The following is a 55,344-nucleotide window of genomic DNA, read 5'->3' as shown; positions in this document are numbered from 1 at the left end:
GACCCGGTCGGGTCGGTGGAGGTCGGGGAGATGGAGAAGGCAACGAGCATGCGACAACCGTACGGCGCGGACCCTCGTCCCAGGGCACGGCTCAGCAGATCGACACCTGACCGTCCCCCAGGTCCGTGGACCGCCCATCTTCGCAGTCGTCGGCCTCGGCCACGGATGCGTGCAGCATGCTGAGCTCGCCGTCGCGATAGAGCGTGAGCCTGACGCCGCCGCGCACGACCACCACCTCGGGACCGTCCTGCTCCACGTCCCACCCGGAGTCGAGCAGACTGCTCCGCCAGGCCGGGAAGGACTCCTCCGTCGGGCCCTCGATGCCCGCGGTGCAACCCAGTGGGCTGCCCGAGAGCGGGCCGTAGAGCCAGTACGGTGCGGGGTGGGCCACCTGGTGGAACGCCGCATCGACCTCACCCGGGACCTGGATCTGTGCGTTGGGGCCGTTGCAGGTAAACGCCGCGTCGTTGGACTGGGCTCGACGGTCGCGCGCCTGGCCCCCCAGAGGAGCCGCCAACGCGGTCGCCGCCAGCGTGAGCACCACGAAGGTGGCCAGGGCAGCCACGACGGTGCGTCGGAACCCCACCATCGCCGCAGCGAGTGCCGCCACGCCGATGGGGAGGAGCGCGAAGGGCAGGAGGGTCGTACCGGGCCCGGCGCCGTACTCCTCGGCGAGGCCGTACTGCACCGAGACCAGCAGCACTGCCAGGGCCAGGGCGGCCACCAGAATGATCGCCGCGCCGACCGGGCGCCATCGTCGGGTGCTCATGCAGGCACTCTCCTCCGTCGAGGGCGGCTCTCGCATCAGCACGGGTACTCCCATCGAGTTGACTACTGTTCGAACGCCGACCACGAAGGACACCCATGACCAGCACCGACGAGCTGCTCGCACGGCTCGAGACCACCCTCGACGCCCTGCCGATCCTCTCGAAGCTGTCGCCCGACCAGGTCTCCGTCCTCGACGAAGCCGTGGTCGAGGCCATGCGCACCGAGGACGAGGCCTTCGAGCAGGGCATGCAGGGTGCTCTCGCGCTGGTGCCCCGTCCCTTCCGTGGGCCCGCGCGCGGCCTGCTGTTCCCCAAGGGCGACCGTGGCTGACCTCCGGTCGCGCATCGAGGTGGCCAAGCTCGCCAGTGAGCTCGGGACGACGACCGAACGGCTCGCCTTCCTGGCCGAGCACGACGTCGAGGACATCCGTGCGTTGCACACGACGATCAGCACCGTCCTGCACGAGCGCAACGAGGACCGCATCACCCGGCTGGCCGGCCTCGCACCGCTGCTCCCGACGGCCATCACGGCCAGGATCGCCGAGCACGCGATGGGGCCGCTGGTGAGCGCCCGCTTCGCCGGGGCGATCAGCCCGGACGACGCCGCCAAGCTGGCGAAGAAGCTCCGACCCGCTTTCCTCAGCGAGGTGGCCGCCTGCCTGGACCCACAACGGGCGAAGACACTGCTGAGCCGGCTGCCGGACTCACTGCTGATCGACGCCGGTCGAGGGCTCCGCGAGAAGCACGAGCACGTCTCCCTCGGGCGCTTCGTGGCTGTCGTCAACACCGAGGTCGCGCTCGGCGTGATGGACGGCTCGTCCGGGGACGAGCTGCTCCAGGTGGGTCTTTTCACCGAGGCTGCCGACGCCCTGGCCGCCATCATCGACCGCCTTCCCGACGACCGCCTGGTGGAGGTGCTCCAGGCAGCCCGGGCGCGCGATATCTATGAGGACGCCGTCGCCCTCCTGCTGCCCTCGGTCGCCGACGAGCGCCGGAAGCGCCTGACCGACCGGATCACAGCGGAGGCTGAGACCTCATGACAGACGCCACGGGCGCCGACTCCTTCGCAGAGTCGGCGCCCGTGGCGTCTTGTGGTGGGTCAGGCCTTGAGCAGGTTGCGCAGGACGTACTGCATGATCCCGCCGTTGCGGTAGTAGTTGGCCTCGCCGGGGGTGTCGATGCGGACGACCGCGTCGAACTCCACGTCGCCTGCCTTGACCTTGACCGTCCTGGGCGTCCGGCCGTCGTTGAGCTCGGTGATGCCGGTGATGGAGAACTCCTCCTCACCCGTGAGCCCGAGCGACTCGGCGGTCTCGCCCTGCGGGAACTGCAGGGGGATCACGCCCATGCCGATCAGGTTGGAGCGGTGGATGCGCTCGTAGGACTCGGCGATCACGGCCTTGACCCCGAGCAGCGAGGTGCCCTTGGCCGCCCAGTCCCGCGACGAGCCGGAGCCGTATTCCTTGCCGGCCAGCACGACCAGCGGGACACCTGCGGAGATGTAGTTCTCCGAGGCCTCGAAGACGGAGACAACGGGGGCGCCCTCACCCTGTCCAACGGTGAAGTCGCGGGTGACCCCGCCCTCGGTGCCGGGCGCGAGCTGGTTGCGCAGCCGGATGTTGGCGAAGGTGCCGCGGATCATGACCTCGTGATTGCCGCGACGCGAGCCGTAGGAGTTGAAGTCGCGCTGCTCGACGCCGTGCTCGGCGAGGTAGCGACCGGCCGGGCTGTCCTTCTTGATGGCGCCGGCGGGGCTGATGTGGTCGGTCGTGACCGAGTCGCCCAGCTTGAGCAGGACCCGGGCGCCGGCGATGTCCTCGACCGGGGTCGGCTCCTTCGGCATCCCGTCGAAGTAGGGGGCCTGCGGACGTAGGTCGACTCCTCGTCCCACTCGAAGGTGTTGCCCTCGGGCGTCTGCAGTGAACGCCACTGCTCGTCGCCCGCGAACACGTCCTCATAGCTGGAGTCGAACATCTCGGAGTTGATCGCCTGGGCGACCACGTCCTCGATCTCCTTGGCCGAGGGCCAGATGTCGCGCATGAAGACGTCGTTGCCGTCCTGGTCCTGGCCCAGGGGGTCGTTGAACAGGTCGACGTCCATCGAGCCGGCCAGGGCGTAGGCCACGACCAGGGGCGGGGATGCGAGGTAGTTCATCTTGATGTCGGGGTTGATGCGGCCCTCGAAGTTGCGGTTGCCGGACAGCACCGAGACGACCGCGAGGTCGTTGTCGTTGACCGCCTGGCTGACCTCGGGGATCAACGGCCCCGAGTTGCCGATGCACGTCGTGCAGCCATAGCCGACGAGGTTGAAGCCCAGCTTGTCGAGGTAGGGAGTCAGCCCGGACTTCTCGTAGTAGTCGGACACGACCTTGGAGCCGGGTGCCAGCGTCGTCTTGACCCATGGCTTGCGCTGCAGGCCCTTCTCGACCGCCTTCTTGGCGAGCAGGGCAGCCCCGATCATCACCGACGGGTTGGAGGTGTTGGTGCACGACGTGATCGCGGCGATCGTCACCGCGCCGTGGTCGAGCTCGAACTCGGTGCCGTCGGCGAGGGTGACCTGGGCCTTGTTGCTGGGGCGACCATCGGCAGCTGCTGCGGCGTGGTCGTGCCAGTTGTCCGGCACGCCCTTGCCGTTGCCGCCACCGGCGCCGCCGTTGGAGGCGGGGGCGTCGCTGGAGGGGAAGGACTCCGCAGACGCCTCGTCCACCTTGGACTCGACGCCCTCGGGCTGCTCGTTGGAGGGGACACCGGGCTTGCGGTCCTCGCCGCCGGTCTCACCCTCGCTGACATAGTCGGCGAGCGACGTACGGAAGGCCTCCTTCGCGTCCGAGAGGGACACCCGGTCCTGGGGACGCTTGGGGCCGGCCAGGGACGGGACGACGGTGGCGAGATCGAGCTCGAGCTTCTCGCTGTAGCGCGGTTCAGCACTCGGGTCGTGCCACAGGCCCTGCTCCTTGGCATAGGTCTCGACGAGAGCGAGCTGCTCGTCAGGGCGCCCGGTGAGGCGGAGGTAGTCGATGGTCTGCTCGTCGATCGGGAAGACGGCGATGGTCGAGCCGAACTCGGGGCTCATGTTGCCGATGGTGGCGCGATTGGCCAGCGGGAGCACCGAGACGCCGGGGCCGTAGAACTCGACGAACTTGCCGACCACACCGTGCTCGCGGAGCATCTCGGTGATGGTGAGCACCAGGTCGGTGGCGGTCGCACCCTCGGGCAGGTCGCCGTTGAGCTTGAAGCCCACGACCCGCGGGATCAGCATGGAGACCGGCTGGCCGAGCATGGCTGCCTCGGCCTCGATGCCGCCCACGCCCCAGCCCACGACACCGATGCCGTTGACCATCGTGGTGTGGGAGTCGGTGCCGACGCAGGTGTCGGGGTAGGCCAGCACCTCGCCGTCGACCTCGCGCGTGAACACGGTGCGGGCGAGGTGCTCGATGTTCACCTGGTGGACGATGCCGGTGCCGGGCGGGACGACCTTGAAGTCGTCGAAGGCGCCCTGGCCCCACCGCAGGAACTGGTAGCGCTCGCGGTTGCGCTCGTACTCGATCTCGACGTTGCGCTCGAAGGCCTCGGGCGTGCCGAAGACGTCGGCGATGACGGAGTGGTCGATGACCATCTCGGCGGGTGCGAGCGGGTTGATCTTGGTCGCGTCGCCACCCAGCTCGGCCATCGCCTCGCGCATGGTGGCGAGGTCGACGACGCAGGGCACGCCCGTGAAGTCCTGCATGATCACGCGCGCCGGCGTGAACTGGATCTCCTTGTCGGGGTCGGCCGTCTCGTCCCACCCGGCCAGCGCCTTGATGTCGTCGGCGGTGATGTCTGCACCGTCCTCGGTGCGCAGGAGGTTCTCCAGGAGCACCTTGAGGCTGAATGGCAGCGACTCGACGTCGAGTCCCTCCCCCACCACCTTGTCGAGGCGGAAGATCTCGTAGGACTTCCCGTCCACATCGAGGCTGCTCTTGGCGCCGAAGCTGTCCTGACTGGCCATTCGCCACATCTCCTGAGTTGTCTGGTGGATCACCGGGCCGTGTCTCCCCACCCTATGCGGGACGGAGCCAACCGAAGTTTGTCTTGACATCAAGATACATGATGGGGCTCAGGGCGTCACTCGACGCCTGCCCGCGCGTCGAGCCGTTAGAGCAGGTCGTGCGCAGCCAGCTCGACCTGTTTGTGACGCCACTCGCTCGCGCGATAGACGCAGGCGATGAGCGCCGAGCGGTGGACCCGGCGCAGATCTCCGATCACGAACGCGTGCCGCGCCTTGGTCTCCGGGTTGGCCCCCTCGGCGAGGCCGAGGTGCCACGCGGCGTAGTCGTCCCAGGTGTGGCGCGACAAGAATGCGTTCTCATCCTCCGGGCCGGGCTGCACCTCGCCCCAGTCGCTGTCCAGGACGTACTGCCTCTTGTCGATCAGGCGCCGGGCGTGCGCGACAGCGTCCTCGTTCACGGCGTACGTCGCCATCTCGACCTCGCTTCCCACCAACCGTGCGTCCTGCTGACGCTACCCACGCGGCTCGCCCCGCGCGAGGGGTCAGCGCGTCAGCAGAGCGACGCACTCCACGTGGTGCGTCATCGGGAACAGGTCGAAGGCCCGCAGGAGCTCGAGGCGATATCCGTGCTCGGCGAAGATGGCGACGTCGCGGGCCAGCGCCGCCGGGTCGCAGGCGACGTAGGCGACCGCCCGCGGTGCCCGGTCCGCGACCTGCTCCACCACACGCCGCTTGGCTCCTTCACGCGGCGGGTCGAGGACGACGAGGTCGAACGGCTCGTCATGTGCCGACGCCAGCACCCGGTCGACGGAGCCGCGCGCCACGACCGCGCCCTGATGGCTGGCGAGGTTGTCGCGACAGTGCTCTGCCGCGGACCGATCCGCCTCGACGGCCACGACGCGGGTGCCGTCCCCGACGGCATCGGCCAGGAAGCGGGCGAAGAGCCCGACGCCGGCGTACAGGTCGAGGACCCGCTCCCCCGTCCTCGGCCGGAGGGCCGAGAGCACGGCGTCCACGAGGACCGCCGGCGCGGCGGGATGGACTTGCCAGAAGCCGTCGGCCTCGAGCCCGAACTCGTGGGTGGCGCCGCCCGCGGTGACGCCACGTGACGTGGTCACGGCCTGGGGCTGTCCTGGCCGCGCGCCCTCTGCCGCGATCAGGCAGTCGTCGACGACGACCAGGTCGTGCGACCGGTGCTTGCGCATGGCCGGCGTGCCGTCGGCGAGCGCGGCGTAGCGCTGCCTGGTGCGCCAGCGCAGGCCGTCGTCGGGACGGTCGGGCACGGGCACCGCCTCGACGATCAGCTCACGAACGAGTGGATCTTCCGGGCCGAGCCTTCCGAGCCGCACCAGCTGCTCGGCGACGACGGTCGCCTTCAGCTGGCGCTGTGCCGGCAGGGAGACGTGCTGGAAGTCGCACCCCCCACACAGGCCGGGCCCTGCGAACGGGCACGGCGCGAGGACCCGATCAGCTGACTGCTCGACCACCTCGACGGCGTCGGCCCGCCAGAACCGGTCTCCGTCGGTCCCCTCGGTGACCTCCACGACGACCTGCTCCCCGGGCAGGGCATGGCGCACGAACACCGCCCTCCCCTCCACCCGGGCCACGCAGTGGCCACCGTGGGCGACGGGTCCGACCACCACCTCGAACCGCTCCCCCGCCCTGGAGGGGCCCCGAAGCTTGCGCGGCCGCGCCTGCCGGCTCACGGGTCGATCTGCCGGTCGGTGTCGGCCTGGTCGCCGCCCCTGACCCGGCCGGCCCGCAGGTCTCCGGCCTGCACCCGGTTGTGATAGTCGCGGTCGGCCGCGATGACGGAGGATCGCAGCTGGTAGGGCACCGAGATGACCATGACCCCGGGCGTGAAGAGCAGCCGCCCCTTGAGGCGCAGCGCCGTCTGGTTGTGGAGCAGCTGCTCCCACCACCGACCCACGACGTATTCGGGGATGTAGACCGCCACCACGCCGCGTGGGCTGGCGCGTCGGATCTCCTGGGCGTATTCGACGATCGGCCGCACGATCTCGCGGTATGGCGAGTGCAGCACCTTCAGCGGCGTGTCCATGTGGCGCTCGTCCCACTCCTCCAGCAGCCTGTTCGTGGCGCGGGCGTCGATCGAGACATAGATCCCCTCGAGCACGTTGGGACGGGTGGCCTTGGCGAAGGCCAGGGCTCGCAGGGTCGGCTTGTGGAGCTTGGAGACCAGGACGATCGCGTGCACCCGGGTCGGCAGCACCTTGTCCTGCTCGTCGGCTGCGAGCTCCTCCTCGACCATCGTGTAGTGGCCCCGGATGCCCCTCATGATCAGGAAGAAGAAACCCATCGCCAAGATGGTGATCCAGGCCCCGGCGAGGAACTTGGTCACCACCACGATCACCAGCACGACGGCGGTCAGGCCCAGCCCGAAGGTGTTGATCGCCCGCGAGCGCATCATCCGGCGGCGCTTCGCCGGGTCGGTCTCGGCCCTCAGGTGTCGGGTCCAGTGGCGGATCATCCCGAGCTGGCTGAGGTTGAAGGAGACGAACACCCCGACGATGTAGAGCTGGATCAGCTTGGTCGTCTCGGCGTCGAAGACGAAGATCAGGACCATCGACATGGCGGCGAGGAAGACGATGCCGTTGCTGTAGGCGAGCCGGTCACCCCGCGACCCCAGCGACCGCGGCGCCAGCCCGTCCTGGGCGAGGATCGACCCGAGGACGGGGAAGCCGTTGAACGCCGTGTTGGCGGCCAGCACGAGGATGACCCCGGTGACCGTGACGACGAAGTAGAAGCCGGGCGCGAAGTTGTCGAAGACGCCGGCAGCGATCTGGGAGATGAGCGGGTGCTGCTCGTAGTCTCCCGGCAGCGCTCCCCCGGCGGCATCGCGCAGGCGGTCGAGCTCGTGCGGGTCGACGTAGCGCACGCTCATCTGCTGGGCGAGCACGATGACGCTCATCATCATCGAGATCGCGATCAGCGCCAGGAGCAGCAGCGTCGTGGCCGCGTTGCGACTCTTTGGCCGCTTGAAGGCCGGCACACCGTTGGAGATCGCCTCGACCCCGGTCAGCGCGGCACATCCCGACGAGAAGGCCCGAGCGAGCAGGAAGACCATGGCGACCTGGGTCAGCGGCCCCTCCCACCCGGGCGAGGGCTCGATCTCGAGACCGGCGCTCTCGGCCAGCGGCAGGTCACCGCCCCAGAGGCGAAGCAGGCCATAGCCGCACATCCCCAGGATCGTGAACATGAACAGATAGGTCGGTATGGCGAACAACGTCCCCGACTCGCGCACGCCGCGCAGGTTGAGCGCAGCCAGCACCGCGACCGCGAAGCAGGCGACCAGCGCCTCGTGCCCGATCAGGGCGGGGATCGCGCCGGCGGCATACTGCGCGGCCGACGAGATCGACACGGCGACCGTCAGCACGTAGTCGACGAGGAGAGCACTCGCCACGGTCATGCCTGCCGTCTTCCCCAGGTTGACGGTGGCCACCTCGTAGTCGCCGCCACCCGAGGGGTAGGCGTGCACGGTCTGCCGGTAGGACGCGACGACGGTGAACATGACCAAGGCGACGAACAGCCCGATCTTCCAGCTCCAGGCGTATGCCGAGACCCCCGCGACGCTGAGCATGATGAAGATCTCGTCCGGCGCGTAGGCCACCGAGGACAGGGCGTCACTGGCGAAGACGGGCAGTGCGATGCGTTTGGGGAGCAGTGTCTCGCCCAACTGGCTGCTGCGGAGCTTGCGCCCGAGCAGGATCCGCTTCGCTACGTCACCGACACCCACAGGCGCGAAGCCTAGACCCGCCCGGCCCCGGCCACACTCTGCAGTACGGTTCTGGCGTGCATGTCGTCATCATGGGTTGTGGCCGAGTGGGATCCACGCTTGCCCGCAGCCTCGAGGACCGCAACCACACCGTCTCCGTCATCGACAGCGACCCGGACGCGTTCCGCCGCCTGGGTCCGTCCTTCAACGGCGACAAGGTGACCGGCTACGGCTTCGACCAGGCAGTCCTGGAGAAGGCCGGCATCCGCCGCGCGGACGCGTTCGCGGCCGTCTCCAGCGGTGACAACTCCAACATCATCGCCGCGCGGGTCGCCCGCGAGACCTTCGGGATCCAGCAGGTCGTCGCGCGCATCTACGACCCCGGACGCGCCGAGGTCTACCAGCGCCTCGGCATCAACACGGTGGCGACCGTGAAGTGGACGGCCGACCAGGTGCTGCGGCGGGTCCTGCCCGCCGGCGCCGAACCCGACTTCCGCGACCCCTCGGGGACGATCCGGGTCGACCACATCCAGGTGCCGGAGCAGTGGGTCGGTGAGCGCACGATCCACTTCCAGGAGCAGTCGCGCAGCCGCATCGCGTGGATCGACCGGCTCGGCGAAGGCATGATCCCGACCCGGGAGACCGTCATCCAGGAGGGCGACATGCTTCACCTGGTGATGCGCGAACAGACCGCCGCGCACGCCTACGAGGTGCTCGAGCGCGGACCCGAGGAGCAGTAGAAGATGCGCGTTGCCATCACCGGTGCAGGAGCCGTGGGCCGCTCGATCGCCCGCGAGCTGATCGACAACGGCCACCAGGTGCTCCTGATCGACAAGTCACCCAGCGCCATCCGCCCGGAGCGGGTGGCGCACGCCGAGTGGCTGCTCGCCGACTCCTGTGAGCTGTCCTCGCTCGAGGAGGCCGAGCTCGACAAGTGCGACGTCGTCATCGCCGCGACCGGCGACGACAAGGCCAACCTCGTGACCTCGCTGCTCGCCAAGACCGAGTTCGGGGTGCCGCGCACCGTGGCGCGCGTCAACCACCCCAACAACGAGTGGCTCTTCACCGAGGCGTGGGGCGTCGACGTCAACGTCTCCACCCCGCGCATCATGTCGGCCCTCGTCGAGGAGGCAGTCAGTGTCGGTGACCTCGTCCGGCTCTTCACCTTCCGCCAGGGCAACGCCAACCTCGTCGAGATGACCCTGCCGCCCGAGTCGCCCTACGTCGGCACGCCCAGTGGCCTGGTGCCGCTGCCCGACAACTGCTCGCTCGTCACCATCCTGCGCGACGGACAGGTCTACACCCCCACCGGCGACCAGCCGCTGGAGGCCGGCGACGAGCTGCTGTTCGTCTGCCCGACGGAGATCGAGGAAGAGCTCGAAGCACTGCTCTCGCCGCGGGACCGCCGCTCCTGACCTCCGGGTCAGCCCGCTGGCTGGCCCATCGGTGTGTGGTTGCGCGCCAGGACCCACACCATCGCCCCCAGGGCCGCCAGCTGCAGCGGCCAGCCCAGGACGACCTTGAGCACCCCCAGGGCAGCCACGGCTGCGTCCGGGTCGACCGAGCCCGCATTCCCGGCCAGCCAGATCGGCGCCTGGACCAGGACACGCAGCAGGCACGGCAACGCCAGCAGCCAGGTCAGGCGGGTGCAGAGCTTGACGACCTGCTTGTCGTCGTGCCAGGCAGTGGGGTCGCCGGTGACGCTGCCCACCATGAATCCCACGACCGGCCAGCCGATCAGGCAGGTCACGGCCAGCACCACGGCGTAGCCGGAGTTGTAGAGGATTCCCGGCAGGAAGTAGGCCAGCGCCTGCTCCTGCTCGCTGCCTCCGCTCGCCGCCGAGCGCGCCACGAAGAGCCAGCCGATGCCGATGCCGACCAGTGCGTTGACGACGAACTGCACAGAGGAGCGCTGGACCAGGCGGACCAGGAGCAGCACGACGGCCACCGAGACGCTGATGGCCAGCGCGAGGCGCAGCTCACGGGTGGTCAACCACAAGATCGTGAAGGCGATGGTGGGCACGGCGGCCTCGACCATGCCGCGCCGGCCGCCCAGCGCCTGGGCCAGCTGACGGCGGACGACCGCCTCGACGGTGTCGACGGTGGGGCCCCGGCCTCAGGGTGCGGGCCGGGGGTGGCTGCGCCGGTCACGGGATCAGCTCGTAGCGGGGATTGAAGAGCACCCGGTGCCCCGAGCCGGTGCCGATCCGGCCCTCGACCCTCATCGCCCGCCCCGGTCCGACGCCGGCGATGCGACGACGTCCGAGCCACACGATGGTGATGACCCCGCTGCCGTCGTCCAGCTCGGCCTCGAGCGCGGGGACGCCACCTCGGGGACGAAGAGTGACGGTCCGGATCGTGCCGCGAAGGACCACCCGGTCGCGGTCCGGCGCGTCCTGGATGCTCACCTCCCCGGCCGCCGCGTGCGTGGCGCGCAGGTCTCGCGCGTGCGCCTCGCCGCTGTCGGCCCAGCGGGCGAGGCTGCGACGCAGCCGGCCACGGTGCTCGGGGGTCAAGACCCGGTCACCGGACCCGTCGAGCCTGGTCGGGCAGGATCGCCGGGAGCGGCTCGCCGACTGCCATCGCACCGGCACCGCGGCGTACGACGACCTGGGCCAGCGCGTCCTCCCAGTCCTGGGCGCCGTCGGGCTCGACGGCCGGGCGGCCCCGGAAGCTCGCACGCAGCAACCAGCGCTCGCCGTTGACGCCGAGGATGCGCGCGGGCTGCAGGGTCACCGTCCCGTCGGGCATCTGCGTCGGCACCTGGCAGAACAGCTCGGGACCGAACGGTCCCTCGCGCTCCTCGGCCTGGCCACCTCGCCCGGTGATGTCGGCCGCGATCTGGGGACGCACGGTGCTCCAGAGGTCGCCGTTGCGTGGTGCGGCGAAGGCCTGCATCTCGAGGGCGCCGTCCTGGGCGGCCAGCATGACCGACTGCACGACCCCGCTCTTCTCGTCGACCTGCAACCTGAGCTCACGCTCGCCGGGAGCGATCAGGAGCGAGCCGAGGTCGACGCGCTCGATCCCGTCGTCGGCGACCTGCGACTCGTCGAAGGGGCCACCCGTGCGAGTGACCGGTCCGTCCTGTGCAGCGTCTGGCTCAGTGTCCTGCCCAGTCTCCGGAGCGGGCTCGAGAGCCTGCTGCGCGGTGGGCTCCGACTTGCGACGGAACTTCACGACTCGTCACTCCATTCATGGTGCTGCGGACTCGGGCGGAGCGTGGTTCACGCGGGCGTGAAGCCACCAGTAGAACCGTAGCCCCCATCGCCACGGGCGGAGTCGGGCAGTGTCGCCACCTCGACGAAGCGGGCCCGCTCGAACCTCTGGATCACCAGCTGGGCGATCCGGTCGCCGCGACTCAGGCTCACGGGTGCCTGCCGGTCGTGGTTGACCAGCAGGACCTTGATCTCACCGCGATAGCCCGCGTCCACGGTGCCCGGGGTGTTGACGATGGAGAGCCCGTGTCGCACCGCGAGCCCCGACCGCGGGTGGATGAGTGCGACGAAGCCGTCGGGCAGCGCCAGCGCCACCCCGGTCGGCACGAGCGCCCGCTCCCCCGGGGCCAGCGTGACGTCGACGCTGGAGTGGAGGTCGGCCCCTGCGTCTCCCGGGTGGGCGTAGGCAGGCAGCGGGAGATCCGGATCTAGACGGACGATCTGCACGTCCAGGCTGGCGTCTGACACGGGCGGTGAATCTACCCGCCACCGCTCTGGCCCACACGTCCCCATAGGCTCTGAATCGTGGAATTCGCCGAACGGCTCACGGTCCCCCTGCGGTGGTGGGTCCAGGGGACCATGCTCGTGGCCACCTTGTGGCTCGCGCTGATCGTCGCGATCCCGTCTGCCGTGGCGTGGACCGTGACCGGTCTCGCAGCCGCCCTGGTGGCGGGCATGTTCCTCAAGTACGGCGCCGCCCGGGTCAGCGTCGCGGACGGAGTGCTCCACGCAGGTCGCGCCCACATCGCGGCCGAGCACGTCGGCGCGGTCACCGCCCTCGACGCGGAGGCCATGCGACTGCAGGCCGGCCGCGACGCCGACGCCCGGGCCTTCCTCCTCCTGCGGCCCTACCTCAAGCGCGGAGTCAGGGTCGACCTGACCGACCCGACCGACCCGACGCCCTACTGGCTGATCAGCTCACGCCGCCCCGAACGGCTTGCTGCCGCCCTGAGGCAGTCTGCCCCCGCTGGGTAGGGTGGTCGGCATGGCTTCCGACTCAAGCAAGGTTTGGTCAGTCTTCTCCCTCGCCGCCGCCCTCGGCGCTGCAGCAATGGCGAAGAAGGGGCTCAACACGACGTGGCGCGCCACCACGGGCAAGAACCCGCCCGCCAACCCGGCCGACCCCGACGTGGACGTCAAGGAGGCCGTGGCCTGGGCCGTCGTGAGCGGCACGATCATCGCCCTGGCCAGGATGTTCGCCACCCGACGGGCCGCGAACTACTACGCCCGTTCGACCGGTCACCTGCCCCCGGGGCTCCAGAAGGACAACCAGAACGCCGACGCGGCCGACGCCCCGAAGACCTGACCCCGCTCCTCAGACACGCCTGAGGCCGCGGTCCCGACGTGGGATCGCGGCCTCGTGGCGTGGTGGTCAGTCGCAGTCGCGACAGATCATCTTCTTCGCGTCCGCGAGCTGCGAGCGGTGGTGCACCAGGAAGCAGCTGCGACAGGTGAACTCGTCCTCCTGCGTGGGCATCACCTCGACGGCGAGCTCCTCGTGCGAGAGGTCGGCGCCGGGCAGCTCGAAGGACTCGGCGGCCTCCGTCTCGTCCTCGTCGACCTTTCCGGAGTTCTTGTCGTGGCGACGAGCCTTGAGCTCCTCGATGCTCTCTTCGCTCTGGTCTTCCTCGGTCTTGCGCGGCGCGTCGTAGTCAGTTGCCATGTTCGTCTCTCTTGTCGTCCGCACGAATCCCGGATCGCGGGTTTCGTCCTGCTCGTCGGCGCCAGATTGTGCACCATCGCCCCCGCGGCCCGCACGGCGGTCCATCGGTCACGCCTGAACCGATCGCAGCCCCCCTGTATTCCCGGCCCCGTCCGGTCTCCTCAGGCCAGGAAGCCGGCGGCCCGCAGGGCGGTGACGAACTCGTCCCAGGCGGCGGCAGGCGCAGCAGTCACGAGTGCGTTCACCGGACCGTCCGGGACCACCTCCGGGAGCCGGCCGGGCAGCAGGCCGAAGCGCCCACCCGCCTCGGTCACGATCAGCGCGCCGGCGCTGTGGTCCCAGGGCTGGGGGCCCTCCTCGACATACGCGTCGCCGGTCCCGTCCGCGACGTGGCACAGGTCGAGCGCGCACGAGCCGAGTCGCCGGATGTCACGCACGTGGGGCAGCAGGGCGGCCACGCAGGCCGCCTGGTGGGCGCGGACCTCGGCGCGATAGCCGAAGCCGGTCAGCACCAGGGCCTGTGACAGCGGCGGCACCGTTCGGCGTACGGCGATGGGCCGGCCGTCGCGCGTGGCACCGGCGCCGCGGGCTGCGGCGTGCTCGGTGCCGGTCGTGCCGTTGATGACCGCCCCGGCCACCACCTCGCCGTCGACCTCGGCAGCGATCGACACCGCCCACTCGGGCAGGCCGTAGAGGTAGTTGACCGTCCCGTCGATGGGATCGACGATCCAGCGGACGCCGCTGGTCCCGGCGTGGTCCTCGCCCTCCTCGCCCATGATGGCGTCGTCGGGGCGAGCCGCCAGGAGGCTCGCGCGGATCAGCTCCTCGCAGGCGCGGTCTGCGGCCGTGACGACGTCGACGGCGCTGCTCTTGGTGTCGGCCACCTCGACTCCCCCGGCGTGCATCGAGCGGGCGAGCGCGACCGACTGGCGTCCGACGTCGAGTGCCAGGTCGCGCAGGACGACCGGGAGGCCTCCGGTCACGCGTCGGCTCCGCAGAGGGCAGGGCGCGGGCCTCGCGGGTTGGGGCAGCACCCCGCTGCGCAGATGTCGCGCCACGCGCCGATGTTGCCCACAGCGGCGCGGGTGACGTCCTCGCCGCGTTCGACGGCCGCGCGCTCGAGGAGCAGGTCGCGCGCCATCGCGACGAACCGGGTGTCGACGCCGGGGGTCGCGGCACGGACCACTGCGAGACCGACCTCGACCGCGGTTTCAGCTGCTTCGGTGTCGAGGTCGTAGACGACCTCCATGTGGTCGGAGACGAACCCGACCGGGATCAGCACGGCCGACCGGGCGCCGCCTGCTGCCAGCGCCCTGAGGTGGTCGTTGACATCCGGCTCGAGCCACGGCGTGTGCGGGGAGCCGGATCGGGAGCAGTAGACGAGGTCGTGGGCGTGCCTCCGACCCGTCTGCGCCTGGACCCGCGCGGCCACCTCGCCGGCGACGTCGACGTGCTGACGGACATAGGCGTCGCCCTCGGGTCCGCTCGTGCTGGCCATGTCGGTCGGGATCGAGTGGGTCACGAAGAGCAGCACTGCCTCGTCACGGACGTCCTGGGACAGCTCGGCCAGGGCTGCCAGGGTGGCGTCCACGACGGGCTCCACGAAGCCCGGGTGGTTGAAGTACTGCCGCAGCCGGTCCAGCCGCGGCGCGCCCTCGACCGCGGCACTGGCCTCCGCGAGGTTCTCGCGATATTGCCGGCACGACGAGTAGGACGAATAGGCAGAGGTGGTGAGCACGGCTGCTCGGGTGATGCCGTCGTCGCGCATCTGCGCCAGGGTGTCGGCGAGGTAGGGATCCCAGTTGCGGTTGCCCCAGTAGACCGGCAGGGAGATCCCAGCGCCTTCGAGGTCCTCGCGGATGGCAGCCAGCAACGCCCTGTTCTGGTCGTTGATCGGGCTCCGACCACCGAAGGCGAAGTAGTGCTCCCCCACCGCCTCGAGGCGTTCGCGCGGGATCCCGCGGCCCCGCGTGACGTTCTCCAGGAACGGCACCACGTCCTCCGGCTTCTCCGGGCCACCGAAGGACAGCAGCAGCAGGGCGTCGTAGGGCGAGACGTCTGGACCGGAAGGGGCAACCATGGTGCTCAGCCTAGTGAGCGGGTCGAAGCCCACTAGCCTCTCGGCATGGCTGGGTGGACGAACTGGGCAAGCACCGAGACTGCGCACCCCCAGGAGATCGTCACACCGCGTGCCACGCAGCAGATCGTCGACCAGGTCGAGCATGCCCGCGCCCACGGCCGGAAGGTGAAGATGGTGGGGTCGGGCCACAGCTTCACCGGCATCTCGGCCCCAGTCGACGTCATGGTCATGCCCCACGCCCACACCGGGATCCTCTCGGTGGACCGCGACGCCATGACGGTCACCGCGCTCGCCGGCACACAGCTCCACGTGCTCAACTCCGAGCTGGAGCGCATGGGGCTCTCTCTCTACAACATGGGGGACATCGCCGAGCAGACGATCGCCGGCGCGGTGTCCACCGGCACGCACGGCACGGGCGGGACCGCGTCGTCGATCTCCGCCCAGGTCGCCGGCTTCACGATCGTCACCGGTCACGGTGAGGTGGTCTCGGCGTCGCCGACGGCGTCGCCGGAGATCTTCGAGCTGGGCCGGGTGGGACTCGGTGCGCTGGGGATCCTGACCGAGATCACGTTCCGGGTCGTGCCCCTCTTCGGGCTCGCCGCCCACGAGCGGTCCGCCACCTGGGGCACCCTGCTGGCGACCTACGACGAGCTGACCTCCACCCACGACCACGTCGACGTCTACTGGTTCCCCCACACCGATCAGGTGATGGTGAAGACCAATGACCGCCTCCCCGGGATCGATGGACTCAGACCGCTGGGGCGCTGGAAGCACTGGGTCCAGGACGAGCTGTTCGCCAACACGGTGTTCGGGGTGCTGACCGACGTCGGGGTCCGGGCGCCGGCTGCAGTGCCCAGGATCAACCGCCTCGCAACCAGCTCGTTGTCCGAGCGTCGCTACAGCGACGTCGCCCACAAGGTCTTCACCTCGCCCCGCCGCGTGCGGTTCAAGGAGATGGAATACGCGGTTCCGCGCGAGGGCGGCCTCGAGGTGCTCGAGGCGGTGCGCCGCAGGATCGACCGCTCGTCGTGGCAGATCGGGTTTCCCATCGAGATCCGGGCGACGCCGGCCGACGACGTGACCTTGTCGACGTCAGTCGGCCGCGAGTCGATGTATCTCGCCTTCCACGTGCCCGCGAGGGCCGACCACGCGCCATACTTCGCCGGCGTCGAGGAGATCCTGCGAGCAGCGGGCGGACGACCGCACTGGGGCAAGATGCACACGATGGTCGCCGACGACCTGGCCTCGGTCTATCCGGGCTTCGAGGACTTCCTGCGGCTGCGCGACCGCCTGGATCCCGAGCGGCTGTTCACCAACCCCTACCTCGACCGCGTCCTGGGCATCTGAGGGCGGCCTCACACGTTGGCCGGACCGCGCGGCTTCGGAGCGCGCAGGTCGAGGGCGATGGCGAGGAGTCGCAGCGCCAGGCACACCCCGAAGCCGGACGCGGCAACCACGCCGAACGGCATCCCGAGGTGGTCCAGCCCGACCGCGATCCCTGCGCCGACGAGCGCTGGGGTCGCGTAGAGGTTGCCGCTGAAGACCTCGGGCGGACGACCGGCGAGCAGGTCTCGGACCATCCCGCCGCCGATCCCGGTGACCATGCCCATCAGGGCGGCCGGGACCGGTCCCAGGCCGTACTCCACCGCCTTGAGCGCGCCGGTCACGCAGAACAGGGACAGGCCGAAGGCGTCCGAGAGGTTGACCACGCGCTCGAGCCGGCCGACGGTCGGGTGGAAGGCGAACGTCACCAGCCCGGCCGCGATCGGCACGAGCAGGTAGCGCCAGTCGGCCAGGGCCGCGGGTGGGGTCGCATCGATGAGCACGTCGCGCAGGAAGCCACCCCCCAGGCCCGTCGTGCCGGCCAGGACGAGGACCCCGAAGACGTCGAAGTGCTTGCGGACTGCGACCAGCGCACCGGAGATGGCGAAGACGAAGATCCCCAGCAGGTCCAGGACGACGAGTGCGGCGCCTGCGTCGGTCGCGGGTGGGATCACCGTCCAACGCTATCGGCAGGCACGCCGCTCGCGTAGCGGCTGTGCGGGGTGTCGCTGGCGTAGGCTCGGCGAAACCCGGCACACCAGTCGAAACAGGCGTGTCGTCGACCAGCTCCACGCACGGGAAACAGGAGTGCAGCACCCATGGCGCACCTCACGCTTGCGGGACGAAGCGATGATGGCAGGCGCTTGCTGCTGGTGGACGACAACGGCGCCGAGTTCACCCTCGACATCGACGCCTCACTTCGTGCCGCCCTCCGCGGCGAGCACGCCCGCATCGGCCAGTTGGAGATTGAGATGGACAGCGCCCTTCGCCCCCGTGACATCCAGACCCGAATCCGGGCCGGCGAGACGCCGCAGGCGGTGGCGCAGGCAGCGAAGACGACTGTCGAGAAGATCATGGCGTTCGCCGCCCCCGTGCTGGCGGAGCGGGCCCACGTCGCGCAGCGTGCCCAGACCTCCTCGCTGCGGCGGCCCGCGGGTGACTCCGGGGCTCGCACGCTGGGCGAGGCGGTGGGGGCACACCTGCGCTCGCTCAACGTCGACCCCTCCCAGGTCGAGTGGGACGCCTGGCGACGTGAGGACGGCCGCTGGACCCTCACCGGGGCGTTCGCCCTGGCACAGCGCAAGGGCACGGCCACCTTCGCCTATGACCTGCGCGGCAGCTTCGTCACTTCCGAGGACGACGACGCCCGCTGGCTGGTGGGCGAGGCGGTCGGTCGCTCGGCCGCCGCAGCCCTGGCCCGCGACGACCTCAAGCAGGCCCGCGCGCGCAGGCTCAGCTCCGTGCCTGCCGACGAGCTGCCGCTGGGCGAGGACGCCATCGAGCTGGTGGCGGACGAGGTCGTTGCCGACGAGGCTCCGACCGATCCCGCCGCGGCTGTGGCAGCCCCGGCCGAGGACGTCGCCCCGGAGCCGACACCGGCCGAGGACGAGGTCGAGGTCGACGAGCAAGCCGGCCAATCAGCCGACCCAGGCGCCGCGGTCGATCCTGCCGCTGCCGAGCCGGCGTCGCGGCGACCCGCCCGGAAGGGCCGCGGACGGGCGTCGGTGCCGAGCTGGGACGAGATCATGTTCGGCGGGCCGAGCGACCAGGGACGCGGCTGAAGCAGCGCGCCTCGACCCTCGCCAACGCCGGTGGCGGTGATTAGTCTCCGCACATGTCGTACTTCGTCACCGGTGCCACGGGCTTCATCGGGCGTCATCTGGTCGAGGAGCTCCTCGGCCGTCGCGAGGGAGACATCTTCGTCCTGGTCCGAGAGACCTCACGCAGCCGCCTCGAGGCACTTACGCGGCAGTGGGCCTCCGACCGGGTGATCCCGGTCGTGGGCGACCTCGCGGAGCCTGGCCTGGGCGTGGACGAGGAGTGGGTCGAGGCACAGACCGGCAGGATCGAGCACTTCTTCCACCTCGCCGCCATCTATGACATGACCGCCGACTCGTCGACCAACGACGCGATGAACGTCGGCGGGACCCGGCACGCACTCGACCTCGCGGAGCGACTCGGGGTCGGCTGCTTCCACCACGTCTCCAGTGTCGCCGCTGCCGGTGACCACCACGGCAGGTTCGACGAGACGATGTTCGACGAGGGACAGCACCTGCCCTCGGCATACCACCGGACCAAGCACGAGTCGGAGGCGATCGTCCGCGACGAGTCGACGGTGCCCTGGCGGGTCTATCGCCCCTCGGTCGTGGTGGGGCACTCGGAGACCGGAGAGATGGACAAGGTCGACGGGCCCTACTACTTCTTCCCCCTGCTGAAGCTGCTCCGCGACAACCTCCCGGCCTGGCTGCCGCTGGTCGGGGTCGACCTGGGCGACACCAACGTCGTCCCGGTCGACTACGTCGCGAGGGCGATGGACCACCTCGCCCACCTTCCCGATCGCGACGGCGAGGCCTTCCACCTGGTCAACCCCGAACCGCAGCCGGTCGTCGACACCATCAACCTGTTCTGTACGGCGGCCGGCGCGCCCCGCTTCGCCACCCCGATCGACCGACGGGTCACCCGGGCGGGTCCTCTCGCGCTGGTGCCACGGATGCTGCGACCGTCCGGCGTCGTCGGCGCGCTGGTGCGCTCCGGCCCGATGCAGGCAGTCCTGGACCAGACGATCGGGAGGGCTGGCATCCCGGCCGAGGTGCTTGGCCACACGAGCTTCTCCGCGGTCTTCGACTCGCGTCGCACCGAGCAGGCGCTGGCGGGGTCCGGCATCGCCGTACCCGACCTGGAGTCCTATGCCGACACCCTGTGGAGCTATTGGGAGGAGCAGCTCGACGAGTCCACGGGACGCAACGTCGCCAACCGCGCGGCGCTCCAGGGCAAGCACGTCGTGATCACCGGCGCTTCCTCCGGGATCGGGCGGGTCACCGCGCTCAAGGTGGCCCAGGCCGGCGGCGTCCCCGTGCTGGTGGCGCGCGGGAAGGACAAGCTGGAGGAGACGCGGGCCGTGATCGAGCAGCGCGGCGGCCAGGCACACGTGTTCCCCTGCGACCTGTCCGACCTCGACGCGATCGACGAGCTGTGTGAGCGGCTGGGCGCCGAGCTGCCCACCATCGACTTCGTCGTCAACAACGCCGGCCGCTCCATCCGCAGGTCGCTGCGCCTGTCCCAGGACAGGTTCCACGACTTCGAGCGGACCATGCAGCTCAACTACTTCGGGGCCATCCGGCTCGTCATGCGCCTGATGCCCGCGATGCAGGAGCAGAAGTCAGGGCACATCGTGAACGTCTCGTCGATCGGCGTCCAGACCAACCCGCCACGGTTCTCGGCCTATGTCGCCTCGAAGTCCGCCCTCGACTCGTGGTCCAACGTGGTGGCGAGCGAGGTCGTCGGCAAGGGTGTCACCTTCACCAACATCCACATGCCCCTGGTGCGGACGCCGATGATCGCACCCACCAAGCTCTACGACCGCTTCCCGACGATCTCGCCCGCGCAGGCCGCCGACATCCTGATCAGGGCGATGGTCGAGCGCCCTCACGAGATCAACACGGCGCTCGGGAACGCGGGGGCCATCGCCCACACGGTGATGCCCAAGACTGCGTTCCGCGTGCTCAACATGGCCTACCAGGTCTTCCCCGACTCGGCCGCAGCGAAGGGCGAGGAGGTCGAGGGCGGGACCCGCGAGTCCGAGCAGATCATGCTGGCCAGGCTCTTCAAGGGCGTGCACTGGTAGCAGCGCGAGGTTCACCCTCGCTCGACGGGGTGCTCCGGGTCGGCCACCCAGCCGCTCCAGCTCGACGCGAACAGGGCTGAGTGGATCCCCGCGACCTCCATGGCCAGGATGTCGTGGGTCGCGGTCACCCCCGACCCGCAGTAGGCCGCGACGTCAGCGCCCTCGGTCGCGCCGACGCCCGCATAGAGCTCGCGCAGCTCTGCCGCCCCGCGGAAGTGTCCGTGGTTGTCGAGGTTGCGCGCGGTGTCGACGTTCACGGCACCCGGCACGTGCCCTGCCACCGGGTCGACCGGCTCGGCCTCCCCCCGGAAGCGCTCGGGGGCTCGCGCGTCGACGACGACGGCGACGCGCTCCAAGGCGTCGGCGCCCACCAGCCGCATCGAGCCCGGGCTGCCGTGGAAGTCGCCGCGCTCGGGGACGACGTCGCCGGTCTCGACCTCTCCCCCGCAGCCAACCAGGCCGGCCAGCCCCCGTCGAGGACGCGCACCGACCGGTGGCCGTAGTGCCGTAGGAGCCACCAAGCCCGCGCTGCCGCCCGGCCACCCCAGTCGTCGTAGACCACGACCGGGCGCTCCAGCCCCACGCCGACCGCCTGCATGGCCGCGATGAAGTCGGCCGGCTCGGGGAGTGGGTGTCGTCCGCGCTCGTCCACCGGATCGCCGGGGCTGCTTGCCAGGGCGGTGTCGAGATCGACGTACGACGCCCCGGGGACGTGACCTGTCGTGAACTCCTCGCGACCCGGGGGCCCGCCCAGGCGGTAGCGGACGTCGAGGATCGTCAGGTCCGCGTGGTCCTGCCGCAGGTCCTCGACGGTGATCAGCGGTGATGTGTCCACGGATCCAATCTAGTCCTGTGACACCATCTCCTCCCGTGGCTGAACTGCACTTCTTCACCGGGACGATGGACAGCGGCAAGTCGACCCTCGCGCTGCAGACCAACCACAACCATGCGGCCCGCGGTCGGGTGGGGAGGATCTTCACGAGTCGCGACCGCTCGGGCGCCGCCGTCGTCTCCAGTCGCCTCGGCCTGACCCACGAGGCGCGCGAGGTCGACCCCGACTTCGACTTCTGGCGCGACATCGTCACCACCCTCACCGCCGGCGGTCGCGTCGACTACCTGATCTGCGACGAGGCCCAGTTCTACACCCGCGAGCAGATCGACCAGCTCGCCAAGGTCGCCGACGAGCTCCAGATCGACGTCTTCGCCTTCGGCATCCTCACTGACTTCCGCTCCCACCTCTTCCCCGGCAGCGCGCGGCTCGTCGAGCTCGCCGACCGGATGAACGTCCTGCAGGTCGAGGCGCTCTGCTGGTGCGGCAAGCGCGCCACCCACAACGCCCGGACCGAGGACGGGATCATGGTCACCGAGGGCGATGTCGTCGTGGTCGGGGACGTCGAGTCCGAGGCTTCTGCCGACACCTCTGCCGAGCCCGCCCACGTGGCCTACGAGGTGCTCTGCCGCCAGCACCACCGCCGGCGACTCACCGCCGCCCGGGCCAAGGCCGTCTCCCTGGCGCCCGAGCCGCTGCCCTTCGGCTGAGGCGGCGCCGAGGTAAAGACACGGTGAAGCGGCTGCGCCCAAGGGCCCCCGCGGCGTACAGTCTGGCCTGGGAAACACGGCGGGGTGGTGGCGCCCAGGCACGGACTGACGTCCGCGCCGCCAAACCCTCGTGAGGAGACGGTATGAATTTCCCGAGCCGGACGGGGCGTCTTCTCGGGCTGGCCCAGGCCCTGGTCGAGCAGGCCGCACCCGATGTCGTGGCAGGCGCCCTCCAGGTGCTGCTCGAGGTCACCCACGCAGATGCTGCGCTGGTTCTCACGCCCACCCATGAGGGACTTCGTCTCTCGGCGCGTGCCGGGTCGAGCCTGGACACCGACGCGCTGCCCCAGATCGCCACGGACAGCAAGGACGGCGCCCTGCTGGACCGCCACCCCGTTCCGCCGACCTGGCACAGGGAGGGGATCGAGGACCTTGCGACCCACCGCCTGCCCGGTGAGGCCGGCGTGCTCATGCTTGCGTGGGGGACCGGCCGGGCCGAACCCGGGGATCTGGACCACACCCTGACCACGTTGGATGCGCTTGTAGCCCGCGCTCAGGCACAGGAGGAGCTCGCAGATCTCGTCACCCGGGTGGCCAGCGCCCAGCAGCTGGCCAACATGGGCGACTACGACTGGCACATCGCCTCGGACACCAACACGTGGTCCGACCAGCTGTTCCGCATCTATGGCCACGAACCGCAGTCGTTCGAGCCGACGTATGAGAAGTTCATCTCGCTGATCCACCCTGGCGACCGCGACCGGATCAGCGCCCTGCACCAGAACGCCTATGCAACTGGCGAGCCCTACCAGATGATCGAGCGGATCGTGCGCCCAGACGGCGAGGTCCGGTTCCTCTCCTCGAACGGCGAGGTCATCATGGACGGCAGCTCGCAGCCGGTCCGGATGCGCGGGACCTGCATCGACATCACCGACCAGGTACGGACAACTCAAGCGCGCGAACGGATCGCAGCCCGCTTCGAGGGCCTGGTCAACTCCGCGCCCGATGCGATCGTCGTCCTCGACGAGGATCAGCGGGTCACCGAGGCAAACCCGCGCGCTCACGAGCTCCTCGGCGGCGACCCCCGGGGCCACGACATCCACGAGATCATGCCGAGCTGGCCGCACGGCGGAACGACCGGGGTCCACGCCCCAGGCCTCGACGGTCGCCAGCTGACCCTCGACCTGGTCACCGTCCTGGTCACGCCTGACGACGGCGATGCCACGGGAGAGAACCTCGTGGCCGTGTTCCTGCGAGACGCCGAGCCACGGCTCGAACGCGAAGCGCTCGCGGCCCACTTCGCCGAAGCCCAGCTGAAACGGCGCCAGGCACTGGAGATCAACGACAACGTGGTCCAGGGCCTGGTGGCCGCGCTGTACGCACTCGAACAGGGACAGGTCGAGAACTCCGCGGACTATCTCGCGGAAACCCTCGCAGCCGCTCGCACGATGATGGACGACCTGCTCGAACCGCTCGGCGGTGAGGGGATCAGACCCGGCGACCTCGTCCGCAGCGCACCAGCCCTGATAGGTGCCGAACGGCGCACAGCTGCTGGCGGACAGGAGAACTGATGAACCCGGAGACCTCACATCGTGTCCTGCTCGTCGATGATGCCGAGGAGATCCGCTTCCTGTTGCGTCTGGCCATGGATGCGCGCACTGGACTGACCGTCGTGGGGGAGGCAGCGGACGGAGTAGAAGCGGTGCAACGTGCGTCCGAGCTGAAACCAGACCTGGTCATGCTCGACCTCGCGATGCCACGCATGGACGGCCTCGAGGCGCTCCCCCTGATCCGCGCCGCAGTCCCCGACGTCCGAGTGATCGTGCTCTCCGGTTTCGACCAGGGCACGATGGCGGACAAGGCCCTCGAGGCTGGAGCAGATCGCTACGTCGCCAAGGGCGGTTCGATCCGGGAGCTCCTCGATCTGGTCGAGGAGCTCCTTGCACCCCGCCCCTTGATCTCTGGCCCGAACCCGACCTGACCCCTGCAGGTCCGGGATGACGGGCAGTGGTGCACGGTCATCAGTCAACCAGGATGGGGATCAGCATCTCGTCCGGCGTGAGCGACCCGTGCATCCCGATCAGCTGCGTCTCATAGGAGAAGTCGACGCTCGACACGACAGCAGCGTCGCCACGACACGCGACCATCACGTCCCCCACCCGCGGCAGCACGCTGTCCGCCACCTCGCCGAACCACCCGCGCGCGACGGCGTCGTCGCGGGTGACGACGAGGGCACGCGATCCCAGGGTCTCGCTCCAGGTCGACACGACGCTGTCGACCGCACCGGGGGCGCAGTAGAGGTGGCGGAAGCGCGCTTCGCCACCCAACAGGTCGACGCCGTCGCGGAGCTCGGGCACCTCGTCGACGTCGACCCGGGACGAGAGCGCTGAGTCGACCATGCCGTGGTCGGCCACGATCACGAACCTCACCGACGGAGCCAGCGCCTCGCGCATCTGCTCCGCCTCGGCATCGACCATCGCCAGCTGCTGGAGCCACTGGGTCGAGGCGACGCCGAACCTGTGGCCTGTCCAGTCGAGGTCGGAGTCATAGACATAGGTCAGCGACGGCGCGTGCCGGCCGGCTGTGACCATGGCAGCGATGCGTTCACCGACGAGGTCTGCGCCGACGAACTCAGCCCCGCGGTGCGCGGCCCTGGTCAGCCCCGAGCCCTCGAAGGAGCGCTTGTTCACGACCGTGACGTTGACTCCCGCCCTCGTGAGCCGGGCGAAGGCCGTCGGGTGCGGCTGCCACACGTGCGGGTCGATCGAGGCGTCCCACTTCAGGTGGTTGATCAGCTTGTCGGTGCCGGGCATCCGCGCCGTGTAGCCGATCAGCCCGTGCGCCCCCGGCACCAGGCCGGTGCCCAGCGAGGTGAGGCTGGTGGCGGTGGTCGAGGGGACACCCGACGTACCGATCGTGGCACCCCTCATCAACGAGGTGAGGTATGGCGCTGCGTGCGCGTAGCGGCGCAGGAGCTCGGCCCCCAGCCCGTCGATCAGGAAGACCACGTAGGCGGGCGCGTCGGGCAGCACCAGGTCCGACGGTGGCTGCCCGGCGACCGAGGGGTCGAGGCCCAGGCCGCGTGCGACCGCGGGCACGACGTCACCCAGCGAGCGCTCTCCGTAGGCCGGGAGCAGGAGCTCGCTCACGCGCCCCGGGTCCGGGCGGACAGGGCCTCGGCGAAGCCGAGGAGTCGCCCGACCGCCTCTCCTCCGTCGGCCGCGGCAGAGACGCGCAGCGAGAAGTCGTCGCCGGCGATGACCCCGGTGTAGCCGTGGTCAGCGTCGCAGTTGGGGTCCGAGCAGCCGGCCGGCTCCAGGTCGATGCGCCCGACCCCGCCCCAGCCGACGGTCAGCACGGCCTCCGCTGGGGTCGAGGGCCCGGAAGTGGGGTTGGTGATCATCCGGGTGACGACGACCGAGCGGACTCCCGAGAGCGACACCGCCTCGGTCGAGGTCGACGTGTAGGGGTCGGGCAGCAGGTCGTCCCCGGCGTGCTCGTCGGTGTGGGCCAGCACCAGCCGGGTGGGGGTCAGCACGGCCACCGTGAGGTGGCGACGCACCTCGTCGCGGTCGAAGGTGGGCTCGTGGTGGAGGTAGTACGCCACCAGCTCCTCGCCCCCCAGGGCGGCGAAGACCCCGTCCGAGACGATCTCGGGGTAGTAGCCGGTGTGCTCGATGGCTCGCCGGAGCTCCACTGCGGGACCGGTCTCGGACGTCTTGCTGCGCATGGCCGCAGTCTGTCACGCGCCCACGACACGGCTCAGTCGGGCAGGGTGTCACCCGGTGGCGTCGAGAGCCGGCGGACGAACCAGTCCGAGCGCGCGTCGAGGACCGGCTCGATGCGGATGGCCGCACCGAGGACCGAGGCGCCGTGCGCCCCCGCCAGGATCAGCGGCAGGTCGAGAGCGCGGACCTCCGGCAGGTCGTGCTGGATCTGCGCCACTCGGCGTACGAGCCCCTCGATCTCCGTCACGTCGACGATCTCGCTGCCGCGATAGCCGAAGAGGATCGGCGACGCCTTGATCTCGCGGACCATGTCCTGCGCGTCGTGCTCGGCCAGCGGCGGGATCCGGTAGGACCGGTCGCCCAGCAGCTCGGTCAGCGGACCACCGATCCCGAAGGAGAGCACCGGGCCGAAGAGGGGGTCCTCCATCGAGGAGATGCCCACCGGGACCCCGGGGGCAGCGTTCTTCTGGACCACGAAACCGGCCGTCTCGGGTTCGGTGATCAGCTCGCTGAGGGTGGCCCACGCGTCGGCCATCTCCTCGCGGTTGTCGATGTTGCGCCACACGTGCGCCAGGTCTGGCCGGTGCCTGAGGTGGTCGGCGGTGGCCTTGAGGACGACGTCCCAGCCGAGGTCCTCGCCTGCGCGGAGCGCCTCGTCGAGGTTCTGCACCGTGAGCGTCTCCCACAGCGTGATGCCGTAGGCACCGAGAAGCTGCTGCTGCTCGGCCAGGCCGAGGTCGAGCCCGTCGGGGTTCTTCATCAGGAGCTCGTTGACCAAGCGTCGCGCCGCCTGCCGGTCGACGAGCTCGTCGTCGGCGGATGCCTTGTCGGGGGTTCGCAGCCACATCGCGTATTCCACGACCCGTGCGAGCGCCCGGACGGCGGCCTCGACCGCGGGGTACGACGGCACGGACCCGCGGCCCGCGCTCGACCCGGCGACGTCGGGCACGCGCAGCAGCTCCGGCACACCCTCGGCGCCGAGGAACGTCGAGACGATCGGCTTGTCCGACTGCTCCCCCACGGCGGCCAGGACGTTGGCGACGTCCTCGCCGGACACGTTGAGCGGCGGGATGTAGATGGCCGCCACCGCGTCCACCTCGGGGTCGTCGATGGCGGCGTCGAGTGCGTCCTCGAAGTCCTCGGCGCCCGCCTCGGCCCCGAGGGCGACCTGCTTGTTGACGACGAGGCCGACGCTGGTCGCCGCATCCGCGGCGAGCAGCCCGAGCGCGTCGGAGTTGCCGACCACCGCGACGCGGCGCCCCCGTGGCAGCGGCTGGTGGGCCAGGAGCTGCGCGACGTCGAACATCTCCTCCAGGGTGTCGACCTGGATCACGCCGGACTGGCGGAACATCGCATCGACCGCCTGCGAGGGCGCAGCGATCTTGCGCACCGCGTGCCCCATCGGCACGCCCTGGGTCGAGCGGCCCGAGCGCACGGCGATGATCGGCTTCTTGCGGCTCACCCGTCGAGTGATCCGGGAGAACTTGCGCGGGTTCCCGATCGACTCGAGATAGAGCAGGACCACCTCGGTGGCATCGTCGTCGAGCCAGTACTGCAGGAGGTCGTTGCCCGACACGTCGGCGCGGTTGCCGGCGCTGACGAACGTCGACAGGCCCAACCCCCGGTTGTTGACCTTCTCCAGGATCGCCGACCCCAGGGCACCGGACTGGCAGAAGAACCCCGCCCGCCCCCGCGGGGGCATCAGGGTGGAGAGCGAGGCGTTGAGGCTCACCTCGGGGTCGGTGTTGATCACGCCCAGCGCGTTGGGGCCGATCAGTCGCAGGCCGTAGGAGCGGGACAGCCCGACGAGCTTGCGTTGGCGTACGCGCCCCTCCTCGCCCGTCTCGGCGAAGCCCGACGAGATCACCACGAGGCCGTGCACGCCCTTGGCAGCGCAGTCGAGCACGACGTCTTGCACGGCGTCGGCCGGGACGGCGACGATCGCGACGTCGACGTCGTCGGGGATGTCGCCGACGCTCTTGTAGGCCGGCATCCCGGACACGGCGTCGGCGGACGGGTTGACGACATAGACCCGGCCGGTGAAGTCGCCGGTGACGAGGTTGCGCACCAGCGCCCTCCCGATCGTGTCCTGGCGGCGACTCGCGCCGATGACCGCGACCGAGCGCGGCTGGAAGAAGCGCTCGATCGACGCCGACTCCGCCCGGTGCTCACGCTGCTCCATCACCCCGATGGCCGTGTCGGTGGGGTCGATGCGGAACTCCAGCTCCATCACGCCCTCGTCGTAGGCGCTCTTGACCTGGTAGCCGGCGTCCTTGAACGTGTGGATCATCGCCTGGTTGTCCGGCAGCACCTCCGCGACGAACCGTTCGACCCCGCGCTCGCGCCCGGCCTGTGCGAGGTGCTCCAGGAGCAGCTGGCCGATCCCGCGACCCTGGTGCTTGTCCTCCACGAGGAACGCCACCTCGGCCCGGCCCGGCTCGATGCTGTCGTAGCGACCGACCGCGATCATCTCGCCGGCGATCAACATGATCATGGCGACGCGCTTGACGTAGTCGACCTGGGTGAACCTCGCGACGTCGCGCTCGGACAGGTTGGGCATCGGGGAGAAGAAGCGGTAGTACTTCGAGACGTCGGAGACCCGGCTGTAGAACTCCACCAGGAGCTCGGCGTCCTCGGGACGGATCGGCCGGATGTGGGCCGTGCCGCCGTCGCGCAGGAGGACGTCAGCCTCCCAGTGCCGGGGCGGGCGCGCACTCGTCGCGGCGTCGGTGGAGGTCACACCGGGAAATCTACAGCCCCTGTGGCGTGCCCCCGCGCCCATCGCCGCGGCAAGGCAGGACAATGACCGCCATGGCCCGCCGTACGACCAAACAGCCGCTCCCCGACGACTTCGAGGAGCACATCCTCGACATCGACGTCGGCGACGAGATGCGCTCCTCGTTCCTCGAGTACGCCTACAGCGTCATCTACTCCCGGGCCCTGCCCGACGCCCGCGACGGCCTGAAGCCGGTGCAGCGCCGCATCCTCTACACGATGGACGACATGGGCCTGCGTCCCGACCGGGGCCACGTCAAGAGCGCCCGCGTCGTCGGCGAGGTCATGGGCAAGCTGCACCCCCACGGCGACTCGGCGATCTATGACGCGATGGTCCGGATGGCGCAGCCCTGGTCGATGCGGGTCCCCTTCATCGACGGACACGGCAACTTCGGCTCGCCCGACGACTCCCCCGCCGCGATGCGCTACACCGAGTGCCGGATGCTGCCGGCAGCGGTGGCGATGACGGCCTCGCTCGACGAGGACACCGTCGACTTCAAGCCCAACTACGACTCGCGCGAGACCGAGCCGAGCGTGCTGCCCTCGGCCATCCCCAACCTCATCGTCAACGGCACGACCGGCATCGCGGTCGGTATGGCGACCAACATCGCCCCGCACAACCTGGTCGAGGTCGTCCAGGCCCTGCGACACCTGATCACCCACCCCAAGGCCGGCCTGGACGAGCTCATGCGCTTCATCCCCGGCCCCGACCTGCCCACCGGCGGCAAGATCGTCGGGCTCGACGGCGTCCGCGACGCCTACGAAACCGGTCGCGGCACCTTCAAGATGCGCGCGACGGCACGCATCGAGTCGGTCACTCCCCGGCGCAAGGGCATCGTGGTCACCGAGCTGCCCTACGGCGTCGGCACCGAGCGCGTCATCGAGCGCATCAAGTCGCTGGTGCTGGCCAAGAAGATCCAGGGCATCGCCGACCTCAAGGACCTCACCGACCGGGCCCACGGGCTCCGGCTCGTGATCGAGGTCAAGAACGGCTTCGTCCCCGAGGCGCTCCTCGAGCAGCTCTACAAGCTGACCCCGATGGAGGACTCCTTCGGCATCAACGCCGTGGCCCTGGTCGACGGTCAACCGCGGACCCTGGGGCTCAAGGAGATGCTCGAGGTCTTCCTCCAGCACCGCTTCGACGTCGTGCGCCGGCGCTCGCAGTTCCGCCGCGGCAAGGCCGCCGACCGCCTGCACCTGGTCGAGGGCCTGCTGATCGCCATCCTCGACATCGACGAGGTCATCCAGGTGATCCGCTCGTCCGACAACGCCGCAGCCGCCAAGGAGCGGTTGATCGACATCTTCGAGCTGAGCCAGATCCAGGCCGACTGGATCCTCGACATGCCGCTGCGCCGGCTGACGAAGTTCTCACGCCTCGAGCTGGAGAAGGAGAAGAGCGAGCTGGAGCGCGAGATCGAGCAGCTCGACGCGATCCTCAACGACGAGTTGCTGCTGCGGAAGGTCGTCTCCGACGAGCTCGCCGAGGTCGCCAAGACCTACGGCACCCCTCGCCGTACGGTCCTGCTCGCCTCGGCCGGCACCACGGTCACCGCTGCCGCCTCTCCCCTGGAGGAGGCCGACGACCCGTGCTTCGCCTATCTCTCCTCCAGCGGCCTCGTCGCCCGCTCCTCGAGCGCCTCCCTGCCCGGCCACGGTGAGTCCCGGGCCAACCACGACGTCATCACCTCGGCCGTGCGGACGACCGCACGTGGCGAGGTCGGCGTCCTGACCTCGCGCGGGCGACTGATCCGGATCTCGGTGCTCGAGATGCCCAGGCTCCCCCACTCGGCCAACGACCCCAACCTGCAAGGTGGGCTTCCCCTCAGCGAGATCCTGTCCCTGGAGAGCGGCGAACGCGCCCTGGCGCTGACGTCACTGACCACCGACGGACCCGGACTCGCGCTCGGCACCCGGGGCGGGATCGTCAAGCGCGTCAACCCCGAGGTGCTCGGCAAGGACGAGTGGGACGTGATCTCCCTCAAGGACGACGACGAGGTCGTCGGCGCCGTCGAGCTGGTCACCGGCACCGAGACGCTGTGCTTCATCACCTCCGACGCACAGCTGCTCCACTTCAGCGCCGACGGTGTGCGGCCCCAGGGCCGCTCCGGCGGCGGGATCGCCGGGATCCGCGTCGCCAGCGGGCAGCGGGTGACCTGGTTCGGCGCGGTGCACGACGGCGAGTCGGTGCTGGTGACGGCGTCCGGTGCCTGCACCGCACTGCCCGGCACCGAGGCGGGCGCCGTGAAGGTGACCCCGTTCTCCGAATACCCCAGCAAGGGCCGCGCCACCGGCGGGGTGCGCTGCCACCGGTTCCTCCGGGGCGAGGACACCCTGGTCACCGCCTGGGCCGGTGCTGCCCCGGCCCGCGCGGCGGCGGCCAGCGGCGCCCCGGTGGAGCTGCCACCCGCGACCGGGCGGCGCGACGGCTCGGGCAACCCGGCGTCGCAGCCGATCGCCGCGGTGGGCGCGCCCGTCGCCGTACTGCTCTCCGACCGCGCCTCGGACGCGGCCCAGGACGACCCGGAGCAGCAGGGTTGATGTGCAAGGCTGAACGAATGAATGCGCGCGTGCTCGGCCTCGTCGTCGCCGGCTCCCTGGCCCTGACCGCCTGCAGCGGTGGGGCGAGAAGAAGGTGAGTGACGACATGTCGCCCGAGGAGGTGCTCGCCGCGGCCGCCACGACACTGAGCGAGACGAGCGGTGTCGGCCTCACGCTGTCGACCACCGACCTCCCGGCCGGTGTCTCGGGCATCACCAAGGCCGACGGTGTCGCCACCAACCAGCCTGCGTTCGAGGGCACCATCAGCGTGATCTATGCGGGTCAGAGCGTCGAGGTCCCGGTGGTCGCGATCAACGACGTGGTCCACGCCGTCCTGCCGTTCACCTCCGGCGACTACCAGGAGATCGACCCCGGTGAATACGGCGCCCCCGACCCGGCGCAGCTCATCACCGCCGAGTCGGGCTTCCCGTCCTTGCTGGGCGTGACCTCCGAGCTCGAGGAGGGCGAGAGCGTGCGAGGCGGCTCGGACAACACCGAGGTCCTCACCACCTACACCGGCACCGTGCCGGGCGCCGCGATGAAGAAGGTCATCCCGAGCGCCGCGGGCAAGACCTTCGCCGCCGAATATCTCGTGTCCGACGACGGCGAGCTCCGCCAGGCGGTCATGACAGGCGTCTTCTATCCCAAGAGCGCCGAGATGACCTACACCGTCGACCTCGCCGACTACGGCCTGACCAAGGAGATCGCCGCCCCGTGATGGCGCGATGACCGACCGGGCCGGGTCAGTCCCGACCCGGGCGCTGCTGAGCCTCGCCGCGCTCGCAGTCGCCTTCGCCGCTGCCGACACCTACGTCGTCGTGCTCGCGCTGCCGGAGATGATGAGCAGCGTCGGTGTCCCCATCGACCAGCTGCAGCGCGCAGCCCCGATCATCTCCGGCTTCCTGCTGGGGTACGTCGCCATGCTTCCCCTCATCGGACGCATCGCCGACCTTCGCGGACGCGTGCCTGTCCTGGTGTTCTCGCTGCTGCTCTTCGCCGTGGGTTCGCTCGTGACGGCGCTCTCCTACGACATGAGCTCGATGGTCGCCGGACGCTTCCTCCAGGGGGTGGGCGGCGGTGGGCTGGTCCCCGCGACCCTCGCCCTCGTCGCAGATCTCTATCCCAAGGAGCGCCGCGGTGTGCCGCTCGGCATCGTCTCGGCCGTCCAGGAGATCGGCGCGGTCCTGGGCCCCCTCTTCGGGGCCGTGGTCGTCGCCTTCGCCGACTGGCGCGCCATCTTCTTGATCAACCTCGCCGTCGGTCTCGTCCTGGCCGCTGCCCTGCGGTCGCTGGCCGGCGTCGACGCGCACCCCGGGCCCATTCCCGGCGGGCGGTTCGACCTGCTCGGCGCGTTGTTGCTGCTCGTCGCACTGGTGGCGGGCGTGCTCGTCTTCGTCCGGCCGGCCGCACTGCTACGTGACCTCACCTGGGGACAGCTGTTCATCCCCTACACCGAGTCGGGCCGCTGGCTCGCCCCCATGGGCCTGATCGCCATGGGCGCGGCGGCGCTCCTCGTCGTGCGCTGCCTGCTCGCCGCCCGGCCGCTGCTCGACCTGCGCGGCTGGGGAGCACACCTGGCTGAGGCCGATCTCGTCGGCGCCCTCCTGCTCGCCGCGGCGCTCGCCGGGGTGATCCTCGCGTTCGCCACCGCCGACCCCAAGATCCAGGTGTTCTCGGACCAGGGCTGGTGGTTCCTGCTCGGCTCAGCGATCGCTGCCGTGCTGTTCGCCGTGCACATGCGGCGCTCGTCGGCTCCGCTCGTGCCGCGCGGCGCGCTCCGCCGTACCCCCGCCTGGGGCGCCCTGGTCGTGAGCTTCTTCATCGGCGCCGCCCTGATCGCAGCGCTGATCGACATCCCGCTCTTCGCCCGCACGACCGTCTACCCCGACTCCCAGCTGCTGGCCGCGCTCGTGCTCGTCCGCTTCCTGCTCGCGCTGCCGGTCGGGGCGGTGGTCGGGGGCTACCTCATCCGTCGCTTCTCCCCGGGTGTGGTCACTGCCGTGGGCATGCTGCTCGCGGCTGCGGGCTTCGTCCTGATGGCGCAGTGGGGACTCACGACCGTCCAGGAGCCGATCGCCAACCTCGGCCTCATCACCGGCGGCTTCGGCTTCGGCCTCGCCCTGGCGCCGGTCAACGCCGCGCTGCTCGACTTCACCGACGACGACGTCCATGGCGTGGCGAGCGCCTTCGTCGTGGTGGCGCGCATGGTCGGCATGCTCGTCGGCATCTCGGCGTTGACCACGATCGGGCTCCGTCGCTACTACGCCGAGCAGGGCGACATCCCACCCGTGCGGGAGGTGTGCGACGGCAAGTCCCGCTGCGACGCGTTCAGCGACCTGCTGCGGGTGGCCGGTATCGCGCAGGAGCAGACGGTGTTCTACGGCGCCGCCGGATGTGCCGTGGTCGCTGCGGTTCTGGCGCTCGTGCTCTTCCGTGCGGCGAAGGCCACACCCCTCTCGACGCGAGACCTGCTCACCGCCCATGGCTGAGGTGGGTAGATTCAGGGCCGTGGATGACTTCGACGACCTGATCACGGCCAACCAGTCCTTCGCCGCGGACTTCACCCTCGGCGGCTTCGACGGCGTCGCCCACGCGGGCGTCGCCATCGTCACCTGCATGGACTCGCGCATCGACCCCCTGCGGATGCTCGGGCTCGACCACGGCGACGCCAAGATCTTCCGCAACCCGGGTGGGCGGGTCACCCCGCAGGCCCTGGAGGCGCTGGTCCTGGGCGTGCACCTGCTCGGTGTGAAGCGCATCCTCGTGGTCCCCCACACCCGCTGCGCCATGGCCTCCGCGACCGAGGCGCAGCTGCGCGAGAAGGTCGGCACCTCGGCTGGGGTCGACGCCTCGTGGCAGAGCTTCGGGGTGGTCGACGACCAGGTCGCGGCGCTGACCGACGACGTGAAGAAGGTCCACTCCCACCCGTTGATCCCCGACACGGTGGCCGTCGGCGGCTTCATCTATGACGTCGACACGGGGCTCCTCGAGCGCAAGGCCTGACGTGAACCAGGCGCAGCTCGCTGGTCTCGCGCTGGGCCTGGCAGCCGTGGCGCTGGGACCGTTCGTGTGGTGGCTGACCCGGCAGGCCGCCACCGGTGCACTGGGCAGGAACTCCTGGGCCGGCCTGCGCACGTCGAGGACGATGCAGTCCGACGAGGCCTGGGTGACCGGCCATCGTGCCGCGCTCGAGCCGGCTGCGGGGATGGCGAGGCGGGTGGGCGGGATGGGAGCGCTCGCTGTCGTCATGGCTGTGCTCGGCCACACGCCCCAGTCGATGGTCGCCGGGTTCGCGGCGCTGGTGCTGCTCCTGCACGGGGCCTTTGCGTCCGTGCGGGCTGCTCACCGCGCCATCGACCGCTGAGCAGCCGTCGATGGTGGCCACCCGACCGCCGGCCAAGCCTCGTGCTGCGGCCGCTGGTGCACCTGCTGCTCCCGCCCCTCGAGGTGGGCAGACTTGAGGCCCCGACGACTGTGTCGCCGGGGCCTCAAGGGAACTGACCGAGCGCTAGCCCGTGACGCTGATGCCGCGGTCGGTGAACGCCTTGCGGACCGCGTCGACCTCGGCCCGCGACAGCTTCCGCTGATCGCGGAAGAGCTCCGCCGTGCGGATCGTGCGATCGGCTGCCGCGGCAAACGTCGTGTCCGGCGCGAACGAGAACTGCGACTGCAGGATCAGCGTGTCGGCCTTCGTCGCACCGAGCGCGTTGCGGATGTCCCACAGCGCGCGTGACCAGATCTGGCCGTCGAAGTGCACCTGGCCGCGCCGGTCGGCGTAGGTCAGGTTGGTGTCGATTCGACGCAGGCAGTGCGGGGCCGACGGGTCGTACGACACCGCGTCCCAGTCGGCGACGCACGGGGCGTCGGCCGTAGGGGCGAGCACGTTGGTGACCGTGACGGCGAGGTAGTCGCCGAACGCCTCACCGATGGCGCCGGCCTCGATGCTCGTGCCGAAGCCCGCCACCTGCGCGTCGTGCACGGCGTGGCCGTACTCGTGGATGATCACTTCGGCGTCCTCGCCGTCATCGACGCCGCCCTTGCCGAGCTTGATCATGTCCTTCTTGTCCCAGGAGAAGCTGTTGTCGGCTCCCCACTGGTTGATGCGCAGGTCCTGCGACTCCTTGTTCACCGGCGCGTAGGTGCCGGTGCCGAAGCCGAGGCTCTGGATGTACTTCTGCGTCTCGGTGACCCAGTAGTAGGCCATCACCTGCTCGAACCGGTCGTCGTTGCGCCGGTAGATGAAGGTGTTGGTCGGGGAGTAGGCCCGGTCGCCAGTCTCGCTCACGACGTTGGCCCAGTCGCCGACGAGGTAGCCGCTGCCGTCGAGGTTGGTCAGCGTGACGTTCCGATACGCCGGTGCGAGTGCCGCGTAGTCCGCGTCGCCCTGGTCGGTGAGGCTCTGGTCCTGCAGCGACGCGACCGGGTTGGGGAAGAAGACCTGACCCGTCCCGGTGCTCGAGCCCGACTGCGGTTTGCCGTTGCCGGCCACCGCCGCGCCGGTCGCCAGGGTCGCGAGGCTGAGCCCGGCGAGCGCGACAGCGGCGACGCGTGTGTTCGTCCTTGAGCGCACGTGGAACCTCCACATCCTTGTTGGGAGTTTGCAATGTACGTCCTCACCCGCCCACCGAACAGAGGCCAGTTCTCAGTTGTAGGTGTGCTCCGGTCCGGGTCAGACGCCGGTCACCCCCGCACCACCGCCGCCCCAACCACCGCCAGAACCGGCGCGATCTGGATCCCGTAGCCGCCCTGACTCATGAACCAGAACAGCCCTTCGACGTCGGCGTCCCACGCCACGACCGGCCCCCGTGCGGAGCGAAGGTGCCTAACCCGGCCCAGCTGGTGCGCACGCTGCGAAGCCCAAGGACCGTCACATCGTCGATCGCCTCGAGAGCTCGGGCGAGGCTTGGGTGACCGGGCGTAGCGCGGGCGGTCGCGCGGGCAGCGGGTATGGCGCGGCGCACCGCGCCATCGACGGCTGACCGCCTGCGTGCCCAACTGTCCACCCGGACGAATGTGCACGCCAGAGTGCACCGCGGCGGCCGTTGCGCCGCGCAGAAGCGTCCCTGTGGACGACTCTCCCCGCGCGAGCGTCGGGCACCAGGTGCTGCGGGCAGGGCGTACGGGGAAACCGCGGTCGAAACTGGTCCAGACCGGACGTCCAACCTGCTCCGACCGGCGCACAATCAAATGCAAACCTCACTCCGCCAGACCGGGCTCGCGCAACGCCCAACCCAGTCAGGAGTCCCCCATGCCGCTCTTCATGGATGTCCACGACCTCGGCGACGCTGTCGGGATCGACGAGGTCGCCAAGGCCCACGTGGCCGACCTCGCCGAGCAGGACAAGCACGACGAAATATCTCCGCTACTGGGTCGACGAGGCGCACGGCAAGATCTTCTGCCTTGCCGAAGCGCCCTCCGCCGACGCGGCTGCCACCGTCCACCGCGAGCCCACGGCCTGGTCGCGCAGGAGATCCATGAGGTCAGGGAGGGCTCTTAGCAAGCATCGTGCCGCTCAGGCGTCCAGCGTCTCCACGTCGACCTCGTAGGCACCCTGGATGATGAACTCCTTGCGCGGGGCCACGTCGGAGCCCATCAGCAGCTCGAACACCGACGCCGCGACCTCCGCGTCGTCGACGGTGAGCCGGCGCAGGGTGCGGTGGCGGGGGTCCATCGTGGTCTCCGCGAGCTGGTCGGCGTCCATCTCGCCCAGGCCCTTGTAGCGCTGCACCGGGTCCTTCCAGCGGACGTTCTTCTTCTTCAGCTCCGCCAGCTTCCGCTGCAGCTCGTCGTCGGAGTATGTGTAGACGTACTTCTCCATCCCCTTCTTGGGGTTGGTCAGCTCGATCCGGTGCAGCGGGGGTACGGCGGTGAAGACCCGCCCCTCGGTCAGCAGGTCCGGCATGTAGCGGAAGAACAGGGTGGCGAGCAGGCAGCGGATGTGGGCGCCGTCGGAGTCGGCGTCGGCCATGAAGATGATCCGGCCATACCGCGCGCCCTCGAGGTCGAACGTCCGGCCCGAGCCTGCGCCGACGACCTGGATGATCGAGGCGCACTCGGCGTTCTTGAGCATGTCGCCGACCGAGGCCTTCTGGACGTTGAGGATCTTGCCGCGGATCGGCAGCAGCGCCTGGTATTCGGAGTCGCGGGCGAACTTCGCCGTACCGAGGGCCGAGTCCCCCTCGACGATGAAGAGCTCGGTGCGCTCGTTGTCGCTCGAGCGGCAGTCGGCCAGCTTCGCCGGCAGGGCTGACGACTCGAGGGCGTTCTTGCGGCGCTGGGTCTCCTTGTGCTGCTTGGCCGCCAGCCGGGTCTTGGAGGCGCCGACGACCTTCTCCATCACCAGCTTGGCCTGGGCCTTCTCGGCGCGCTTGGTGGAGGTGAGGAAGGTCTTCAGCTCGCTCGCCACGACCTTGCGGACCACCGCACGAGCCGCCGGGGTGCCGAGGATCTCCTTGGTCTGGCCCTCGAACTGCGGCTCGGCCAGGCGCACCGTCACCACGGCGGTCATCCCCTCGAGGACGTCGTCCTTGATGACGTTGTCGTCGTTGACCTTGAGCACCTTGGCCGAGCGCATCACGTCGTTGAACGTCGCGGTCACCGCCTGCTCGAACCCGCTGACGTGGGTGCCGCCCTTCGGCGTGGCGATGACGTTGACGTAGGACCGCACCTGCGTGTCGTAGGTGTTGCTCCAGCGCAGCGCGACGTCGACGTTGAGCTCGCGCTCGACCTCCTGCGGGGTCATGTGGCCCTTGTCGTCCAGGATCGGCACGGTCTCGGTGAACCGGTCCATCCCCTGCAGCCGCAGGATCTCGGTGACCGGCTCGCCCTTGGAGAGGAAGTCGGCGAACTCGCTGATCCCGCCCTCGTGGAGGAACTTCTCCTCGACCAGCGAGGGACCCCGGCGGTCGGCGATGACGAGCTCGAGGCCCGGCACGATGTAGGAGGTCTGCCGGGCACGCCCCAGCAGGCCCTCCAGCTCGATGGCCGCGTCCTTCGTGAAGATCTGCCGGTCGGGCCAGAACCGGATGCGGGTGCCGGTCTTGCCCTTGGCCACCCGCTTGCCCTTGCGGGTCAGCCCCGACCGAGGGGTGAAGGTCGCCTTGGGCCCGTCACCGTCGAAGACGCCCGGCACTCCGCGCTGGAAGGAAAGGCCCTGCTGCGAGGGCGAGCGGTCCACGTCGATGTCCATGCGCGCCGAGAGTGCGTTGACCACCGAGAGCCCGACCCCGTGGAGGCCACCGGTCGCGACATAGGAGCCGCCGCCGAACTTGCCGCCGGCGTGCAGCTTGGTGGCGACGACCTCCACCCCGGGCAGACCGGTCTTGGGCTCCTTGTCGGTGGGGATGCCCCGCCCGTCGTCGTGCACCTCCACCGAGTCGTCGGGGTGCAGCGTGATCTCCACCCGGCGGGCGACGCCCGCCAGGGCCTCGTCCACCCCGTTGTCGATGATCTCCCACAGGCAGTGCATGAGGCCCCGGGTGTCGGTCGAGCCGATGTACATCCCGGGGCGCTTGCGCACCGCGTCGAGTCCCTCGAGGACCAGGAGGTGTGCTGCGTTGTAGGTGTTGTCTGCCGGTGCTGCCACAAGGGATGAACCTACCCGCGACACGCCGTCACGCCGTGCAGGGCACGCTGCCACCCGCACGGGTGGAGCGGGGCTAGCGTGTGATCACGTTCGCATCACGCAATCCGATACATCCGTGACATGACCTACCGCTGAAGCGTTCCATGATTGGGTATCCCCTCCGTGACAGACGGATCAGTGCTTGGATGACAGATGTGCCACCCGATCGCACCACCAGGGAATCTTTGACCTGGCGGCTACGTTGGGCCAGACACCGATGGAGAGAAATGAGGCCGATGTGACTACCGCCCTAGCCCCCCAGTTCGCCGCGCTGACGGCGAGCGACCGCTGCGACCGCTGCGGTGCCCAGGCCTACCTGCGTGTCGAGCTCCAGACCGGTGGCGAGCTGCTCTTCTGCGCCCACCACGCCCGCGAGCACGGCGACAAGCTGCGCTCGATCGCGTCCAACGTGCAGGACGAGACGCACAAGCTGCAGCCCTCCTCGACCACGGCGTCCGACAGCGACAGCTGAGGCTCGATCCCCGACACCCACCCGACGGCCCCCGACCACCTGGTCGGGGGCCGTCGTGCGTCTGCGTGCGGCTCTGAGAGGCTCAGCGCGTGACCCAGACCGAGATCATCGTCGCCATCCTGCTCGTCGTGGGCGTCGCGGGCATCATCATCCCTGTCCTGCCCGGCATGGTGCTGGTGCTGGCGGGCATCCTGCTGTGGGCCGTCGACGTCGACACCTCGACCGGCTGGGTGGTCTTCGCCATCGCCGCAGGCTTCGTCGCCCTGGGCAGCGTCGTGAAATATGTCGTCCCCGGACGCCAGCTCAAGGCTGCGGGCGTCCCCCGCTCGACCCTGGTCATCGGGGGGTCGCGGGCATCGTGGGGTTCTTCGTCATCCCGGTGGTGGGCCTGTTCATCGGTTTCGTGCTCGGGGTGTATGCCGCCGAGCACCGCCGCCTCGGGAGTGCAGCCGCCTGGCCGGCGACCAAGCACGCGCTCAAGGCGGTCGGGCTGTCGATCCTGATCGAGCTCGCCGCTGCCATGCTGGCGGTGGCCACCTGGATCGTCGGCGTGGTCATCGTCTGATGTCGATAGTCCTCGCCCTCGGGGCGGCTGCCGCCTACGGGATCTCCGACTTCATCGGCGGCTTCGCCTCGCGGAGCACCTCCGCCTGGCCGGTGGCGTTCCTCAGCGCAGTCGGCGCCCTCATCTGCTCAGCCGTCATCGCCGTAACCACCCCCGGCGCTGCCACCGTGACCGACCTCGCCTGGGGCGCCCTGGCCGGGGTGGGCTCGGGCCTGGGCGGGGCGTTCCTCTATCGCGGCCTGGCCGCCGGTCGGATGGGGGTGGTCGCCCCGGTCTCGGCCGTGGGAGCGGCGCTCCTGCCGGTCGTGATCGGTGTCGCCACCGGCGAGCGCCCCGAGCTCGTCGTCTGGTTGGGAATCCTCGTGGCGATCCCCGGCATCTGGCTGGTCAGTCGCGAGCCGGGTGCCGGCGACCTCGCAGCCGGCATCCTCGACGGCGTCCTGGCGGGCGTCGGGTTCGGGTTGTTGTTCGCGGCCATCGGCCAGGTCCCCGACGAGGCGGGCTTCTGGCCGCTCGCCCTGGCCCAGCTGCTCGCGCTCGTCACGGTGGCCGCGACCGCGACGCTGCTCGGGGTCTCCTGGCGGCCTTCGGCCCGGTCGGAGGTCGGGTTGGGACTGCTCGCCGGCGCACTGGCCAGCGCAGCGTCGCTCGGCTTCCTGCTCGCCACCCAGGCCGGACTGCTGACGGTCGCCGCGGTGCTGACGTCGCTCTATCCGGCCGTCACCATCGTGTTGGCCGCCACGCTCCTGCGCGAGCACATCCATCGGGCGCAGGCCGTCGGGCTGGCGTTCTGCGGACTCTGTGTCGCCCTGGTGGCTGCGGGTTGACGGGCAGGACACCTGAGCCCCACACCTAGTCTGGCCGGATGAGGTGGGCGTCGGTCGTCGCGGTGGCCCTTCTCTGTGCCTGTACGGCGACGCCGGCCGCCGACCAGGGGCCGCCATCACCTTCCGGGTCCACCACGCCGCCACCCCCTCGGGAGCAGCCGGTCGCAGCCCCCGCCGAAGTCACTGTGGCAGTCCTGGGCGACATCATGCTCGGGCGTCGCGTGGCGGCCGCCCATGCCGACGCCACCGACACTCTGCGCGAGCTCGGACCGCTGCTGGTCAGGGCCGACGTCGCGGTCGGCAACCTCGAGAGCAGCCTGTCCACCAACGGCGCCCCGACGCAGGACCCGGTCACCGATTCCTTCGCGGTCTCCCCCCGCGTGCTGACGGGGCTGGGCCGGGCCGGGCTCGACGCGCTGTCCCTGGCCAACAACCACACCGGCGACTACGGCGAGCAGGCGCTCGTCGAGACGCTCGAGGCGTTCGAGGACAGCCCGATCCAGCCGTTCGGCGCGGGCCGCGACCTGGCCGAGGCCACGCGGGCAGCGGTCGTGGAGCGCGACGGGCTGCGCATCGGCTTCCTCGGGTTCAACGCCATCGGCGAGACCCCGATGGCTGGCCCCGGACGGCCCGGCGCCCTGACGGTGCGGATGCCTCCACGCACAGGGCCCCTGAACCGCGGCGACCTCTCCCACGTGCTGCGCGCCGTGCGCCGCCTGGACCGTCGCGTCGACGCGGTGATCGTCGTCCCTCACTGGGGTGCTCAGTACACCCACACGCCCGAGCCTGCCCAGACCATCGTCGGTCGGCGACTCGTGGAGGCCGGTGCCGACCTCGTGGTGGGCGGACATCCACACTGGGTCCAGTCGACCGAACGCCACCGTGGCGTCACCATCGCCCACTCGCTGGGCAACGCAGTCTTCGACATGGACTTCAGCGAGCAGGCCATGGAAGGGGTCGTGCTGACTGCGACGGTGAGCAAGGACCGCGTCCGCGAGGTCGAGCTCGTGCCCTACCGGATGGATGCGACCTTCACCCCGAGGCTGGTGAGCGGCGCGGCAGCGCGCGCGATCCTGGCGGACGTGCGCTCAGGGCGCTAGCCACGCGAGCACGACGCGCCCCACCCGGTCGACCTGGCGGGGATCGACGACCGATGGCACGTCGTCGGCCGAGTGATAGGCGGCGTACGGCGTGCTCCCGAGCCGCACGCCGGGGAGCCCCGCCTGGACGAACTGCCAGTGGTCGCTCGAACGGTTGACCTCACGCACCACCGGCACCCTGACCCTGCGTCCTGCTGCCGCCACGCGGGCGGCCAGGACGTCCTGACCCTCGACGGCAGACCCGATGGGCACGACTTCGCCGACGCCGACGCGGTCGAGGGAGACCATGCCCCGCACGCCCGTGCGTTCGCGCGGCCGCAGCGCCGCGACGTAGTGCCGTGAGCCGTAGTGGTGATCGGCATCGCTCGGACCCCGCGGCTCCTCGGCGCCGAAGGCGACGAAGACGACAGGCAGCCGAGTCCGCCCGGCGGCCGCGGCCCCGGCGACCGCCACCAGGACCCCGACCCCCGATGCGTTGTCCTCGGCGCCGGGCGCCTGCGGAACGGTGTCGAGATGGGCGCCGACGACGAGGTGGGGCTGAGCGGGATCGAGACCGGGAGGTCGCGCGATCACGTTGGCCGAGGTGCCAGCCCCGACCGGCACCCCCCACGACGTCCCCGCAGGTATGGCGACGGGCTGGTGCTCGACCGCGTAGCCCAGACGCTCGAGGCGTCGCCCCACCCACCGTGCGGCCTGCGCATAGCCGCGACCCGTCGCCTCCCGGGGACCGATGTCACCGGCGAGATGGCGCACCGTGCGCATGGCCGTGCGGGTGTCGAAGTCGGCAGGTGCCACCGGGTCCCGCGGCGCGGACGTCGGCGGCGGGTCTGCGGTCGGCGAAGCGGCCGAGACGTCCGAGGGTGCGGCCGACGAGCTGGTCTGCGGCCGCGACCGGTCAACGGTGGGCGAGCATGCCACCGCGGCCAGCCCCACACAGATCAGGGCGGCCGCGGTGCGCAAGGAAACCGGTGTCAGTCGAGGTAGTCGCGCAGGACCTGGGACCGGCTCGGGTGACGCAGCTTGCTCATCGTCTTCGACTCGATCTGGCGGATCCGCTCACGGGTCACGCCATAGACCTTGCCGATCTCGTCGAGTGTCTTGGGCTGTCCGTCGGTGAGACCGAACCGCATGCTGACCACGCCGGCCTCACGCTCGGAGAGCGTGTCGAGCACTGCGTGGAGCTGCTCCTGCAGCAGCGTGAAGCTGACCGCGTCAGCGGGCACGATCGCCTCGGAGTCCTCGATCAGGTCACCGAACTCGGAGTCGCCGTCCTCACCGAGGGGCGTGTGGAGCGAGATCGGCTCGCGGCCGTACTTCTGGACCTCGATGACCTTCTCGGGGGTCATGTCGAGCTCCTTGGCCAGCTCCTCGGGCGTGGGCTCGCGGCCCAGGTCCTGGAGCATCTGCCGCTGGACGCGAGCGAGCTTGTTGATGACCTCGACCATGTGCACGGGGATGCGGATGGTGCGGGCCTGGTCGGCCATCGCGCGGGTGATGGCCTGCCGGATCCACCAGGTGGCATACGTCGAGAACTTGTAGCCCTTGGTGTAGTCGAACTTCTCGACCGCGCGGATGAGGCCGAGGTTGCCCTCCTGGATCAGGTCGAGGAAGAGCATGCCGCGGCCGGTGTAGCGCTTGGCGAGGGACACGACGAGACGCAGGTTGGCCTCGAGGAGGTGGTTCTTGGCGCGTCGGCCGTCCTCGGAGATCCACTCGAGCTCCTCGAGCACCTTGGCGCTGATCTTGCCGCCCTTGGCCATCTTCTCCTCGGAGAAGAGGCCGGCCTCGATCCGCTTGGCGAGCTCCACCTCCATCTCGGCGTTGAGGAGGGGACCTTGCCGATCTGCTTGAGGTAGTCCTTGACCGGGTCGGCGGTCGCACCCGCGACCATGACCTGCTGCTCGGGCTCGTCGGTGTCGTCGGAGGCCGAGACGGTGAAGGCCTGCTTCTCGTCCTCCTTGATGGTCGGGTCGACCTTGACGTCCTTCTCGAACTGCTCGTCGGGGATGTCCGGCAGGAGCTTCTTGCCGTCCGCCCCCACCGCAACCGGTGCGAGGTCGACAGCAGCAGGCGCTGCCGCCTTCTTCGCAGCCGTCTTCTTGGCCGGGGCCTTCTTGGCGGCAGTCTTCTTCGCCGCCGGTTCGTCGGCTGCTGCTGCAGGCGTGGACTTGGCGGCCGCCTTCTTGGCCGGGGCCTTCTTGGCCGCGGCCGTGGTGGCCTTGCGCGTGCCGGACGTCGCCGCGACGGCGCGCGAGCTGGCGGCGTCCACGTCGACGCTGATGCCGAGCCCACTCAGGTGCACCAGGAGGGCCTTGAGGTGAGGCGGCTGGACGCCGGCCGCGTCACTGGCCATGCGGACCTGCTCTGGGCTCACCCGTCCGGTCGGGGAGCCACGCTCGACGAGCGCGGCGATGGAGGGGTGCGCGAGCACCTCAGCGGGGAGCAACTTTCGTGCGTTCGGGGACACGAACACCTCTCGTCAAGCGACATCGGGGCGCGGCCGAGCCGGGTAAAGTCAAGAGCCGCTCGGTCATTCTGCCACGGGTCTGGTGATCACTCGGCAACGGCCTTGGCTGGCGACTTCTTGGCCTTGTTGGCCTTCTTGAAAGCGCGCACCCTCTCGAGGGATTCGTGGTCCACCACGTCGGCGACCGAACGGTATCCGTCGAGCGCGTAGTCCCCCACGGCCTGCTCCCAGCCGGGCGGGCGTACGTCGCACTGCTTGGCCAGCAGCGCGACGAAGATCTGGGCCTTCTGCTTGCCGAAGCCCGGCAGCGCCATCACCCGCCGCAGCAGGTCGGCGCCGTCGTCCGCGTCCGTCCACAACCGCGAGGCGTCGCCGGCGTAGTCGTCGACCACGATCCGGGCCAGCTCCTGAAGCCTGGCTGCCATCGACCCGGGAAAACGGTGGATGGCCGGCGTGGTCGCCGCCAGGGCAGCGAACTCCTCGGGATCGGCGCCAGCGATCGCCGCCGGTTCGAAGGTCCCCAGCCGGTCGAGGATCTTGGCCGGTCCGCGGAAGGCGTGCTCCATCGGATACTGCTGGTCGAGCATCATCGCGGCGAGCAGCGCGAACGACGAGTCGTCGAGCACCTTGTCGGCGGCGGGATCACCCGTGATCTGAAAGCCCATGATCACCATCCTGCCCGACCGCAGGTTGGCGACGGGGCAGGGTCAGTCGGCCTTGACTGCAAGGACCGGGCAGTGGGCGTCGAGCAGGATCCGCTGGGCGTTGGAGCCCAGGATCAGCTTGCCCACCGGAGACCGTCGGCGCAGCCCGATCACGATCAGCTCGGCTGAGTTGGCCTCGGCCAGGGAGATCAGGTCCTCGGCCGGCTCGAAGCCGCGGACGAGCTGGCGGACGTCGTACTGCACTCCGGCCGCATCGAGCTTGGCGCGCACCGACACCAGCTCCTTCTCGGCGGCACCCGCCTTGTCGTGGTCGAACTCCTGCCCACCGCGGTGGGAATTGACCACCACCAGCTTGGAGCCGCGCAGCTTCGCCTCGGCGATCGCTGTCTCCAGCGCAGCCTCGCCTTCAGGCTTGGGGACGTATCCGACGACGACGGTGCCCATGGCTCCTCCTTCTCAGTCCAGCGCGACGTTGCGCCGGTTGTTGGCACGGTACCCAATCCGAGGTCCCAGCGGGAGCTTGTGGAGAGCTGGCGGCGTGGACGGCGAGGTCAGGGCAGGCTGGGTGGGTGCCTGTGTCCGCTCCCATCACCCGCGTCCAGCACGCCGTCCTGCGCGCAGCGGTGATCGAGTTCAAGGAGGCCCATCCGCGGGGCGGGGCTCCGACCGCACTGCACGTCGGCACCCCCGGGCGGGCCGTCGTCAGCCATGTCGTGCTCCCGGGGCCGCCGCTCGACCAGGCACTGCGGACCGACATCGCCGCCGCCCTGCTCCAGCGCACCGCGAACGCACACCCGCACCGGTGGGCGTGGCTGGCGCGCGTCGGCAGCCTTGCCGTGCACGACGCCGACGTGGCCTGGGCGGCCGCCTGGTATGCCGCCTGCGCGGAGGCCTCCACCGAGGTTCCGCTGGTCGTCGTCACCCGGACCGGGTGGCGCGATCCGCGCAGCGGGGTGGGTCGCGAGTGGAGCAGGCTGCGCCGTCGGTCGACGAGCGAGCGGGGGCTGCCCTAGCGATCCCAGGTGTGCGCCGGCTCGTTGGTGTGCATCCGCTCGCTGTATTCGAGCACCGTCGCGCGCAGGGCGTCGAACCGGTCCTCGCTGGACCGTTGCTGCATGCGGCCGACGAACCACTCGGCACCGTTGGTCCCCAGCAGGCAACGCTGCTCGATGATGCCCAGGAGGCGGTCGCGGACGTCCGCCTCGACCCCCCAGGAGTCGAGCCCCTCCGCCGCCATCGGCAGCAGCCGGCGCAGCACCAGCTCGGTGGCCCGCACCTGGCCGATCCCGGGCCAGTAGACCTGGGCGTCGATGCCCAGCTGCGCGGCGACGTGGAAGTTCTCCTCCGCAGCCTGGAAGGACATCTGAGACCACAGCGGCCTCTCGCTCTCCACCAGGAACCGGACCAGGCCGAAGTAGAAGGCGGCGTTGGCGATCGTGTCGGCCACGGTTGGGCCTGCCGCCAGCAGGCGGTTCTCCACCCGCAGGTGGGGGACGCCGTGGGCGATGTCGTAGACCGGCCGGTTCCACCGATAGATCGTGCCGTTGTGGAGCCGCAGCTCGGGCAGCGTCGGCGTGCCCCCCGACTCGAGGACCTCGAGCGGGTCCTCGTCGTCGGTGATCGGCAGGAGCGCCGGGAAGTAGCGGACGTTCTCCTCGAACAGGTCGAAGACCGAGGTGATCCAACGCTCTCCGAACCACACACGCGGCCGGACGCCCTGGACCTTGAGCTCGTCGCTGCGGGTGTCGGTGGCCTGCTCGAACAGCGGGATGCGGGTCTCGCGCCACAGCTCCTTGCCGAGCAGGTATGGCGAGTTGGCGGCCAGCGCCAGCTGCACGCCGGCGATCGCCTGGGAAGCGTTCCAGTAGTCGGCGAAGTCGTCGGGCGAGGTCTGCACGTGGAACTGGGTGCTCGTGCAGGCCGCCTCGGGCACGATCGTGTCGGCGGTGGTCGAGAGGCGTTCCCGCCCGCTGATGCTGATCGTGATGTCTTCTCCGCGCGCGGCGAGGATCTGCTCGCTGAGCAGCGTGTAGCGCGGGTTGGAGCTGATGCTCTGCGCCCCCATGTGCCCGTGGTCGAGCGTGGGCAGGATGCCGATCATCACCTGGTGGGCGCCGACCTCGGCCGCCGCGGTCTCGGCTGCGTTCAGGGACCGTCGCAGCGTCTCCTCGAACGTGGTCAGGCCGCCCCCGCGCAACGTGCTCGGGGGACGTTGATCTCGATGTTGAACTGGCCGAGCTCGGTCTGGAACTCGGGAGAGGCGATCCTCTCCAGCACCTCGGCGTTCTTCAGCGCCGGATCGCCGCGATCGTCGATGAGGTTGAGCTCGACCTCCAGGCCGGTCATCGGGTCGTCGGTGTCGAACCTCGCCTCGCGCAGCATCCGGGCGAAGACATCGAGGTTGCGACGGACCTTCTCCCGGTGCCGGGTCCGGTCTGCCCGCGAGAACTCCTGCTGCTCAACCTCTTCGCCCATGTTGCGACCCTAGGGTCGCGACCCCGGTCAGGCCACCCCCTCAACGGGTGCCACCATCTGGCTCCACGTCTCCGGGGGTGTCGCAGACATGAGCAGGTCGGCCACCAGCTGCGCCAGGGAGTGCGCCGGATCCACCTCACGGGCCCGGTCCACGGCACACCAGGCGAGCGCGCCCTCCCCCGCCAGCCATGCCGTCAGCGCCAGGACCGCGGCCGGTCCCGGGACCAGGGCCAGCGGCGTGCGACGGACGATGTCGGACCAGAACCCGAGGTGTTCGCGGGCACGCGAACGGGTCAGCCACCGCCATGCCTCGTCACGCAGGCTGCCCTGCGTCAGCGAGAGGGCCAGGGCGCCGACCAGCTCGGGAGACGGCGGACAGGGTGCGTCCGCATGCTCGTGCACCACTCTGCGCAGCTGCTCCGCGGTGAGCGGGGCGGACCCGGTCAACGTGCTCGACACCGCCTCGGCGCCCGCCGCGTCGTGCGCGATGGTGTCGGCCAGCGCCTGGCGCGAGGCGTGGGTGACCCGGCCACCGAAGACCGACTGCGCGGCGAACGGATGACTGCCGACGTCGAAGGAAACGCCGTCGTAGGCGGTGGCGGGTCGACCCGGCAGCACCGCGAAGTAGTGGTCGTCGTGAACCCTCAGGACGTCGAGGACGTCTATCGCGTGCTCGGTGAAGGTCGCGTGCAACGACCAGGCGGTCTCGTCGGCGACCAGGGTGTTGTCGGCATAGACGACGAAGACGACGCGGCGCAGGCGATGGACCCGAGCAGGTCGCAGCAGTGCCTCCACGACCTCGCGGACGTCGCACTCGTCGCCGGGCAGGTCGATCCGGGCATGGAAGGGACGGGTGCCGTCGACGGTCAGCATCACGACGGACTCCGACGGCGTGAAGCCGATGGCGACCGGCACGAAGGCGAGCAGGTCTTCGGGACAGCTGGCCCTCATCTGGAGAGGATCGGTGGGTGAGTTGGTCATGGGGGCACGCTTCCCGCGGCATCAGACGATCGACCACGTCGGCAGGTCGGGCTGTGGACTGCCGACCGGAGTGGCGTCCTGTGGACACATTGCGGCCTGAGACAATCGGCGACATGTCGTGGGAGCGCCGGTGAGCGGTCGGTGAGGAGCACCGCCTCGGTCCTCCACCTCGACCTCGATGCGTTCTTCGCTGCCGTCGAGCAGCGTGACAAGCCGTCCCTGCGGGGCAAGCCGGTGATCGTCGGGGGCGTCGGCGGGAGGGGCGTGGTGGCCACGGCGTCCTACGAGGCACGGGCATTCGGCGTGCGCTCGGCGATGTCGACCAGGGAGGCGCGGGCGCGGTGCCCCCACGCTGCCTTCCTCACCGGCCGCTTCCACGCCTATCGCGAGAGCAGCAGCAAGGTGATGGCCGTCCTGCGTGCCGCATCCCCCCTCGTCGAGCCCCTCTCCCTCGACGAGGCGTTCCTCGACCTCGCGGAGGCCGGTCTCCCCGACCTGGAGGTGCCGACCGTCGTCGCGTACGGCGAGGAGATCCGTGCCCGCGTCGCGGAGGTCAGCGGAGGCCTGACCGCCACGGTGGGGATCGGGACGTCCAAGTTCATCGCCAAGGTCGCCAGCGAGCTCGACAAGCCCGACGGGCTCACGGTCGTGCCCCCCGGCACCGAGCGCGACCTGCTGCTGCCGATGAAGGTCACGGTCATCCCGGGCGTCGGTCCTGCGACCAACGAGCGGCTGCGCCGAGCGGGGATCCACACGGTCGCCGACCTCGACCGGGTCACCGAGGACGAGCTGGTCAGGCTCCTCGGCAGGGCCCAGGGGCACGACCTGCACCGGCTGGCCAGGGCCGAGGACGACCGGCCCGTCGTGGCCGACCGGGAGACCAAGTCGGTCAGCGCCGAGGGCACCTACGCGACCGACCTGACCGATCGGCGGCTGATGGAGGGCCTGCTCACCCGCCAGGCGGTGCAGGTTGGCGAGCGGCTGCGCAAGCACGGGCTGTCGGGGCGGACGGTCACGATCAAGGTTCGCCTGCACGACTTCACCACCATGAGCCGGTCGTCGACCCTGTCCAGCCCCACCGACAGCAGCAGCGCCATCGCGCGGCTCGCGAAGTCGCTCCTGGCCGACCTCGACACCTCGGGCGGCGTGCGACTGCTGGGGGTGGGGGTCTCCGGACTCGCGGACTGGGTCCAGGAAGACCTGTTCGGCGACGCCGAGGACGACCAGGTCGACGACGTGCTGCCCGACCTCTCCCAGCTGGGCGCCTCGGGGCTCGGCGGGTCCACCTATTGGCCCGGGATGGACGTGGTCCACGACGAGATGGGCCCGGGCTGGGTGTGGGGGTCCGGTCGCGGCGTGGTCACGGTTCGCTTCGAGACGGCGCACACGCCGCCCGGTCCGGTGCGTTCCTACTCGGTCGACGACCCCGCGCTGTCCTTGGCGACGATCCCGGCGATGGACTGAACCCGCATCGCCACGGTCTCCCCGGGCCGCAGCTGGGCGCAGATCGGCAGGTCGTCGGGCACGACCACCCCGATCACCGGATAGCCGCCCGTGACCGGGTGGTCGTGCAGGAACACCAGCGGTTGACCCGACGGCGGAAGCTGCACTGCGCCCAGCACGACGCCCTCACTGTCCAGCTCGCCGTGCCGGCAACGCTCGAGCGGCCTGCCCTGCAGTCGCAGCCCGACCCGGTTGGATGCCGCGTCGACGGTCCAGGTCGCACGGTCCAGGCCGTTCCAGGCGTCCGCACCGATCCAGTCGGCACGTGGTCCGGGGACGACCCGGAGGACCCGGTCGGCTCGTCGCCACACGCCGACGTCGAGGGGACCGGGCGTCCCTGTGTGCGGACCGACGGGAAGCACGGCGCCGTCCTGCACCCGCGGCGGGCCGATCCAGGCCAGGGTGTCGGTGCTGCGCGAGCCCAGCACAGGGCGTACGTCGATGCCCCCACCCACGGCGAGGTAGGACCGCACACCGGAGCGTGCCGGCCCGAGCGCCACCGTCGCCCCGGCCCGGATGGAGACCGCCTCGGTGTGCGCGACCTGTCGACCCTCGACCCGCACCTCGCACCAGGCGCCTGTCACCGCGATCGTGGCAGCGTGGTCGGTGCGGAAGGTGGCCCCGCTCAGGGTCGTCTCGAGCACCGCAGCGTCCGGATCGTTGCCAACCAGCCGGTTGGCAAGGGCGGCCGCCGGCGCATCCAGCGCGCCCGCCCTCGGCACCCCCAGGTGGGCGTGGCCGAAGCGACCACGGTCCTGGATCGTGGTCAGTGCGCCGGCCGCGAGGACGAGCAGGCTCATGACGCCTCCACGAACCGCACCCGGGTCCCCGGGCGAGCAGCGCCGGGGGCGTGCGCTCGGCGTCCCAGAGGAGCGAGTCGGTGCGCCCGACGAGCTGCCAGCCACCGGGCGAGGCGGTCGGATAGACCCCGCACCACCTGTCGGCGAGCGCCACCGAACCCGGCTCGACCCGTGCGCGCGGCTCCGCGCGTCGCGGGACGGACCACTCGACGGGCAGCCCCGCCAGATAGGCGAAGCCCGGTGCGAAGCCGCAGAAGGCCGACACCAGCTCGAGCGAGGTCAGGCGCCCCACGGCATCGTCGTCGCCGACGCCCCACTGGTCGGCGACGACGGACAGGTCCGGACCGTCGAAGACGACCGGGACGACGACCTCCGGCCCACCGACCTGTGCGGTGCCTGGTCGCCACGGGCGCAGGAGCGTCTCGAGGTCGGTCCCGGTCGCGAGCCCGTCGAAGAGCACCGTGCTGGCCCCGGGCACGATCTCCACGGCGTCGATCCGACCCTCCCTGGCCCACAGCGCCAGCGAGAGAGCGGCGGACGCGTCCGCGACCTCGACGATCGCGGCGTCGGCGCCGACAGGGACCACGCGGAGCGGCTGCGTCACCCCAGCCTCACCAGCACGAGGAGACGGTGAAGCCCGACGAGACCAGAGCGGCTCGTACGGCGACGGCATGGTCGACGGCAGCAGCCGAGTCACCGTGGACGCAGACCGAGTCGACCTCGCCAGCGAGCTCCACGGCCCGGGCGGCGATGACCCGGCCGTCGAGGATCAGGGCGCCCGGCGCCGAGCGCGGGACGAGCCCGCCGTCAGCGGCGTAGGCACGGTCGGGGAAGCCCTCGTGCCGGGTGCTCCGACCGGCGTCGGCTGCGAGGCTCAGGAGCAGGGAGCCCGGCATCCCCAGGACGGGCAGCGAGTCCGACCCGGTGAGAACCGCCCGCGCCGTCGCCTCGTCGACGGCAGCCCGGTGATAGAGCGCCCCGTGTGGCTTGACGTAGGACACCCGGGTGCCCTCCTGCCGGGCGATCTCGCCCAGGACGCCCACCTGGTCGGCCACCTGCGCGACCAGCTCCGCCGGCGCGACGTCGAGCGCCACACGGCCGAAGTTCGCGCGATCGGCGTACGAGACCTGCGCCCCCACGGCGACCCCCCGCACGACCGCCTCGGCGCACACCGCACGCATGACCTCGCGGTTGCCCGCGTGGTAGCCGCACGCCACGTTGGCGCTCGTCACCACGGCCAGCAGACCCGGGTCGTCGGTGACCTCTTCCCCCAGGTCGGCGTTGAGGTCGACGGTTTTGGGGTACACGGGCTCATCCTCTCAGGGCAATCCGGATCAGGCACGGCTCCGAACCAGCCCTGAGAAGTCCCTGAGAGTTGGGCTGGCTTGCAACTCTGAGGCAGCACCGGACGTCAGTGGAGATGAAGGGCCACACGGCAGCCGGGAATCCTCCGGGGGCGTGAGCCGTTGTAGAGGACGTGCTGCGATCCCGGGGACCGCGGCACACGGAGGAGGCGAAGATGAGCACCACCCAGATCACCAAGAACCCACCGGCCACCCGCCGGGCGGCCGTGCACGGGACCGCGCGCGAGATCGAGGGACGCGACAGCGTCGGCCTCTACCTCGACGAGATCGCGCGCACGCCCCTGCTCGACGCTGAGACCGAGGTCGAGCTCTCGAAGACGATCGAGGCGGGCCTGCTGGCCGAGAAGCTGCTCGAGGAGGGCCGCGTCGGACGCCGCAACGGTGGCGCTCCCATGTCCGCCAACCGCGAAGAGCTCGAGTGGCTGGCCGAGGAGGGCCGCCGGGCGGTCGATCGCTTCATCTCCGCCAACCTGCGCCTCGTCGTCTCGATCGCCCGCAAGTACGGCCGCTCCCAGATGCCGATGCTCGACCTGATCCAGGAGGGCAACACCGGCCTGATCCGGGCGGTCGAGAAGTTCGACTACGCCAAGGGCTACAAGTTCTCCACCTACGCCACCTGGTGGGTCCGTCAGGCCATCACCCGCGGCATCGCCCAGCAGGCCCGCGTCGTGCGGCTGCCGGTGCACGTGGTCGAGGAGCTCAACCAGGTCGCCGGAGCTCGCCGCACGCTCGAGCGCCAGCTCGGCCGCGAGCCGGAGCCCGAGGAGATCGCCACCGAGCTCGACATGGACTTCGACCGGGTGCTCGACCTGCTCGCCTGGGGTCGCGACCACGTCTCCCTGGACACCCCCGTGGACGAGGACGGCAGCACTTCCCTCGGCGACCTGATGGCGCAGGAGACCACTCCCGGTCCCGACCTGGAGTTCCTCGACGTGGAGGCACGCCAGCGGCTCGACGCCCTGGTCGCGCACCTCGACGAGCGTGCCGCCGACATCATCCGTGCCCGCTACGGCCTCACCGACGGACGCCAGCACAAGCTGGCCGACATCGGCGCCAAGCACGGCATCTCCGCCGAGCGGGTCCGCCAGCTCGAGCGCGAAGCACTGCAGAAGCTGCGGCGGCTCGGCGACCCCGACCTCGCCACCGGAAGCACCGCTGCCTAGGAGCCGGCAGCGGTGAGCGCGGCGGCTGCTTCTTGGGCCAACGTGCTCACCTCGGCCGGCACCGGGGTCCGGGCCATGGCTCGCTGCTGCCACAGCCCGAGCGCGACCACGCGGGTGGCCGCCTCCTCCACGCGCTCGCGCGAGACCTCGCCCGAGTCGATGGCCCTGGTGACGACGCGGTGCGTCTCCACGGTGTCGACCGGCATCAGCAGCAGGTCGGCGCCTGCCTTGAGCGCCGCCACTGCCGGCTTGTAGCTCGACGCCACCGCTCCCATCCCGAGTGAGTCGGTGATGGCGACGCCCTCGAACCCGAGCTCGTCGCGGAGCATCGTGTAGACCTCGGGAGCGAGGCTGGCCGGGACTCCCGGGGCGATGGCCGTCAGGTCGAGGTGGCTGAGCATCACCGCCGGCGCGTTGGCGTCGACGGCTGCCTCGAACGGCGGCAGGTCGTGCGACCGGATCTCGTCGAGGGTCGAGTCGAGCACCGGCAGGGTGTCGTGGCTGTCGCTCGTCGCGGCGCCGTGGCCTGGGAAGTGCTTGGTCGTGGAGACCACGCCGGACTCCTCGAAGCCGCGCACCGCGGCTGCCGTCGCCTTCGACGCCACCGCTGGGTCCTGGCTGGGCGAGCGGGTGCCGATGGTCGGGTCGGCGGCCCCGATGGTCACGTCGGCCACCGGCGCGAACACCCAGGTGAAGCCGAGCTCCCGCAGCTCGAGACCCGTGGCATAGGCCGCCTGTCGAACCACCTCGCGACCGTTGGCCGGGTCGGCGTCGATCGCCGCACCGGCGGCCGCGAAGGCGGGGAACTCGGTCGCGATCCCGCGCAGGTGGGAGACGTAGCCGCCCTCCTGGTCGACCCCCAGCACCGGCGGATAGGCGCGGCCGTCGTCCTCGGCCGCCTGGGTGAGCGCCGCCGTCATCTCGCGCACCTGCGCCTCGTCGACCACGTTGCCGTTGGTGATCGACACCCCCGCCAGGTGGTGCTCGCGCAGCATCGTCGCGACTCCGGCCGGGTCGGAGCCGAGGTAGCGCCCGACGATCACCTGCCCGGCCAGCTGCTCGACCGACATCGCGGCCACGATCGACTCGGCCTCGGCCAGCTCCCCGACCGTCGGCCCCCAGCCCGTCGGCGACTGCGGGTCCGCGGTCTCGCTGGCAGTGGCTGAGCTGCTCGGGCTGGTGCTGCCGGTCCCTGCAGGCGTCGGGTCGGGCGTCGCCGTACACCCCATGAGGACGCCGACGGCGACGACCGGGACGGTCAGGGCTGCTCGCAAGGTTGGACGCACGGCGGGCAGGTTACCTGCGTCCTGGTCGTCCTCAGGCTTCGTGGACGCCGACACCCAGCCGATAGACGAGGTGTCCACCGAGATAGGCGCCGGCACCAGCCACGGCGGTGCCGGCCAGCATCAGCCGGCGGGCACCACGCCGGTCCCCGCGGCGACGCTTGACGAGCGCGACGGCGAAGAGCCCCAGGGTCGCGTCCATCGCCGCCGCGTGCACGAGGCCGACGCGCGTCTGGGCACCGGAGGTGGTCGCCAGGTCGTGGACGCCGGTCACGGCTGACGGCAGGGCGGCCAGGCAGCCGGTCAGGAGCAACGTGTCGACGGCCGCCGCGTGACGCTCGCTCCCGACGACGTCGAGCAGGGTCGCCATCAGCCACGCGCCCATCGGCACCTGGACCGCGACGGGGTGCACCCGGTGTCCCAGCCAGGCGCCACCCAGGAGCTCGTCGAGGGCCTGCGGCTCGACGAGCGCGTCGTATGCCGACGCCCTGACCGTCTCGGCGATGCCGTCGAGCCCCGAGGCTGCCTCGATCCGGCGGACCAGCGACTCGGGCAGGCTCAGGTGTGTGGTCATCCCCGCAGTCGACCACACCGCGAGCCTCGACGCCAAGGCCCGCAGGGGTTCTCAGATGGCCTCGCGAGCCTTGGTCACGGCCAGCTCGCGGAGCTCGCCGAAGACTGCGACGACCCGGTCGCGCAGCTCCTCGAGGGTGCCGGTGTTGTCGATCACGTGCGTCGCGATCGCGAGCCGGTCCTCCCGTGATGCCTGCGCGGCGATCCGCGACTCGGCCTCGGGCCGGCTCCAGCCGCGCTCGGACATCATCCGGGAGATCTGGAGGTCGACAGGGCAGTCGACCACGACGACG

58 protein-coding genes and 3 pseudogenes (2 of these 61 only partly in view) are annotated in these 55,344 nt (G+C 70.4%); 25 read left to right on the top strand and 36 right to left on the bottom strand.

What is annotated here, in order from left to right; all coding sequences use genetic code 11:
• Nucleotides 1–50: the beginning of a thiamine-binding protein gene (locus tag G7071_RS13845; RefSeq protein ID WP_166319697.1), read on the bottom strand. 250 nt of this gene lie to the left of the window's left edge; the window shows 50 of its 300 coding nt (coding positions 1–50); the start codon lies at nt 48–50; its stop codon lies off the left edge, out of view.
• Between the two features lie 41 nt (nt 51–91).
• A complete protein-coding gene (locus G7071_RS13840; RefSeq protein WP_166319695.1) occupies nt 92–769 on the bottom strand; it encodes a hypothetical protein in 678 nt (225 codons plus the stop codon).
• A 95-nt stretch (nt 770–864) separates the two neighbouring features.
• Between G7071_RS13840 and G7071_RS13835 the strand changes: the two genes are divergently transcribed.
• Both G7071_RS13835 and G7071_RS13830 read left to right on the top strand, forming a co-directional pair.
• Nucleotides 865–1,098: a hypothetical protein gene (locus tag G7071_RS13835; RefSeq protein WP_166319693.1), complete on the top strand. Its 234-nt coding sequence runs from the start codon at nt 865–867 to the stop codon at nt 1,096–1,098.
• Complete coding sequence (locus G7071_RS13830) at nt 1,091–1,807, top strand: hypothetical protein (RefSeq protein WP_166319691.1); 717 nt, start codon at nt 1,091–1,093, stop codon at nt 1,805–1,807. Before G7071_RS13835 ends, G7071_RS13830 begins: the two co-directional genes overlap by 8 nt.
• Nucleotides 1,808–1,866: 59 nt before the next feature.
• Here the strand turns inward: G7071_RS13830 and G7071_RS19395 are convergent, their stop codons facing one another.
• The 5 genes from G7071_RS19395 to G7071_RS13810 form a co-directional block, all read right to left on the bottom strand.
• Nucleotides 1,867–2,508 (bottom strand): hypothetical protein, encoded by a 642-nt coding sequence (locus G7071_RS19395; protein ID WP_246210651.1) that lies wholly within the window; start codon nt 2,506–2,508, stop codon nt 1,867–1,869.
• Nucleotides 2,406–4,754: an aconitate hydratase gene (locus tag G7071_RS13825; protein WP_246210029.1), complete on the bottom strand. Its 2,349-nt coding sequence runs from the start codon at nt 4,752–4,754 to the stop codon at nt 2,406–2,408. Before G7071_RS13825 ends, G7071_RS19395 begins: the two co-directional genes overlap by 103 nt.
• Nucleotides 4,755–4,900: 146 nt before the next feature.
• Complete coding sequence (locus G7071_RS13820) at nt 4,901–5,245, bottom strand: hypothetical protein (protein WP_246210650.1); 345 nt, start codon at nt 5,243–5,245, stop codon at nt 4,901–4,903.
• Between the two features lie 51 nt (nt 5,246–5,296).
• Complete coding sequence (locus G7071_RS13815; protein WP_166319689.1) at nt 5,297–6,460, bottom strand: class I SAM-dependent RNA methyltransferase; 1,164 nt, start codon at nt 6,458–6,460, stop codon at nt 5,297–5,299.
• Nucleotides 6,457–8,508 carry an APC family permease gene (locus tag G7071_RS13810; protein WP_166319687.1) on the bottom strand — a complete coding sequence of 684 codons (2,052 nt, stop codon included), beginning with the start codon at nt 8,506–8,508 and terminating at the stop codon, nt 6,457–6,459. Before G7071_RS13810 ends, G7071_RS13815 begins: the two co-directional genes overlap by 4 nt.
• A gap of 71 nt (nt 8,509–8,579) precedes the next feature.
• Between G7071_RS13810 and G7071_RS13805 the strand changes: the two genes are divergently transcribed.
• Both G7071_RS13805 and G7071_RS13800 read left to right on the top strand, forming a co-directional pair.
• Nucleotides 8,580–9,227 carry a potassium channel family protein gene (locus G7071_RS13805; protein WP_425489430.1) on the top strand — a complete coding sequence of 216 codons (648 nt, stop codon included), beginning with the start codon at nt 8,580–8,582 and terminating at the stop codon, nt 9,225–9,227.
• A 3-nt stretch (nt 9,228–9,230) separates the two neighbouring features.
• Nucleotides 9,231–9,902: a potassium channel family protein gene (locus G7071_RS13800; protein ID WP_166319683.1), complete on the top strand. Its 672-nt coding sequence runs from the start codon at nt 9,231–9,233 to the stop codon at nt 9,900–9,902.
• A gap of 8 nt (nt 9,903–9,910) precedes the next feature.
• On the opposite strand, the gene G7071_RS13795 is transcribed toward G7071_RS13800, so the two are convergent.
• From G7071_RS13795 to dut, 4 genes are all read right to left on the bottom strand, one after another.
• Nucleotides 9,911–10,510, bottom strand: a complete 600-nt coding sequence (locus G7071_RS13795; RefSeq protein WP_246210028.1) for a DUF3159 domain-containing protein — start codon at nt 10,508–10,510, stop codon at nt 9,911–9,913.
• A 124-nt stretch (nt 10,511–10,634) separates the two neighbouring features.
• On the bottom strand, nt 10,635–11,003 hold the full coding sequence (locus G7071_RS13790) for an OB-fold nucleic acid binding domain-containing protein (protein WP_166319679.1): 369 nt from the start codon (nt 11,001–11,003) through the stop codon (nt 10,635–10,637).
• Between the two features lie 7 nt (nt 11,004–11,010).
• The gene (locus G7071_RS13785) at nt 11,011–11,664 is read right to left on the bottom strand and encodes a DUF3710 domain-containing protein (RefSeq protein ID WP_166319677.1); all 654 of its coding nucleotides are present in this window, start codon (nt 11,662–11,664) and stop codon (nt 11,011–11,013) included.
• A 47-nt stretch (nt 11,665–11,711) separates the two neighbouring features.
• The gene (gene dut, locus G7071_RS13780) at nt 11,712–12,170 is read right to left on the bottom strand and encodes a dUTP diphosphatase (protein ID WP_246210026.1); all 459 of its coding nucleotides are present in this window, start codon (nt 12,168–12,170) and stop codon (nt 11,712–11,714) included.
• 57 nt (nt 12,171–12,227) lie between these two features.
• Here dut and G7071_RS13775 point away from each other — a divergent pair, with 57 nt between their 5' ends.
• Together G7071_RS13775 and G7071_RS13770 are read left to right on the top strand one after the other, a co-directional pair.
• Nucleotides 12,228–12,677: a DUF3093 domain-containing protein gene (locus G7071_RS13775; RefSeq protein WP_246210024.1), complete on the top strand. Its 450-nt coding sequence runs from the start codon at nt 12,228–12,230 to the stop codon at nt 12,675–12,677.
• Between the two features lie 10 nt (nt 12,678–12,687).
• On the top strand, nt 12,688–13,008 hold the full coding sequence (locus tag G7071_RS13770) for a DUF4235 domain-containing protein (protein WP_166319675.1): 321 nt from the start codon (nt 12,688–12,690) through the stop codon (nt 13,006–13,008).
• A 66-nt stretch (nt 13,009–13,074) separates the two neighbouring features.
• Here G7071_RS13770 and G7071_RS13765 read toward each other — a convergent pair whose 3' ends face one another.
• The 3 genes from G7071_RS13765 to G7071_RS13755 all read right to left on the bottom strand — a co-directional run bounded on the left by G7071_RS13765 (nt 13,075) and on the right by G7071_RS13755 (nt 15,445).
• Nucleotides 13,075–13,365: a DUF4193 domain-containing protein gene (locus G7071_RS13765; protein WP_166319673.1), complete on the bottom strand. Its 291-nt coding sequence runs from the start codon at nt 13,363–13,365 to the stop codon at nt 13,075–13,077.
• Nucleotides 13,366–13,526: 161 nt separating this feature from the next.
• Entirely contained in the window at nt 13,527–14,348 is an 822-nt protein-coding gene (locus G7071_RS13760; protein WP_246210022.1) for an inositol monophosphatase family protein, read from the bottom strand.
• Nucleotides 14,345–15,445, bottom strand: a complete 1,101-nt coding sequence (locus G7071_RS13755) for a ferrochelatase (RefSeq protein WP_166319671.1) — start codon at nt 15,443–15,445, stop codon at nt 14,345–14,347. Before G7071_RS13755 ends, G7071_RS13760 begins: the two co-directional genes overlap by 4 nt.
• A gap of 45 nt (nt 15,446–15,490) precedes the next feature.
• Between G7071_RS13755 and G7071_RS13750 the strand changes: the two genes are divergently transcribed.
• A complete protein-coding gene (locus G7071_RS13750; protein ID WP_166319669.1) occupies nt 15,491–16,792 on the top strand; it encodes a D-arabinono-1,4-lactone oxidase in 1,302 nt (433 codons plus the stop codon).
• Between the two features lie 8 nt (nt 16,793–16,800).
• On the opposite strand, the gene G7071_RS13745 is transcribed toward G7071_RS13750, so the two are convergent.
• A complete protein-coding gene (locus tag G7071_RS13745) occupies nt 16,801–17,442 on the bottom strand; it encodes a trimeric intracellular cation channel family protein (protein WP_246210021.1) in 642 nt (213 codons plus the stop codon).
• A gap of 198 nt (nt 17,443–17,640) precedes the next feature.
• Between G7071_RS13745 and sepH the strand changes: the two genes are divergently transcribed.
• Entirely contained in the window at nt 17,641–18,549 is a 909-nt protein-coding gene (gene sepH, locus G7071_RS13740) for a septation protein SepH (RefSeq protein WP_246210648.1), read from the top strand.
• A gap of 53 nt (nt 18,550–18,602) precedes the next feature.
• Complete coding sequence (locus tag G7071_RS13735) at nt 18,603–20,612, top strand: SDR family oxidoreductase (protein WP_166319665.1); 2,010 nt, start codon at nt 18,603–18,605, stop codon at nt 20,610–20,612.
• Between the two features lie 11 nt (nt 20,613–20,623).
• Here G7071_RS13735 and G7071_RS19390 read toward each other — a convergent pair whose 3' ends face one another.
• Nucleotides 20,624–20,983 carry a sulfurtransferase gene (locus G7071_RS19390; protein ID WP_246210020.1) on the bottom strand — a complete coding sequence of 120 codons (360 nt, stop codon included), beginning with the start codon at nt 20,981–20,983 and terminating at the stop codon, nt 20,624–20,626.
• The gene (locus tag G7071_RS19385; protein ID WP_246210019.1) at nt 20,866–21,447 is read right to left on the bottom strand and encodes a sulfurtransferase; all 582 of its coding nucleotides are present in this window, start codon (nt 21,445–21,447) and stop codon (nt 20,866–20,868) included. The genes G7071_RS19390 and G7071_RS19385 overlap by 118 nt, the downstream gene beginning before the upstream one ends.
• Between G7071_RS19385 and G7071_RS13725 the strand changes: the two genes are divergently transcribed.
• From G7071_RS13725 to G7071_RS13715, 3 genes are all read left to right on the top strand, one after another.
• Complete coding sequence (locus tag G7071_RS13725) at nt 21,438–22,151, top strand: thymidine kinase (RefSeq protein WP_215727625.1); 714 nt, start codon at nt 21,438–21,440, stop codon at nt 22,149–22,151. The two genes, G7071_RS19385 and G7071_RS13725, sit on opposite strands and share 10 nt — an antisense overlap.
• A gap of 143 nt (nt 22,152–22,294) precedes the next feature.
• Nucleotides 22,295–23,719: a PAS domain-containing protein gene (locus G7071_RS13720; RefSeq protein WP_166319661.1), complete on the top strand. Its 1,425-nt coding sequence runs from the start codon at nt 22,295–22,297 to the stop codon at nt 23,717–23,719.
• On the top strand, nt 23,719–24,129 hold the full coding sequence (locus G7071_RS13715; RefSeq protein WP_166319659.1) for a response regulator transcription factor: 411 nt from the start codon (nt 23,719–23,721) through the stop codon (nt 24,127–24,129). Before G7071_RS13720 ends, G7071_RS13715 begins: the two co-directional genes overlap by 1 nt.
• A 40-nt stretch (nt 24,130–24,169) precedes the next feature.
• On the opposite strand, the gene G7071_RS13710 is transcribed toward G7071_RS13715, so the two are convergent.
• From G7071_RS13710 to G7071_RS13700, 3 genes are read right to left on the bottom strand one after another with little or no spacing between them, the layout of a single operon-like run.
• Nucleotides 24,170–25,297: an alkaline phosphatase family protein gene (locus G7071_RS13710; RefSeq protein ID WP_166319657.1), complete on the bottom strand. Its 1,128-nt coding sequence runs from the start codon at nt 25,295–25,297 to the stop codon at nt 24,170–24,172.
• Nucleotides 25,294–25,878 carry a DUF5998 family protein gene (locus tag G7071_RS13705; protein ID WP_166319655.1) on the bottom strand — a complete coding sequence of 195 codons (585 nt, stop codon included), beginning with the start codon at nt 25,876–25,878 and terminating at the stop codon, nt 25,294–25,296. The genes G7071_RS13710 and G7071_RS13705 overlap by 4 nt, the downstream gene beginning before the upstream one ends.
• A gap of 32 nt (nt 25,879–25,910) precedes the next feature.
• Complete coding sequence (locus G7071_RS13700; protein ID WP_246210018.1) at nt 25,911–28,616, bottom strand: bifunctional acetate--CoA ligase family protein/GNAT family N-acetyltransferase; 2,706 nt, start codon at nt 28,614–28,616, stop codon at nt 25,911–25,913.
• Nucleotides 28,617–28,687: 71 nt separating this feature from the next.
• Between G7071_RS13700 and G7071_RS13695 the strand changes: the two genes are divergently transcribed.
• From G7071_RS13695 to G7071_RS13675, 5 genes are all read left to right on the top strand, one after another.
• Complete coding sequence (locus G7071_RS13695) at nt 28,688–31,189, top strand: DNA gyrase/topoisomerase IV subunit A (protein WP_166321135.1); 2,502 nt, start codon at nt 28,688–28,690, stop codon at nt 31,187–31,189.
• A gap of 94 nt (nt 31,190–31,283) precedes the next feature.
• On the top strand, nt 31,284–31,907 hold the full coding sequence (locus G7071_RS13690) for an LppX_LprAFG lipoprotein (protein WP_166319651.1): 624 nt from the start codon (nt 31,284–31,286) through the stop codon (nt 31,905–31,907).
• A 7-nt stretch (nt 31,908–31,914) separates the two neighbouring features.
• The gene (locus G7071_RS13685) at nt 31,915–33,678 is read left to right on the top strand and encodes an MFS transporter (RefSeq protein ID WP_166319649.1); all 1,764 of its coding nucleotides are present in this window, start codon (nt 31,915–31,917) and stop codon (nt 33,676–33,678) included.
• Nucleotides 33,679–33,697: 19 nt separating this feature from the next.
• Nucleotides 33,698–34,192, top strand: coding sequence for a beta-class carbonic anhydrase (locus tag G7071_RS13680; RefSeq protein ID WP_246210017.1), 495 nt, complete (start codon nt 33,698–33,700; stop codon nt 34,190–34,192).
• 1 nt (nt 34,193) lies between these two features.
• Complete coding sequence (locus G7071_RS13675) at nt 34,194–34,553, top strand: SdpI family protein (RefSeq protein WP_206062816.1); 360 nt, start codon at nt 34,194–34,196, stop codon at nt 34,551–34,553.
• Nucleotides 34,554–34,697: 144 nt separating this feature from the next.
• Here G7071_RS13675 and G7071_RS13670 read toward each other — a convergent pair whose 3' ends face one another.
• Nucleotides 34,698–35,759: a M36 family metallopeptidase gene (locus tag G7071_RS13670; RefSeq protein ID WP_206062815.1), complete on the bottom strand. Its 1,062-nt coding sequence runs from the start codon at nt 35,757–35,759 to the stop codon at nt 34,698–34,700.
• Between the two features lie 694 nt (nt 35,760–36,453).
• Here G7071_RS13670 and G7071_RS13665 point away from each other — a divergent pair.
• Complete coding sequence (locus tag G7071_RS13665; protein WP_425489395.1) at nt 36,454–36,735, top strand: nickel-binding protein; 282 nt, start codon at nt 36,454–36,456, stop codon at nt 36,733–36,735.
• Here the strand turns inward: G7071_RS13665 and G7071_RS13660 are convergent.
• Nucleotides 36,702–38,774: a DNA gyrase/topoisomerase IV subunit B gene (locus tag G7071_RS13660; protein WP_246210014.1), complete on the bottom strand. Its 2,073-nt coding sequence runs from the start codon at nt 38,772–38,774 to the stop codon at nt 36,702–36,704. The genes G7071_RS13665 and G7071_RS13660 overlap by 34 nt on opposite strands.
• 256 nt (nt 38,775–39,030) lie before the next feature.
• Here G7071_RS13660 and G7071_RS13655 point away from each other — a divergent pair, with 256 nt between their 5' ends.
• Nucleotides 39,031–39,285 carry a DUF7455 domain-containing protein gene (locus tag G7071_RS13655; protein WP_206062814.1) on the top strand — a complete coding sequence of 85 codons (255 nt, stop codon included), beginning with the start codon at nt 39,031–39,033 and terminating at the stop codon, nt 39,283–39,285.
• An 82-nt stretch (nt 39,286–39,367) separates the two neighbouring features.
• Here G7071_RS13655 and G7071_RS20045 read toward each other — a convergent pair whose 3' ends face one another.
• Nucleotides 39,368–39,529 carry a hypothetical protein gene (locus G7071_RS20045; protein WP_166313527.1) on the bottom strand — a complete coding sequence of 54 codons (162 nt, stop codon included), beginning with the start codon at nt 39,527–39,529 and terminating at the stop codon, nt 39,368–39,370.
• Between G7071_RS20045 and G7071_RS20040 the strand changes: the two are divergent.
• The 3 genes and pseudogenes from G7071_RS20040 to G7071_RS13635 all read left to right on the top strand — a co-directional run bounded on the left by G7071_RS20040 (nt 39,453) and on the right by G7071_RS13635 (nt 41,777).
• Nucleotides 39,453–39,850, top strand: a pseudogene (locus G7071_RS20040) (DUF456 domain-containing protein). The gene G7071_RS20045 and the pseudogene G7071_RS20040 sit on opposite strands and share 77 nt — an antisense overlap.
• Entirely contained in the window at nt 39,850–40,677 is an 828-nt protein-coding gene (locus G7071_RS13640; protein WP_166319637.1) for a DMT family transporter, read from the top strand. The pseudogene G7071_RS20040 and the gene G7071_RS13640 overlap by 1 nt, the downstream one beginning before the upstream one ends.
• Before the next feature lie 38 nt (nt 40,678–40,715).
• Nucleotides 40,716–41,777 (top strand): CapA family protein, encoded by a 1,062-nt coding sequence (locus G7071_RS13635; RefSeq protein WP_166319635.1) that lies wholly within the window; start codon nt 40,716–40,718, stop codon nt 41,775–41,777.
• Here G7071_RS13635 and G7071_RS13630 read toward each other — a convergent pair.
• From G7071_RS13630 to G7071_RS13615, 4 genes and pseudogenes are all read right to left on the bottom strand, one after another.
• Complete coding sequence (locus G7071_RS13630; RefSeq protein WP_166319633.1) at nt 41,766–42,737, bottom strand: M28 family metallopeptidase; 972 nt, start codon at nt 42,735–42,737, stop codon at nt 41,766–41,768. The genes G7071_RS13635 and G7071_RS13630 overlap by 12 nt on opposite strands.
• A gap of 11 nt (nt 42,738–42,748) precedes the next feature.
• Nucleotides 42,749–44,250 (bottom strand): annotated as a pseudogene (locus tag G7071_RS13625) (RNA polymerase sigma factor).
• A gap of 80 nt (nt 44,251–44,330) precedes the next feature.
• On the bottom strand, nt 44,331–44,909 hold the full coding sequence (locus G7071_RS13620) for an HhH-GPD-type base excision DNA repair protein (protein ID WP_206062813.1): 579 nt from the start codon (nt 44,907–44,909) through the stop codon (nt 44,331–44,333).
• 42 nt (nt 44,910–44,951) lie between these two features.
• On the bottom strand, nt 44,952–45,353 hold the full coding sequence (locus tag G7071_RS13615; RefSeq protein WP_166319631.1) for a universal stress protein: 402 nt from the start codon (nt 45,351–45,353) through the stop codon (nt 44,952–44,954).
• 125 nt (nt 45,354–45,478) lie between these two features.
• Between G7071_RS13615 and G7071_RS13610 the strand changes: the two genes are divergently transcribed.
• The gene (locus G7071_RS13610; RefSeq protein WP_166319629.1) at nt 45,479–45,922 is read left to right on the top strand and encodes a hypothetical protein; all 444 of its coding nucleotides are present in this window, start codon (nt 45,479–45,481) and stop codon (nt 45,920–45,922) included.
• Here G7071_RS13610 and G7071_RS13605 read toward each other — a convergent pair.
• From G7071_RS13605 to G7071_RS13600, 3 genes are read right to left on the bottom strand one after another with little or no spacing between them, the layout of a single operon-like run.
• Nucleotides 45,919–47,106, bottom strand: a complete 1,188-nt coding sequence (locus G7071_RS13605) for a glutamate-cysteine ligase family protein (RefSeq protein WP_246210012.1) — start codon at nt 47,104–47,106, stop codon at nt 45,919–45,921. The two genes, G7071_RS13610 and G7071_RS13605, sit on opposite strands and share 4 nt — an antisense overlap.
• Nucleotides 47,088–47,384, bottom strand: a complete 297-nt coding sequence (locus G7071_RS19370) for a hypothetical protein (protein ID WP_246210011.1) — start codon at nt 47,382–47,384, stop codon at nt 47,088–47,090. The genes G7071_RS13605 and G7071_RS19370 overlap by 19 nt, the downstream gene beginning before the upstream one ends.
• A gap of 27 nt (nt 47,385–47,411) precedes the next feature.
• A complete protein-coding gene (locus G7071_RS13600) occupies nt 47,412–48,365 on the bottom strand; it encodes a DUF4192 domain-containing protein (RefSeq protein ID WP_166319627.1) in 954 nt (317 codons plus the stop codon).
• A gap of 141 nt (nt 48,366–48,506) precedes the next feature.
• On the opposite strand from G7071_RS13600, the gene G7071_RS13595 reads away from it, so the two are divergent.
• Complete coding sequence (locus tag G7071_RS13595) at nt 48,507–49,829, top strand: DNA polymerase IV (RefSeq protein WP_166319625.1); 1,323 nt, start codon at nt 48,507–48,509, stop codon at nt 49,827–49,829.
• Here the strand turns inward: G7071_RS13595 and G7071_RS13590 are convergent.
• From G7071_RS13590 to G7071_RS13580, 3 genes and pseudogenes are all read right to left on the bottom strand, one after another.
• Nucleotides 49,775–50,668 carry a 5-oxoprolinase subunit C family protein gene (locus G7071_RS13590; RefSeq protein WP_166319623.1) on the bottom strand — a complete coding sequence of 298 codons (894 nt, stop codon included), beginning with the start codon at nt 50,666–50,668 and terminating at the stop codon, nt 49,775–49,777. The genes G7071_RS13595 and G7071_RS13590 overlap by 55 nt on opposite strands.
• 94 nt (nt 50,669–50,762) lie before the next feature.
• Nucleotides 50,763–51,341 (bottom strand): annotated as a pseudogene (locus tag G7071_RS13585) (carboxyltransferase domain-containing protein); the annotation flags it as partial.
• Complete coding sequence (locus tag G7071_RS13580; RefSeq protein ID WP_166319621.1) at nt 51,280–51,975, bottom strand: 5-oxoprolinase subunit PxpA; 696 nt, start codon at nt 51,973–51,975, stop codon at nt 51,280–51,282. The gene G7071_RS13580 and the pseudogene G7071_RS13585, both read right to left, overlap by 62 nt.
• Before the next feature lie 212 nt (nt 51,976–52,187).
• Between G7071_RS13580 and G7071_RS13575 the strand changes: the two genes are divergently transcribed.
• Nucleotides 52,188–53,195: a sigma-70 family RNA polymerase sigma factor gene (locus G7071_RS13575; RefSeq protein WP_166319619.1), complete on the top strand. Its 1,008-nt coding sequence runs from the start codon at nt 52,188–52,190 to the stop codon at nt 53,193–53,195.
• Here G7071_RS13575 and G7071_RS13570 read toward each other — a convergent pair.
• The 3 genes in view from G7071_RS13570 to coaE are tightly spaced (at most 51 nt apart) and all read right to left on the bottom strand, a layout consistent with a single transcriptional unit that may run on beyond the window.
• Entirely contained in the window at nt 53,192–54,481 is a 1,290-nt protein-coding gene (locus tag G7071_RS13570; RefSeq protein WP_246210010.1) for a glycoside hydrolase family 3 N-terminal domain-containing protein, read from the bottom strand. The genes G7071_RS13575 and G7071_RS13570 overlap by 4 nt on opposite strands.
• Nucleotides 54,482–54,512: 31 nt before the next feature.
• On the bottom strand, nt 54,513–55,052 hold the full coding sequence (locus G7071_RS13565; protein WP_166319617.1) for a DUF2231 domain-containing protein: 540 nt from the start codon (nt 55,050–55,052) through the stop codon (nt 54,513–54,515).
• Between the two features lie 51 nt (nt 55,053–55,103).
• Nucleotides 55,104–55,344, bottom strand: partial view of a dephospho-CoA kinase gene (gene coaE / locus G7071_RS13560; RefSeq protein ID WP_166319615.1) — the end only. 380 nt of this gene lie beyond the right edge of the window; the window shows 241 of its 621 coding nt (coding positions 381–621); its start codon lies beyond the right edge, outside the window — the gene reads right to left on this strand; it ends in the stop codon at nt 55,104–55,106.

It is taken from the genome of Nocardioides piscis (genome assembly GCF_011300215.1).
Lineage (GTDB): Bacteria > Actinomycetota > Actinomycetes > Propionibacteriales > Nocardioidaceae > Nocardioides > Nocardioides piscis.
The sequence above is the reverse complement of the archived record's forward strand: the minus strand, read 5'-3'. Positions and strand labels throughout refer to the sequence as shown.

What these genes read in the sequence shown, in the direction of transcription:
- G7071_RS13840 (WP_166319695.1), bottom strand. Translation starts at nt 769, where the DNA reads ATGAGCACCCGACGATGGCGCCCGGTCGGCGCGGCGATCATTCTGGTG.
- G7071_RS13835 (WP_166319693.1), top strand. Translation starts at nt 865, where the DNA reads ATGACCAGCACCGACGAGCTGCTCGCACGGCTCGAGACCACCCTCGAC.
- G7071_RS13825 (WP_246210029.1), bottom strand. Translation starts at nt 4,754, where the DNA reads ATGGCCAGTCAGGACAGCTTCGGCGCCAAGAGCAGCCTCGATGTGGAC.
- G7071_RS13805 (WP_425489430.1), top strand. Translation starts at nt 8,580, where the DNA reads ATGGGTTGTGGCCGAGTGGGATCCACGCTTGCCCGCAGCCTCGAGGAC.
- G7071_RS13800 (WP_166319683.1), top strand. Translation starts at nt 9,231, where the DNA reads ATGCGCGTTGCCATCACCGGTGCAGGAGCCGTGGGCCGCTCGATCGCC.
- G7071_RS13770 (WP_166319675.1), top strand. Translation starts at nt 12,688, where the DNA reads ATGGCTTCCGACTCAAGCAAGGTTTGGTCAGTCTTCTCCCTCGCCGCC.
- G7071_RS13765 (WP_166319673.1), bottom strand. Translation starts at nt 13,365, where the DNA reads ATGGCAACTGACTACGACGCGCCGCGCAAGACCGAGGAAGACCAGAGC.
- G7071_RS13755 (WP_166319671.1), bottom strand. Translation starts at nt 15,445, where the DNA reads ATGGTTGCCCCTTCCGGTCCAGACGTCTCGCCCTACGACGCCCTGCTG.
- G7071_RS13750 (WP_166319669.1), top strand. Translation starts at nt 15,491, where the DNA reads ATGGCTGGGTGGACGAACTGGGCAAGCACCGAGACTGCGCACCCCCAG.
- G7071_RS13735 (WP_166319665.1), top strand. Translation starts at nt 18,603, where the DNA reads ATGTCGTACTTCGTCACCGGTGCCACGGGCTTCATCGGGCGTCATCTG.
- G7071_RS13725 (WP_215727625.1), top strand. Translation starts at nt 21,438, where the DNA reads ATGTGTCCACGGATCCAATCTAGTCCTGTGACACCATCTCCTCCCGTG.
- G7071_RS13720 (WP_166319661.1), top strand. Translation starts at nt 22,295, where the DNA reads ATGAATTTCCCGAGCCGGACGGGGCGTCTTCTCGGGCTGGCCCAGGCC.
- G7071_RS13715 (WP_166319659.1), top strand. Translation starts at nt 23,719, where the DNA reads ATGAACCCGGAGACCTCACATCGTGTCCTGCTCGTCGATGATGCCGAG.
- G7071_RS13705 (WP_166319655.1), bottom strand. Translation starts at nt 25,878, where the DNA reads ATGCGCAGCAAGACGTCCGAGACCGGTCCCGCAGTGGAGCTCCGGCGA.
- G7071_RS13695 (WP_166321135.1), top strand. Translation starts at nt 28,688, where the DNA reads ATGGCCCGCCGTACGACCAAACAGCCGCTCCCCGACGACTTCGAGGAG.
- G7071_RS13685 (WP_166319649.1), top strand. Translation starts at nt 31,915, where the DNA reads ATGACCGACCGGGCCGGGTCAGTCCCGACCCGGGCGCTGCTGAGCCTC.
- G7071_RS13665 (WP_425489395.1), top strand. Translation starts at nt 36,454, where the DNA reads ATGTCCACGACCTCGGCGACGCTGTCGGGATCGACGAGGTCGCCAAGG.
- G7071_RS13655 (WP_206062814.1), top strand. Translation starts at nt 39,031, where the DNA reads ATGGAGAGAAATGAGGCCGATGTGACTACCGCCCTAGCCCCCCAGTTC.
- G7071_RS20045 (WP_166313527.1), bottom strand. Translation starts at nt 39,529, where the DNA reads ATGGCGAAGACCACCCAGCCGGTCGAGGTGTCGACGTCGACGGCCCAC.
- G7071_RS13640 (WP_166319637.1), top strand. Translation starts at nt 39,850, where the DNA reads ATGTCGATAGTCCTCGCCCTCGGGGCGGCTGCCGCCTACGGGATCTCC.
- G7071_RS13635 (WP_166319635.1), top strand. Translation starts at nt 40,716, where the DNA reads ATGAGGTGGGCGTCGGTCGTCGCGGTGGCCCTTCTCTGTGCCTGTACG.
- G7071_RS13620 (WP_206062813.1), bottom strand. Translation starts at nt 44,909, where the DNA reads ATGGGCTTTCAGATCACGGGTGATCCCGCCGCCGACAAGGTGCTCGAC.
- G7071_RS13615 (WP_166319631.1), bottom strand. Translation starts at nt 45,353, where the DNA reads ATGGGCACCGTCGTCGTCGGATACGTCCCCAAGCCTGAAGGCGAGGCT.
- G7071_RS19370 (WP_246210011.1), bottom strand. Translation starts at nt 47,384, where the DNA reads ATGGGCGAAGAGGTTGAGCAGCAGGAGTTCTCGCGGGCAGACCGGACC.
- G7071_RS13600 (WP_166319627.1), bottom strand. Translation starts at nt 48,365, where the DNA reads ATGACCAACTCACCCACCGATCCTCTCCAGATGAGGGCCAGCTGTCCC.
- G7071_RS13590 (WP_166319623.1), bottom strand. Translation starts at nt 50,668, where the DNA reads ATGAGCCTGCTCGTCCTCGCGGCCGGCGCACTGACCACGATCCAGGAC.
- G7071_RS13575 (WP_166319619.1), top strand. Translation starts at nt 52,188, where the DNA reads ATGAGCACCACCCAGATCACCAAGAACCCACCGGCCACCCGCCGGGCG.
- G7071_RS13565 (WP_166319617.1), bottom strand. Translation starts at nt 55,052, where the DNA reads ATGACCACACACCTGAGCCTGCCCGAGTCGCTGGTCCGCCGGATCGAG.